This window comes from Desulforhopalus sp. IMCC35007, assembly GCF_005116575.1.
Classification (GTDB): Bacteria; Desulfobacterota; Desulfobulbia; order Desulfobulbales; family Desulfocapsaceae; genus Desulforhopalus_A.
This window is the reverse complement of record NZ_SWCN01000022.1, coordinates 1-57,671: the sequence shown is the minus strand read 5'-3', so window position 1 is coordinate 57,671 and position 57,671 is coordinate 1. Positions and strand designations below refer to the sequence as shown.

The following is a 57,671-nucleotide window of genomic DNA, read 5'->3' as shown; positions in this document are numbered from 1 at the left end:
TGAAAAACCCGAGATTTTCTTGTCTTCTCGTTATATTTTCCATGGTTCCAATGGCGTTGATGGCCTTTTTAGCATCATCGTCCTTTATCTATATTTCCGGTTTTGGCATGAGCGAACAAAAATTCAGTTTTTTCTTTGCGTTTAATGCGCTCTGCGCGCTGGCCGGGCCAATGCTGTATATTCGACTTTCAAAACATTTCCCAATCTACTCCATTATTTCATTCTGTTTTGTCGTGATCATGGGCTGCGGGATAGTTGTCGCGACCATGGGCCACCTTTCCCCTTGGCTTTTCGCACTGACACTTGCACCTGCAACTCTTGGGATAATAACCATGCGGGTACCCGGTATAAACCTCATGCTTGATCAACAGAACCAAGACACTGGCTCTGCCTCCGCGCTCATTAATTTTTTTAGCATGATGATGGGCAGTTTGGCTATGTTTCTTGTCTCACTCAACCCCCATCATCTCATCGAATCCCTTGGGGGGATCCAGATCCTGGTGGGAGCAACAGGAGGGATTCTTTGGTTTCTGGTTCGTAAACGGTACTTTGCTCAATACAATGTCCCGTGAAAGCGTAAGGTTAGAGTCTGAAATATTACTTTGAAAAACGTAATGGTTTTGTGACACCGCAACCGCAACTACAGTCATGTGTGATACACAGCGTTAATGTTACCAAATCTCATAGGATATGGAGGTTTTTAATGAGCCTCGGGTTAAGCTTCCTACTGAATCTGCAGAAATACACTTTATTACGTATATAGATTGGCAATGTTGACAATTTAAAGAAAACCACAATTTAGGACTGTTCCTGTTATGTTGCCCTGGAATGAGCCGTCCGCGTTTGAAGTTAAAAACATCCTGAATAGATGCTCCATCCAGAAGATATGAAATATCAGGCGGCATCTTTAAAGATTTCCGACAAGCGTGATAAATCCAGCCCATCAAAAGCCAGCACCTCGGATGAACATTGACTTGGGGTCCATTCTCGGGGCTGACTCCAGCTGTTGCTGCCAGCGGTGGTAGACTGATAATTATGAACGGTGACAGAGAATCTTGAATATTCTCTATTAATTTGAAAGTTGAATTCCAATGCGTTCTGCTGGATATATGTTTGTATTTTTATGAATGTTGATTAAGTTTTCTCAACCAGACGGTATTCAAGAACAACAACCTATTGTGACTTATCAGCAGCCAATGCTTCAGACAATCCGTTCCAGAAAACAATTTCATCTCCTACCATTTCTGGCACTTTTCTATTTTGTGATTGGTGCACATGCTCTGCATCCGCACTTTCACAAGCACAATGGCACAGCGTTTATTAATGTATTTCAGAACGCAATTCCCGACGTTCATTCCCATTCCTTGATAGATCGATTGGTTCTAAGCGATCATCAACCATGCCCGATTTGCAATTTTTTTGCCTTTCATTCCGCAGTTAAACCAAATACTGTTTGTTTTTTTATCCCTTCAATTCCTGATCTGTATCGGACTAATGACTACCGGATAACGGTAATACTTACTCCTCAGACAGGCTTTCAAATTCGTGGTCCTCCCATTACAATTCCCGCTTAATTCAAGCTACAGAAACGTTGTTTAATTTGTTTTCTGCTTTGCCTGGACGACAGGCAAAGGTTGACTTTATCTTGTTTTTGTAAATATCCCCTGGAGGTTATTTATGGGTGGAGAATTGTTTTTTGAGAAAATGATCACTGGACAGAACCGTAAATGTGTAACTGTTGTACTGTTAGCTGTTCTTCTATTTTTTATTCATATAGCGGGGGTGATTGCTGGCGAAACACGTCACCATGACGCCCACGTACATGGGGTCGGTCTGCTGAATGTGGCTCTTGATGGAAACACCCTTATCATTGAGCTTGATAGCCCTGCTGCCAATATCGTCGGTTTTGAACATGATCCTGAAAATGACCAGCAATCCCACGAAGTCCATGGTGCAATACAGTTACTCAAAGACGGAGAGAAGCTTTTTATTTTGTCGCCAGAGGCTCAGTGCTCTCTCCATGAAGCGCATGTGCATAGTGATATTGGGGGCGGTCATCATGATGAACATGAGGCCCATGGAGCTCATGAGGCGCATACCCAAGATGCACACTCTGCAGCAAACCATAGTGATGAATCAGCCCATAGCGACTTTGAAGTTGCATATCAATTTGAGTGTGGAAGGCCTGATAACCTGAAGACGATGGATGTAATGCTATTTTCACATTTTCCAGGATTTGAGGAAATTGAGGTGCAGGTGCTTACACCAAAAGGCCAGACGGCTGTAGCGCTAACGCCCAATAAATTCCAACTTTCTCTCTAGGCCGTTTGAGGCAAAGAGAGCAGGATTCACCACTGTCCCCTCTGAGGGGTTTAAATACCTTAGAAATTCATTCGCACGAAGAGGAGATCAACTCCGACTGCGAGTGAACTTCTCAGGGCTTCAAGAGAATGTATGCATAAAGAAACAACTTTAAAAAATTCCAGGCTCGGAAGTCTCACTACTGAGCCGGTTGTCGATATAAGTCGTTTGAGCTTTAGCTGGTCGAAAACCTTGTTACCTGTGTTAGAAATGAGCCATTTTAGAGTAGAATCAGGGGAACTGCTTTTCATTATGGGTCCAAGCGGCAGCGGCAAGTCAACCCTGCTTGGCCTTCTCACGGGTATCCTTACCCCACAACAGGGTGAAGTAAGAGTTCAAGGTCAGAATATTTCGCAGCTGAAAGGAGCCGCCCGGGATCGTTTCAGGGCGGATAATATCGGTTATATTTTCCAGATATTTAACCTGATTCCCTATTTAAGTGTGGTGGAAAATGTAACTCTTCCATGTCAGTTTTCCTCCCTGCGTAAAAAGAAAATTCAGGAACAGGGTACTACGCCCTACGACGAGGCCTTGCGTCTTCTGGCCCATCTCAACCTCACGGATCCAGGACTGCTTGAAAAACCTGTGGTGGAATTGAGTGTTGGTCAGCAGCAACGGGTTGCAGCAGCCCGGGCTTTAATCGGCAGTCCTTCACTGGTCATTGCCGACGAACCAACCTCCTCTCTTGATACAGAACATCGTGAGTCTTTTCTTCGCTTGCTATTTAGTGAGTGCTCAAGATCCGGAGCAACGCTTATTTTCGTAAGCCATGATACCAGCCTCATGCCTCTTTTTGATCGAGTGGTGGAGTTCAAAAAAATCAATACTGCTACAGGAATAGACCGGGGAGGAGATGCATGAGAAATATTCTTCTACTTGCTCTGAAAAGCTTGCGAAACAGGAAATTTACTGTTTGCCTGACTATTATATCTATTGGCTTAAGTGTTGCTCTGCTGCTTGGCGTGGAGCGTATCAGAACTGAATCACGTAATAGTTTTACCAATACCATATCGGGAACCGACCTTGTGGTTGGGGCCCGCAGTGGGCCGATCCAGCTCCTGCTCTATTCCATATTCCGAATTGGCTATGCCACGAATAATATTTCCTGGGAGAGCTACCAGGATATAGCTGCACTGCCATCTGTCTCCTGGACAGTTCCGATATCACTTGGAGATTCCCACAGGGGATATCGGGTAATGGGTACAACGAGTGACTATTTTACCCATTTTCGTTATGGCAGCAAACAGAGCCTGCGACTCGATAAAGGGATAGAATTCAGTGACCTCTACGAGGCCGTGCTGGGTGCCGAAGTGGCTCGAAAACTCGGGTATAACCTTGGCGATTCCATTATCCTTTCCCATGGTGCAGGAGAAGTCTCTTTTGTCAAACACGAAGATAAACCATTTACCGTCGTAGGAATTCTGGCACCTACTGGAACACCTGTTGACCAGACAATTCATGTCAACCTTGAGAGTATCGAGGCCATCCATATTGACTGGAAGCAGGGAGCGCCAATGGCGGGTGTTCATATATCTGCAGACCAGGCACGACGCCTGAAGCTCACACCCAAGGCAATTACCGCCTTCCTGGTTAAATTGCAGTCTCCCATAGCCACCTTCAAGGTGCAACGTACGATCAATCAGTACAGTGAAGAGCCACTGACAGCTATCCTGCCAGGTGTTGCCCTCCAGCAGTTATGGCAGTTGGTGGGAGTTGCCGAAAAAGCACTTATGGCGGTATCTGGCTTTGTTGTGATCATTGGCTTGTTTGGGATGCTGACCACACTGATGACCAGTCTTAATGAGCGGCGTCGGGAAATGGCGATCCTCAGGTCGGTTGGCGCACGTCCTGCCCATGTGTTTTCTCTCATCATCGGCGAATCAATACTGGTTACCGCGTTAGCTATTGTCGTGGGGATCGTGTTGCTCTATACCCTTCTCGCCATTGCTCAACCGTTATTGGTTGCACAATTTGGCCTGTATATAAACATCTCCTTCTTTTCCAACTATGAGCTACTCCTGCTTGCTATTGTCCTACTTTCAGGCATAGTGGCAGGAATCATCCCGGGATGGAAGATTTACCGCTACTCCCTTAACGATGGTATGACCATTAAAACATGAAGGTTCTTGTCATGAAACGACTGCTCCCCCTTATCACCCTGTTGTTATGCGTTAACGCTTTACCATGTCAAAGTTCAGATATAAAGGAAATTCAATGGGATAACCTGATACCGAAATTACCAGCTCAAGACAATCCTTTGGCTGGCCTGTCAGAAGAGGAGGTCGACTTTATTGAGTATATTATCTATCTCCGGGAATTCTTACCAAAGGAAGTCACTCCAGAAAATCAGGAATATTACGATGAAGTGAATAACGCTTTGCCAGAGCTGCAAAAAAAAGACATAGACGTTGATAAAATAATAGCTGATAGACGCAATAGAAATTCGGCGGTTAATACAGAGCTTGATAATCAGGAAATCAAACTCGCCGGCTACCTGCTCCCCCTTGATTTATCCGGCAACGCTGTAACTGACTTCCTACTGGTGCCTTACGTTGGTGCCTGTATACATACTCCGCCACCACCTCAGAATCAGATAGTCTACGCAGTATCGGCCACCCCAACACCCTACGAAGTGGATGAGCTTTTTAAACCGGTATCTGTTACCGGGAGATTACAAGTAAAATCTTCTTCCAAAGAGCTGTATCTCAGTGACGGATCAAGCGATATCAATATCGGCTACAGCCTTTCTGTTGATAGGATTGAGGCTTATCGACCGTAAGCATAACTCTATGTATAAATGATTAGAATAAGATCAGGAATGTGGTTGTTTACCTGGGATCAAAGCATCTGACAAAACAATGAAAAGAGCAAAAGATTGTTCAAACCCGCTTTTGCTCTTTTCATAGAGTGAAACATAATATCATCCCGTCTCGACCAAATAAATGTGTACAAGAATGATAATCCTCCATCGATATCAACGTCGAATATATCGGCCATTGAATGAGAAAAAGAAAGCGAAATATTTTCAAGTTCTGTAGGGATTACTATAAGAGTTCTCTTTTTAGTTTTATCAAACATAAGCACAGGGGTCTCTCAGTCACAGTTGACTCACTTGAATATGTTGAGGAGCGACCGTTTCTTTGGGTGATGTAAATGATTCACAAACAGACATGATTGTAGGGAGATACACTGGACGTGTTAAGGTCATTTACTTCTTTTAAAGTGATGGTGTTTTCTATGTCTCTTCAACTGTTTTAAAAGATTGAAGAGATATGGATGGAGCCAATCTGGAAATTTAAAATATTTCCTTCCCCGTTTTATACCTTATCTATTTTACGGAGGAAAACGATGTTGCTTTTTGTCTGGCGGCACAGCAAACGCTTTTCCAGTTGGTCCATGCTGGATGAGCCGCATATCCACAGGGAAAATTATCTAGAGGCTGACGTAACGGTGCTGGCACCGTCCAAGGCCAAGGCTCTGGAGTTGCTTAAGCGTAATGGCAACTGGAATGTTGAGGAGTTGCAGCGGATTGAGCCCGAGGAAATTTCCCTGGATCAACCTCGTATTGTCACCAGCCATGTCTCATTTCAATAGAACACTTGCGCTCGCCATCTTTTCCATGTGTTGATTCTTTGTATATAAAGAGTGACGTATCTACTGGATTCATCCAATAGATTTACGATTATTATTTTCAGATCGATTGGAGGTATGCTGACGAGCGAAGAAATATCAATTCATCACGCTTGCCCCGTCACTGACTGATAGTGCAATGGCACCTTTTACTTTGCCTGTCACAACTGTCTTTGGTATATTTTGCCAAATAGCACTATTGAAAAGTTTTCTAACACGCTCACTGAGAAATAAAATACTGTTTGAGAACGATACTCAATCAAGAAGATAATCAGTCAATTAAAATACATTCAAGGAATGTAAGGGCTTAATGAAATTATATTCAAAAATATTATTTGTGATCCTTTTCCTACTTTTTGCAACCAGCATCCATGCAGCGGGAGGGTATCCCTCTCAAGAGGGTGCTGCCAATTTCCCTCCAACTTTTGAAAGCTACCATGATTCAAACCTGGAAGGGATCGTTGCCATCCTTAAACATCGTATTAGCCATACACCCTTCAACCTGGCTGCAACAATCATCTTTCTCTGTGCCATCATTCACACTTTTTTAAGCAGCAAATTCCTGTTTTATGCCCACAAATGGAAAGGAGAACACCAAAAGAGAATTGAAGAGGGGCTTGAGTCGGAAAGTTCAACCCATATATTATCAGAGATCTTTCACTTTCTAGGTGAGGTTGAAGTCGTGTTTGGGCTCTGGGCAGTTGTATTAGCTGGGGCCATAGTTCTCTTTTATGATTGGCACACCTTCGTAGAGTATGTAAGTGGTGTAAACTATATTGAACCCATGTTTGTCGTAGTCATTATGACTCTTGCATCATCACGGCCTATCTTGAAGTTCTCCGAAAAGCTGATGGCCCGAGTTGCTGGGATTTTTGACGGAACTCTTGCAGCCTGGTGGCTGACCATTATGACCCTGGGACCATTGTTGGGCAGCTTCATAACTGAACCAGCAGCCATGACGATTTCTGCAATGCTGCTTGCTCAAAAGTTTTATGAGTTAAAACCTAGCAACAAATTTAAATATGCCACCATAGCGCTACTCTTCGTCAATATTTCAGTAGGGGGAACGCTCACCCATTTTGCAGCCCCGCCTGTTCTTATGGTGGCCTCCACCTGGAACTGGGATCTCTTGTTCATGTTCACGACCTTTGGGTGGAAAGCTATAATTGGAATCATTATTTCCAATACGATTGTGTTCTGGGTCTTTAAAAAGGAGCTTATCAGGCTAGAAAAGAAATTCAGGCTTTCTGAGATCAAGCTCGATTTGAAGGAAAAACATATCCACAGCGAACACCTTAAGAACGTTTTGAAAACAGCTGAAGTTCGTATTGGCCGTGAACTACAGGAAGAAATCTGCCGGATTAAACATGTGGTAAAAGAATCAACGCTCGTTGCCAGCACTAATCTGGATGAGGAGGACTTTGATCTGCTGGAAGAGACCTTTGACCAAGAGTTTGAAGATCTTAAAATGCAGCAGATGAGCGTCTCTGTGCCAGGTTTGCTGCCCCGAGATAAGCGGCCTAAACTCAACGACCCTAATTGGGATAACCGTTGTGGCGATGTTCCCGGCTGGATTATCGCTGTGCATGTTATCTTCATGATCTGGACTATTATAAACGCCCATTATCCAGCAATATTTGTATCAGGGATGCTCTTTTTTATCGGATTTTCACATGTTACCTGGCCATTCCAGAATACTGTTAATCTGAAATCACCTATGCTGGTTGGTTTTTTCTTAGGCGGTCTGGTGATCCATGGTGGGCTTCAAGGTTGGTGGATTGCCCCTGTGCTTGGCAGTCTCGGCGAGTTACCACTCATGTTGAGTTCCACCGTATTGACCGCTTTTAATGATAACGCTGCCATCACCTACCTCAGCACCCTTGTGCCGGGCTTTACCGATAGTTTGAAGTATGCTGTAGTTGCAGGAGCAGTAACTGGTGGCGGTCTTACTGTTATCGCCAACGCACCTAACCCAGCAGGCCAGGCGCTGTTAAAAGGGTATTTTAGTAACGGTATCTCGCCAATATTACTGATGGCATACGCTTTACTCCCCACAGTTATAATGGGGTTATGTTTTGTGGTATTTTAGGAACATTTATATTGAAGCTCGAGAATCAATCGGGGGAATTTTATTGTCATGTAATAAAATGAAGTTACAATAAATACTGTTCCCCTGACATTATGTAGAAATGTAAACGGGTGCATTGGGAATGCATAGTTAAACCCACCGTGAAAATTTCTCGCTCATCAATCTCAACAATGAAAAGGAGCTCAAAATGGCTAACTGCAGTGAAATGAAAGAGGGTGAAGTGTTTATGTGTGAAAAATGTGGTTTGGAGCTAAGAGTAGTTACACCTTGCAGATGTGATGTTACTAGACCAGATAAATGCAATGTTCCACTGCAATGTTGTGGTCAGGAGATGACAAAAAAAACAAAAGCAACCGTTCTTTAAATTAAATGGCAAGACAATCGATGTCTGTTTTTCTGCCATTTATGTTGATCAATGTTCCCCTCTTGAAGTTTGTCTCATATCTTTAGCCCATATAAGGCTAAGTGAATATGTACAGGTAATGTAATACCGTAGTAAGTGTCGCTGTATCTCCTGGACCTTCAGGTGAGATCGGATCAGGTATAGATCATGGAGACGGGTAAGGACGAACGACAGATGTGGTGTCGAAACTATAAGGTATTGTCAAACCTGGAATCTATTTGTCGTGACAATGACAAAAAACCAAAGAGGTTACCGAACTTGTTGAGTCTTTCTGTCAATAATACTTTACTGGAGAATTGACTACTTGTGCATTAAGATTATGTGATAAATAGGGTCGTTACGTAGGCTTGATAGCACAAGAGGTGAACATTAAATTTGAGCTGCTTCGATTGTGTAGCTAATGGCCAAGGTGAAGCTCTATTTAATAAAGCAAATGATAACTTTCTGACCTCTGACATTATATGTAGCTATTTTGAGACAAGGAAGACAACGACCGGTAATAAACCGCCATTCATTGAAAAGGCTTTAAATATCGGCATTGGCGTTACCAATTATTCGATTTCGTATAAAAAACGCAAAGGAGATAGAACATGGCAAAAGAAAGATACCAGATCAAATCGGAATGCCCAGAATGCGGATGTGGCCTTATATGTAATATGACGCCTGATGAATTCCGGGAAAAATATGGGGACATCAAGGACGAAGTGACCGTTAGTTGTAGTGAATGTGGTACAGGTCACGATTGCTGTGTAACTGAGAAACATACTGATGGGCAAAACAGGACAGAATCGTAAAATGATCTCTGTTCTTCTGCCCTAACCAAAAAAAGAGCCGTGAGGAAAATGCTTGTTTGCGAGCTCGACGGTGGGTGTTTGTAAGCCAATACAATTAGCTGCCTGGTTGTTGATGGAGCTGATCCAAAAGGGCATCTTTTTCCTGCCAGAGTTGGGTTACCCATTGTTGGAATTCGTTTCGAAAAGTTTCATCTTCACGATAATCACGATGAAGAAACTGCTTAGGAATTGGTTTTTGCTGCACACGGACACGAAGCCTATTAACGTTACCGCACATAAAATCCCAAAAAGAAGGTTGCTTGTGCTCAGGGTATGCGATGGTAACATCAAGTAAAGCATTGAGATTGTCGCCCATAGCACCAACAACAAAAGCAATACCACCAGCTTTAGGTTTTAGCAGCCATTGGTAGGGAGAGTCCTGTTGTTGGTGCTTTGCAGGAGTAAAGCGTGTGCCTTCGAGAAAATTAAAAACAGTGACAGGCAGGTATTTAAACTTTTCACAGGCACGTTGGGTACTCTCAAAATCCTTCCCTCGTTTGTGGGGATACTTCTCAAGATATTCCTTACTGTAACGTTTCATAAACGGAAAATCTAAAGCCCACCAGCAGAGTCCTATCACTGGCACCCAAATCAATTGCCGCTTAAGGAAAAACTTGAGCATTGGAATTTTACGGTTAAGCAGATGCTGGAGAATAAGTATGTCAGCCCAGGATTGATGATTAGAAGAGACCAGGTACCATTGATTTTTTTCGAGTTGTTCAATTCCCTCAACATCCCATTGCATCTGCTGGGTCAGCTTCATCCACAACGAATTAGACGAAATCCATAGCTCTGCAATCCGGATTGCAGCTGCAGTACAGCTGCGTTGCCAGCCCTGCAGGGGAATAATAAACCGCAGTAGGGAAATTGTGATTAAAAGCGGTCCCAGCAGCAAGGTATTTGCGACCAACAGACAGCTAGCGACAATGCCACGCATTGATGATGGTAAAAACGATAACATTGATTACTCTCCCTAAAACACCGAAAATATTACAAGTCGAATTCCTCAGATCAGGATTGTAAAAGAGTATGCGCGATTCTACCCTTATGTGATTACAAAATCTAAAGTAATGTTTCAAGAAAAAGTAGAAACCAAACATTTTGTCTGCTTTTAAGGATGATAATATGAATTTTAGCACGTACATATTCTGGTGAAATAATCCGTCAAAACAGGGACTAAAAATGCCATTTAAAGAATGATAGCTGCTCGTTCGAGATGGTTCCTGTCAGGGTAGACCTGCGTATGTCTGAGGAATCGTTATAAAATGGCGCAACTGCAACTGAAATCCAAAAATACTTTAAAAATGAGGAAAAACAGCAGGGACTCTACTGTTACCCTGACCAAAGTTGGCTTGAAAATGTCGACCGACAAGAAAGATGGACTCGATTACAACAAAAATTGAAAGGGAATTAGGATCTGATAGTTTCCAACCTAACTCGCAGATTTAAGGATGTAAAAATTGTAGTAAGACGTGCAGGTTAATCGAACCTGCACGTCTATTGAATATCCCTGCTTTTAGCTTGCAATTTTAAGCCGTCCACAAAGCCTATTGTCTGAATTTCTTGAATGCTATTGAGGCGTTATGTCCACCAAAGCCGAAGGTATTACTTAGCGCTACTTCGATTTCAGCTTTTATTGCTTTGTTGAATACAAATTGAATAGAATCGTAATCAATGTTCTCGTCTTTTTCTTCGAAGTTTATTGTCGGAGGAATTATACCATCATGAATAGCCATAATGGTAGCCAATCCCTCGATTGCCCCAGCTGCGCCTAAAAGGTGGCCTGTCATCGATTTCGTAGAATTTACATAAATGTCCTTAGCGTGTGCACCAAAAAGTTTCAGAATGGCTTTTGACTCTGCAATATCACCAACTGGAGTCGAGGTGCCATGTGTATTTATGTGATCAACATCATTGATATTTAAACCAGCATCTTCAATGGCATCGCGCATGGACTTTACAGCGCCAGTTCCTTCCGGATGAGGTGCCGTCATATGGTGTGCATCCCCCGAAAGACCTGTACCAGCAACTTCGGCATATATTTTTGCGTTACGGCCCAGGGCGTGTTCCAACTCCTCAAAAATAAGACCTACGCCTCCTTCGCCCATAACAAATCCGTCGCGGTTTTTATCAAAAGGCCTTGAGGCAATCTGTGGGGCATCGTTTCTGGTGGAACAGGCGCGCATGGCATTAAAACCACCCATACCTGCCTCAAAAATTGAAGCTTCACTACCACCAGTTACAAATATTTCTGCTTTTCCTAAACGAATATAGTTAAAAGCGTCTGCCATTGCATTGGTTGATGAGGCACACGCAGATACAACCGTATAGTTGGGTCCCATGAAGCCATGTCTCATTGAAACATGTCCACCTGTAATATTGGCTATCATTTTAGGGATGAAGAATGGGCTAAAACGCGGTTTTCCGCCACCTTTGGCAAAAGCACTGACTTCGTCTGAAAAAGTTTTCAAACCTCCAATACCAGAGCCCCAGATCACACCTATTCTTTCTAGATCTTCTTTTCCCAGGTCCAACGCACTATCGGCAATTGCCATATCAGCAGCCACAATTCCAAATTGACTGCAAAGGTCATATTTTTTTGCTTCTTTTATATCAAAATAGTCTGTGGGGTTGAAGTTTTTTACTTCGCAGGCAAACTGTGTTTTGAAATTGCTTGCATCAAAATTTGTTATGGAAGCGGCACCACTCACCCCGTCTATCATAGCTTTCCAGGTTTCCTGAAAAGTATTTCCCAGTGGAGTAAGTGCTCCTAGCCCTGTAACAACTACACGTTTTAAATTCATAATGTTGTTTATGAGAGATTTATCAGTATGTTAATGAGTTAGTGACTATTTTTTCCTTTAATTATTCTTCTGCTCTGACATCAGACTTTACCACAAATCTTCAAAAGAATGGCATTCTGCACATGCATACGGTTTTCCGCTTCGTCAAAAACAATAGACGCTTTTGATTCAATGACTGAATCAGTGGTTTCTACACCACGCTCAGCAGGTAAACAGTGCATGAACAAGCTATTCTTACCGGTGGCAGCCATCAACTCATCGTTTACCTGAAATCCTCTAAATCGAGTCTTACGTTGTTCAGATTCGCTTTTTTGCCCCATTGAGGCCCATACGTCAGTATAAACGATATCTGCATTTTTCACGGCTTCTTTTGGATTGTGGCTCACTTCGACCTCTGAGATACCAGCTTGTTTTGCCGCCGCAAAAGTATCAGTGTCTGGCTGATAACCATCTGGACAAGCACATACAAAGTGAAACGGAAGTCGTTCAGCCAGACGCAGCCAGGAGTGTACGATATTGTTACCGTCACCCACGTAAACTACTTTAAGGTCCTCGAGGTGACCACGATGTTCAAGTATAGTAAACATGTCTGCCATTATCTGACAAGGATGGTTGTAATCAGTCAAAGCGTTAATCACAGGTACTGTGGAATATTTTGCCATTTCCATCACTTGATTGTGGGAAAATAGTCGAGCCATGATCACGTCGTTGTAACGTGCAATCACTCGGGCGATGTCTTTCACAGCTTCACGTTCTCCGATGGAGATATCTGATGGACTAAGATAGAGGGCATGACCACCCATACGAAAGAATCCAGTCTCAAATGAGATACGTGTACGTGCCGATGGTTTAGCAAAGACCATAGCCATTGTGTGATCTTTGAAAGGTTTGTAGTCCTCACGCCCTTTGAATCGAGCTTTCACTTCCTTTGCGAGAACAAAGGTTTCGTGGATTTCATCGGCTGTAAAATCCGTAATGTGTAGAAAGTCGCGTTTCACTGTTGTATCTCCATATAAATACTCAATCAGGATCTGATCGAATTAATCAAAAAACAGATCACCTTTGGGGGCCCGTTCATTTTGTTATTCTTACATTTTATCAACGAAGTAGGTCCAACTGTTATCCCCTCTCAGGGGGTACCCAAAAAGTGTTCTTTGGAAACTTCTGAACTACTTATCTCCCGTCTATAGGGGTTACGTTGCCATCAATAAGTTCTTGGCCAGACCGGAATGTTCGCTCATCAGTTGCTCTAAATCCAAGCCGGGTATTTCGCCCTCCTTTACCACCCACTTACCCGCAACCATTACATAGTCGGCCCTGTGTGCTCCGCACATAACCAATGCTGCCAAAGGATCGCCTGAACCTGAGAATCGCAACTCATCCAATGTAAAGAGAGCCAGGTCGGCCTGTTTTCCGGGACTGATTTCACCTAAGTCATCCCGCCCCAAACAGCGAGCCGACCCCTGAGTACCCCAGCGCAATGCATCTAGATGAGAGACCCTGCCTGCACCATATTTCAGACGCTGCAGGAGGAGTGCCTGACGAACTTCCTGCATGATATTTGAGCAATCATTTGATGCTGAACCATCGACACCGAGCCCAACCGGGCAACCAGCGGCCTCAAGATCGAGAGTAGAGCAGATGCCGGAAGCTAAGACCATGTTTGAGCTTGGACAGTGGCTGACCCCAACCCCCGCAGCGCCCAATCTGCTGATTTCCTCAGGCTCAAACTGAATCCCATGGGCAAGCCAGACATCGCCCTTTAGCCAACCCACCCGCTCTAAATAGTCGACAGGGCGAACTCCAAAAATATCGACACAGTAACTGGTTTCATCATGGGTCTCTGCCAGATGTGTATGAAGTCGGACTCCGTGACGCCTGGCCAATCGAGCGGTCTCTGCCATTAATGCTTCACTCACAGAAAAAGGAGAGCAGGGTGCCAGTATCAGTTGTACCATTGCCCCGGGGTCAGGCTGATGATATCTTTTTATGAGCCGCTCGCTGTCAGTTAAAATAACTTCGTCGCTTTGTACTACACTTTTGGGTGGTAAGCCTCCGTCTTCTATCGACAGGCTCATTGATCCACGGGTCAGGGCCACCCTTATACCCAGTTTTGCGGCTTCTGCGATCTGTAAATCAATTGCGTGTTCCAGACCCGCCGGAAAGACGTAATGATGGTCAGAAGCGGTTGTACACCCGGACAGCAATAACTCGGCAAGGGCCAGTCGACTCGATATTTCTATATGTGCGGGGGTTAATTTGGCCCAGATGTTATAGAGTACTTTGAGCCAGTCAAAAAGCTCCTTGCCGCAGGCAGCAGGCACTGCTCTGGTGAGGGTCTGATAGAAATGATGATGGGTATTGATAAGCCCTGGTAGCACGACATGTTTGCTTGCATCGAAAATTGCATCACAGGGGGCCTTGGGTTCAGATCCTTTGGGGACAAGTTCAACTATCTGGTTTTGTGTAACTACAATTCCACCATCCGCATCTGCACCATTTAGAGTGTATACTGCCAATGGATTTTTGATCCATATCTTGCTCATTTTTTGCCCCTTTTTCTTAATTGCGCACGAACCTGAATCAGCTCAGCAACAATACTGCAACCAATCTCCTCAGGGGTTTCTGAACCTATATTGAGGCCTATGGGAGCATGAACTCGTGCCAAGTCTTTCTCATCCACCCCTTGACCTTTTAAGGATTCAAAACAACTGCGTATTTTACGGAGACTGCCTATCATACCGATATATGCTGCAGAAGTTTTCAGAGCTTCTGCAAGTACTGACTGATCATGAGTATGCCCCCGAGTTACGATAACGATGTAAGAATTCTCGTCAATCGTAAGACCCGAAAAAGGATCGTCAAATCCCGGTAGAGTGAAAATTTGTTTAGCTTGGGGAAAAGATAAGCTATTTGCAAACTCGGAACGGTCATCCAAAACTACCGCTTGAAAACCAACTATTGTTGCAATAGCAACGGTTGGCCGGGCGACATGTCCTGCCCCAAAGATATACATCGTGCATTGAGAGTCAAAAGTTTCAACCAGGTAAGTGCAGTCTTCTATAGTTTCCAGAGCACAGGGTTGTGGTGCTGCTGTAAGTCTTTGAAGAACAGTTGTCGTCACTGGTTTGGCTTCTAAACCAACTGCTGTCCAGTCCTTATCAAATAACCTGAGATATACATGAGAAAAATCGGCCCCAGCACCTCTTAACATGGTGACAAGATGCATCTTTTTACCAGTACCATCAATACCTGCAAGGGCCTGGAACAATTGGTGGTTTTCTTCATTGCCAGGGACAACTACCAGGAGAACACGTTGTTCGCCTCCACAGATCATGCCCAAATCAGCAGCCTCCTGATCATCGAGATTACAGTGTGTTAGTACAGCTACGCCATGAGGCAACATTTCACCTGCAAGTTTTACTACTGAAGCTTCGGCACTTCCTCCCCCGATGGTACCTGTATTGGTGCCATCGGCAAAGATGGCCATCTTGGCACCAGCTTTACGCGGAGTTGACCCCCGGGTTTCGATTACTGTGGCCAGAACAACCGACTCACCGATCTTGAGCCGTTTTTCAACTGTATGATAGATTGTGGTCATGGGTAAAATCCTCGCTGAGTTTTATCTGTTTTTGTATCTCTTTACACCTACTTCCCGGTGAAAAGGAAAAAAGCCAGGACTCTTTTGAGTATTTGCTAGCCAGGAACTGACTCACAACAGGTCTAGCAATTATATTTAATTACTTCAACAAATTTATTGTTTGCGTTTAAAATAATTGTAGACACAGTCAGTTCGTTGGGTTAGATTGACGACAAATTATATAGATAGAGATGGAAAACTGATTGAAAAACCAGGAGCATGATATCGTGAATATCGATAAACTGCAGATTTTTCGAGGTGAACTCCTCCATTGTTTGGCAGACCCTGCTGACGTTGGAGACGATAACAGTTATGAGTATTTCCAAGATGGCCTGATGATTGTCAAATCCGGCCTGGTGGAGGCTATCGGCCCCGCTCTGGAGTTATTGCCTAAGCTACCAGCTGGTGTATCCATTACTCATTACACGAAGAGCCTGATTGTTCCTGGATTTATTGACTGTCATCTGCACTATCCTCAAACGGAGATGATTGCCTCATACGGCGAACAACTGCTGGAGTGGCTTGAGACCTATACGTTTCCGACCGAACGTGAGTTTGGTGATCCCGGTAAGGCCAGTGATGTCGCCGAGTTCTTTTTTGACGAACTCATGCGCAACGGCACCACCAGCGCACTGGTGTTTGGCACAGTCCATAAACAATCAGTAGACGCTTTCTTTACAGCAGCGCAGAAGCGCCGCTTGAGAATGATCTGCGGTAAGGTACTTATGGACCGCAACGCCCCCGCCTATCTCACTGATACCCCGGAAAGCGGCTACCTTGACAGTAAAGAGCTGGCAGAACGCTGGCATGGCGTTGATCGTTTACGCTATGCCATTACTCCCAGGTTTGCACCTACCAGCAGTGATGAGCAACTGGCTCTGGCCGGAAAGCTGCTGATGGAATATCCGGATCTCTATCTGCACACCCATCTGGCTGAAAATATCAGTGAAGTCGAGTGGGTTAAAGATTTGTTTCCGGATCGTTCCGGTTATCTGGATGTATATGCGCATCATGGACTCCTTACAAAACGGAGTGTGTTTGCGCATTGCCTGCATCTAAGTGACGATGAGTTCAGGTTGATGCATGAAAGTGGTGCCGGTATAGCATTCTGTCCCACTTCGAACCTCTTTCTGGGCAGTGGCCTGTTTAATCTGGCGAACGCTGAAAATCAAAAAGTAAAGGTGGGTCTGGCAACCGATGTTGGTGCTGGCACCAGTTTTTCATTGCTGCAAACCATTAGTGACCTCTACAAGACACAACAACTTCGCAACCATCGCCTTTCACCATTCAAATCACTGTATCTCGCCACCCTGGGCGGAGCACACACCTTAGATCTTGACGAGCTGATCGGTAACTTTCTTCCCGGCAAAGAGGCGGATTTTGTCGTTCTTGACTGCGAAGCAACCCCACTCATTGCCAGACGGCTTTGGCGGAGCAAGAACCTGACTGAAAAGCTGTTTGCCTTGCAAATGCTGGGTGATGACCGGGTTGTTAAACATGTTCACATCATGGGAGAAGAAGTCTACAGGAGAAAATAAAGACAAATAATGGGTTCGGTTCTTTTTAACGATTTTATCGTTTAAAAATGTCACCGGCTCTGACAGGTACCATAAACGAGATGCCGGCAGGACTAATCAGAAGAGTCCTGAAGCGCAGAAAAGGAGGAGCGTATGAACAAGGTGTTTCATTATCCATTATTTTCGCGTAACGACCTGAGTGCTTTTTGGGCGTTGTTTACTGACAACCTGACGAACCTGATTGTCCTCAGTGGTATCTGTAAATTTGTTTTTAATATGCCGGATGAAATTGTCTTTGGACGAATCGTCCCCGGCGCAGCCGTTGCCATCCTGCTTGGAGTATGCGTTTACACCTACCTCGCTCAGCGTCTGGCCAAGAGGGAACAGCGCAGTAATGTCACGGCCCTGCCTTACGGGATCAGTACTCCGGTTATGTTTGTCTATCTCTTTGGAGTTATTGGCCCCATCTACTGGTCCACAAATGATGCTGAACTTGCCTGGCAAATTGGTATAGGTGCAGGCTTTATGGGTGGAATTGTAGCCGGTTTGGGTGCGATTATCGGTCCATATCTTAAAAAAGTGACACCCCGCGCCGGAATGCTCGGAACCCTCTGCGGTATTGCTCTGGTTTATATCGGTGTCGTTCCCCTTACAATGGTATTTGAAGAACCGGTCATCGGTTTTGTATCGCTTACCATCGTTATGTGGGGCTTAGTCGGTCGTTTCAAACTACCGTTCAATCTTCCTGCCGGACTTTTAGCACTCATCGCAGGTACGATCATTGCTCTTTTTCTCGGCAAATCCTCAATCAACTTTGAAGGTGTCGGATTTTACCCACCTGTGCCTTATATTGGTGATATGATTGTCGGAATCCAACACCTCATTGCCCACCCTGAGCTGTTTCTGGTCCTGGTGCCTGTTCAGATATACAATTTTATTGAAACAATGAATAATGTTGAATCGGCAGAAGCGGTGGGAGATAAATATCCGGTCTCTATTGCCATGATAACTGACGGTCTAGGAACCATGCTTGGCGCTGTTTGTGGTTCTCCTTTCCCGACAACGGTTTATATTGGTCATCCGGGGTATAAACGCATAAATGCCAGATGCGGTTATGTTCTGGCTGTAGGAGTGGTATTCTTTCTTGCAGCAACTTTCGGGTTTCTCGCCTTTCTCAGTAATCTCGTACCATTGGCCGCGACCGCGCCTATCCTCGTATATGTATCAGTTATCATTATTAGCGAAACAGCAAGAACTTGTCCCAGTCGACACGGTATGGCAATAGCTATTGCCATGATGCCACATGTTTCTTCGTTTCTGGTGACTAAATGGGGTAGTATGTTGAATGCTCTTGGCAGCATTGGTGTTGAAAATATCCCTGCATTGACAGATCCTAAAATCGTGGCGGCTCTCAATCAACAGGGTGCCCATGTGATTGGTCATCAAATTCTCAGTCAGGGAGCAATTATTACCGGGCTGATATGGGGCGCATTTCTTGCCCTTCTCATCGACGCAAAATTTAAACGAGCAAGTGGCTTCATGCTGACGGCTGCTGCCATGACAAGTCTTGGTATAATACATTCAGCAAGCCTTCATATGCCTTCTTTCAACGGTATCGTAGGCGGTTACCTGTTTGTCGGTCTGGGGGTGCTGGTGTATTCCGTGTCTACAAAGGTTGAACAGATAACCAACCATGATGACCCGGAAGCAATTGAAGTAGAAATTATAGATTGATTGCAGAGAGTAGGAGGTAAGCCCCTTAAATTACCTATACAATAAATTGGTTGACACGCATTTTTGTTGATGATAGGGAAAGATATGGATAAAAATAAACTTGATTTTCTAAAAAATGTTGCCAAAGGGATCACCTCCGTATTTGGGGAGAGATGTGAAGTTGCCATTCATGATTTCAAAGATCTAAAGAGAACATTAGTTCACGTAGAGGGGGATGTAACCAACCGTTCTCTCAATTCTTCTGTTCCTGATATGCTCTATAGACTCATTAAAGAGTTCGGTGATGATGCTCCGGATAAATTTGGTTACAAAAGCACCACCGAAGACGGGAAGATTCTCAAATGTTCCACTCACATGGTGCGAGACGATGAGGGAAAGCTCATAGGATGCTTCTGCATAAACTTCAACGTCACCGACTTTGCCTTTCTCGCTAATGCCTTTAGCGATTTCACCTTTACCCCAACGAAAGGCTCCAATGGCGGTGGCCGTAAAAAAACAAATGGCGATCAGAGCACCTTTGCCGAGAGCATGGAGTCGGCGATTGATTTTGCCGTTGCTGAATTCGGTAAGATACCAGCGATGATGGACAAAGCAGATAAAATAGCAATTCTGGAGAAGCTGGATAAGGACGGTGTCTTTATGATCAAAGGTTCCGTCGACTATATGGCAAGAGTTTTAGGGGCTTCAAGATACACCGTTTACAATTACCTTAAACAGATTCGCGCTTAAGATGCTGTGGAAAAAACTAAGTATGTAGAGTTACCCAAATCCTGTCTGTAGTGGCAGGAATTTAAGAGTAGGGCACCAATCCATTTTATTTTTGGAGGAAGAGCAATGGTTGTAGGCACATCAGTTCAAAGGGTAGACGGGGTTGCCAAGGTAACAGGCAAAGCTCGGTATACAGATGATTTCACCATGCCGGGGATGCGGGTGGCCAAATATTTACGTTCAACCATTGCCCATGGGCGGGTTAGTTCCATAGATACCAGCCAGGCCAAGGCTCTACCGGGTGTTGATGGTGTTTTTACCTTTGAAGATGTTCCAAAAAGGATCTATGCCACAGCGGGTCATCCGTATTCTCTTGATCCACATCATATGGATATCACCGACCGGTATCTGCTCACCGACCATGTACGGTATATGGGTGATGAAATCGCTATCGTGGTTGCGGTAAGTGACCTTATCGCAACAAAGGCACTCTCGCTTATTGATGTCGAATACGAACCCTATCAGCCCTTGGTTGAGGCGAAAGATGCGCTGGCAAAAGATGCCGTAGAAATTCACAAAGGTACAGGTAACGTTGTAAAGGCCCACTCTTTTGTGGCCGGTGGAGATCTGGATGCTGTAAGAAAAGAGTGTGATCAGCTGCTTGAAGGGCAGTATAAAACACAGATAGTGCAGCATTGTCATCTGGAAAACCATACCGCCTATGCCTATATGGACGATTTAGAACGAATCGTTATTGTCTCTTCCACTCAGATTCCCCACATCGCAAGACGTATCGTGGCTGAGGCCCTTGAAATCGATACTGGCCTCATTCGAGTAATAAAACCCACCATTGGTGGTGGGTTTGGCAATAAACAGGATGTGATTCTGGAGCCGATGGTAGCTTTTTTGACGAAAAAACTCGACGGTATTCCGGTACGACTTAAACTGGACCGCGAGGAGGGCATGGTTGGTACCAGGGTTAGACATCCCTTTGACGTCAAGGTGCAAATTGGTCTGGATCAGGAAGGTACAGTCAAACTGATACACTTTGATGCACTTTCCAATACCGGCGCCTACGCCTCCCACGGCCATTCCATCGTCTCGGCCGGGGCTGCAAAAACGCACTACATGTATCCCAGAGCCGTCTATAGCTGTACAGCCAAGACAATTTACAGCAATATCCCTGCCGCAGGCGCCATGCGAGCCTACGGTTCCCCTCAGATGACCTTTGCCATCGAGTGCGCAATGGAAGAGGCGGCAAGGACTCTTGGCATGGATTCGGCTGAGTTCCGTCTGAGAAACGGTGCAAGGGCCGGCGATAAAAGTCAGATCACGAAAAAGCCTATTATGACCTGTGGTCTTCTTGACAGCATCAAGAAGGGCAAGGACCTGATTGGTTGGGATAAAAAACGTGCTCTATGGCCCAAAGAACAGACCGGTGAGGTGAGAAACGGGCTTGGGGTGGCCATTTTCAGCTATGGCTCCGGTACCTATCCTGTCTGTGTAGAACCGGCAAGTGCCCGTCTGATTCTCAATCAGGACGGTTCTGCTCATCTGCAGGTTGGAGCAACGGAAATCGGCCAGGGATCAGACACCGCCTTTGCCCAGATGGCCGCAGAAAGTCTTGGCTTTTCTTTTAGCAAGATACACGTTGTTTCTTGTCAGGACACAGATGTCACTCCTTTTGACACCGGTTCCTACGCTTCCCGTCAGACCTATGTGACAGGCCAGGCTGTAATGCGCACTGCCGAACAGTTGAAAGCAAAAATTCTCCACCATGCAAGTATCATAAGCGGTCTGGAGGCTACGCTTATAACCATATCAGGGGATAACATAGTTATTTCCGAGAGCCCGGAAATAGTGGTTATGAGTGTTCAAGATGTGGCAATCGACGCCTACTACAATAAAGAGCGCGGCGGTCAGATAACCGCAGAAGCCACCTATAAGGCCCGCAATAACCCGCATGTCTTTGGCTGTACCTTTGTTGACCTGTCCGTTGACATTCCACTATGCAGAGTCAAGATCAACGAAATATATAACATCCACGACAGCGGGATCATCATCAATCCACTGATGGCAGAAGGCCAGGTACACGGCGGTATGGCCATGGGGATTGGTGCGGCTCTTTTTGAAGAACTGATGGTTGATCCCGATTCCGGAAAAATCTACAACAACAACCTGCTCGACTACAAGGTTCCAACCATCATGGATATTCCCGATCTCGGTGCAGCCTTTGTTGAACCCAATGAACCGACTCATCCCTATGGCAGTAAGTCACTGGGGGAACCACCTATAATTTCACCAGCCCCCGCTATTCGAAATGCGATTCTGGATGCCACAGGCGTCGCTATAAATGAGTTGCCCATGAGTCCGAAAACAATTTTCAAATATTTCAAAAATGCTGGATTGATATAGCTCAAAGGCAGGTGTTACGCTTTATCATCGAAAATATTTGTCCCGTATATAAAGGTGAATACAATGTTTGATTTTAACAGCTATCATAAAGCAAAAAGCGTCGATGAAGCTATTGCGCTGCTATCTCAGAATCCTGAAGCAATCCCCCTGGCCGGCGGTACCGATGTTCTGGTACGTTTGCATGGTCACAATAAAAATTACAGACATCTGGTGGATATCCATGATGTGGCCGAATTGAAAAAAGTGACCATGGAGAGCGATGGGACTATTGTCATTGGTTCCGGGATGACCTTTACCGGACTGGCCCATAGCCCGGTAGTATGCGAGAATATACCGGTTCTCAATGAGGGTGGTTCTTCTATCGGCGGCCCACAGGTGCGAAACGTTGCTACCGTAGGTGGCAATATCTGTAATGGCGCTCCTAGTGGAGATTCAGCCTCCCCACTGCTGGTGCTCAATGCCACGGTTGAACTCAAAGGGCCTGATGGAATTCGACGGTTGCCGCTGTACGATTTTTACCAGGGGCCGGGCCAGGTTGATCGCAAGGCTGGCGAAATTATGACCTGTCTTCGCGTTGCCGCAGATGATTACAGGGGTTGGTCAGCTCATTATTATAAATACGCCATGCGCGGTGCTATGGACATTGCCACCATCGGCTGTGGGGCTGCCTGTAAGGTTGTAGACGGCAAGATAGCGGGTTTGCGCCTGGGATTTGTTGTGGCCGGTCCCACTCCGCTCAGGTGCTGGCGGACTGAAGAAAAAACAATTGGTATGCAAGCGGATGAAGAGTTGATTGATATAGTGAAGAATTCTGTGTTAGGTGACCTCAGGCCCCGTGACTCCTGGCGTGCGGCCAAGGATTTTCGTGAGCAGATTATCAAAACTCTTGCAGAACGTGTTCTTCGGGAAGCCATAAAAAGAAATATAAGAAATACTGAAATGGAGTAACTAAATCATGATCAGAACTATTTCCTGTACAGTTAATTCTAAACCTGTGAGCTGGCAGATTGATGTCCGCATGTCCCTTTCCGAGGTGTTAAGAACAAATGGTTTTACCAGCGTTAAAGAGGGTTGTGGGGTCGGTGAATGCGGGGCGTGTGCAGTATTGCTCGATGGTATAGCTGTAGACTCCTGTCTTTATCTTGCTATCTGGGCTGATGGATGCAACATTCGCACCTCTGAAGGGGAATCAAAAGGTGGCACACTCTCAGAGGTTCAGCAGGCCTACCTTGATAATGGTAGTGTCCAATGCGGTTTCTGTACGCCTGGCCTTGTGATGTCCTCCACTGAGTTTGTTGAAAAGCATAGAGGAGAAAAAGTAACCCGCGATCAGATTCGTAAAGAACATGCGGGACATATCTGTCGTTGCACCGGTTATGAAAGCATTATCCGGGCGGTGGAACAGTGCATGAAGCCATACGAAAAAGGTAAATAGGCAAGCCCAGGCAAGTTTTAAAATAAGCCGAGAATCCGTTCACTTCTATCACGGATTCCGGCAGTTACCTAATAGAAATAAGTTCTTTGGCGTCGATCGATTTGTACAAAAAGTAATTTTCACTCTCATCCATTTCCCTAAGGAACCCCCTACCGGTAAAGAAGAGAATACAGTGGAGTTTCCACCGGTACCTTTTTCAAAAAAGTGTACGTAGCAGGTCTTTGTCCTTTGTCTGGAGAAAACTGTTACTCACAGAATTTCCGGAAATATTTATTTTAAACAAAGTAACAAATTTTTAGTTGACGCACAATTAATTGTATGGCAAAGTGTGTCTCACATACTAACTGTTAGTAGAGGAGGCATTACTAAGATGATCATATGGAATCAAAATTTGACGCCTGATGTCATTTTTTTTACCTGCTCAGCATGTGGTTTATCTGGCTATCTCTTTACTACTTCCTGTTTTTCTTCAAATTCCAGCCTTTTCTCTGAATTCATTCCGCTGAAACCAGTCGATACCGCTTCAGCAACCCCAAATACCTCCGTTATTTTCCAAGGTATCAATCACGAGGTCTCCCAATGATAAAAGAAATTCCATATTATAATTTCCAGGCCTTTTTCCAGACCCCAACAACGAAGATCATCCCAAAAAATTTTACCGAAGAAGTTGCCGGCAGAGTGTTCGAATTTCATAAACAGCTTCCAGGATACCGTCCTACAGAACTTGTTGCACTGAAAGAACTCGCTCAGTATTGGGGTGTCGACGAGATATTTATAAAGGACGAATCAACCAGGTTTGGTCTTAGAGCTTTCAAAGTCCTGGGGGGCAGCTACGCGGTTGCCAGACTGATTTGCAAGGAACTGGGGATACGCCTGGAAGACACGGATTACAATTACCTGGTAAGCGATGAAGTTCGCGAACGTATCAAAGATATGACTCTCACGACCGCCACAGACGGTAACCACGGCCGTGGCATCGCTTGGGCTGCCGAGCAACTTGGAATAAAAGCCGTAATCTATATGCCAAAAGGCACAGTTCCGTCCCGTATTGATAATATTCGGAGCCACGGAGCCACTGTCGAGGTAACAGACCTGAACTATGATGATGCCGTCCGTTTGGCCAACGATATGGCCACCAAACACGGCTGGCATATGATTCAAGATACCGCCTGGGAAGGTTACGAAGAGATCCCTCTCTGGATCATGCAGGGCTATATGACCATGTGCAAAGAAGCCCTGGAACAGATGATAGAAAAAAAGGTGGAAGCCACCCATGTGTTTGTGCAGGCGGGAGTCGGTGCCCTGGCAGCAGCCGTAGTCGCTTGTATATCTAATAAATACCGTGAGAACCCACCTCTCTTTATCATTATGGAGCCGAATAATTCAGCCTGCGTATTTGCCTCAGCTGCAGCCGGAGACGGTAAACCCCACGCAGTGACTGGTGACCTTGAAACTATTATGGCAGGACTTGCCTGTGGGGAGGTCAACACCTTTGGCTGGCCGATTTTAAGGGATCGTCCTAGCTGCTATGTACGTTGTGATAATTATGTAGCTGCCAATGGCATACGTATCCTCGCTAACCCTATTTGTGGTGACAAAGCTATAGAGGCCGGAGAGTCTGGCTCTGTTGGTATCGGGCTACTTGAGCTTTTAACCACCAATGATGATTTTGCCGAGATCAAGGAAAATCTCAAAATCGGAGCTAACTCAAAGATATTGTTATTTAACACTGAGGGAGCCACTGATCCTGTTAATTATCGAGAAATCCTATGGCACGGGAAATACCCAGCAATATCGCCTAAAAAATAAACTATTCAAAAAAAACCCACCGAGCTGTAAACGGTCAGTTTTTGCTCAAATCTCAATTCCAGGAGGAATAAAAATGTCCAAATTAGATTTCGATAAAATCAATGCACTTGCAGAAAAGTATAAGCCCCAGATGACCGCTTTTCTGCGGGATATGGTACGTATTCCCAGCGAAAGCTGTGATGAAGAAAAAGTTGTTGCCAGGATCGCAGAGGAAATGAAAAAGGTAGGCTTTGATAAGGTCGAAATTGATCCTATGGGCAATGTCCTGGGTTCGATTGGCAGCGGAAAACATGTTATCGCAATGGATGCACACATCGACACCGTCGGCGTCGGCAACATGGCTAACTGGACGTTTGACCCGTACGAAGGTTATGAAGACGAGGAGACAATCGGTGGTCGTGGTACCAGCGACCAGGAAGGTGGTATGGCTTCCATGGTGTATGCAGGTAAAATCATAAAAGATCTGGACCTTACAGGAGAATACACTCTGGTCGTGGTCGGCTCAGTCCAGGAAGAAGATTGTGACGGCTTGTGCTGGCAGTACATCATCAAGGAATTTGGTCTTAAACCTGAATTTGTTGTGTCTACAGAGCCGACCGATGGTGGTATCTATCGCGGACAGCGTGGCAGAATGGAAATCAGAGTAGACGTCGCTGGAGTCAGCGCCCACGGTTCCGCTCCTGAGCGTGGTGACAACGCCATTTTTAAGATGGGTAAGATTCTAGGGGAACTGGAAGAACTTCACGGGAGACTGATCACCGATGATTTTCTTGGTAAAGGATCTCTTACCGTAAGTGAAATATTTTTCACCTCTCCCAGTCGTTGTGCTGTGGCTGATAGTTGTGCCATCTCAATTGACAGAAGACTTACCGCCGGTGAAGATGGCCCCTATGCCATCAAGCAGATTGAAGACCTTCCCGCTGTAAAAGCTGCTGGCGCTAAAGTCTCCATGTATAATTATGACAGGCCTGCCTACACTGGACTGGTCTATCCCACCGAGTGCTATTTCCCATCGTGGGTACTGCCAGAAGACCATGAAGTAACCAAGGCAACCGTAGACACCTATAAATCTCTTTTTGGCAAGGAGCCCCGTGTTGATAAGTGGACGTTTTCCACCAACGGAGTCTCCATCATGGGAATGTGCGGTATTCCCTGCGTAGGTTTTGGCCCCGGTAAAGAGGCTCAAGCCCATGCACCAAACGAGAAGACCTGGAAAGCTGACCTGGTAGAGTGTGCAGCCTTTTACGCTGCCCTGCCGCTCATCTACGTCGGCAACAAAGGATAATCGAGTTCTGCTCGACCATAATCTTTAACAAAAAACACCTGAAAAGCATCGCTGCAGGACAACAAGCTTTAAGCGATGCATGCAGAGGTACAGTGTTATGAAAAAAAAGTTAGCTTTTGTTGCTATTGGCGGAAACTCGCTAATCAAAAGTAAAGATCTTCAAAAGGTTGAAGATCAGCATGATGCGATCCGTGCGACAGTAACCCATGTGGTCGATCTTATCGGTCAGGGCTACCAGGTTATTATTTCCCATGGAAATGGACCCCAGGTAGGATTCATCCTGCGGAGATCTGAAGTGGCCCGTCGGGCCACCGGCCTCCATCTTGTACCTCTGGTCAATGCCGTAGCAGACACCCAAGGCTCCATAGGTTACCAGATTCAACAGGCGACCAACAACGAACTGGCAGCAAGAAACCTTGCCGGCCAGTGTGTTACCGTGGTTACTCAGGTTGTCGTTGATGAAAATGATCCTGCCTTTAAGACACCCGCCAAGCCTGTAGGAGAATTCTTTGACGCTTCTCAGATTGATGCCATCAAAAAAGAATATCCCAGCTGGAGCCTGGTGGAGGATGCAGGCAGAGGATATCGACGCGTCGTACCTTCTCCTGCACCTATCGAGGTTGTTGAAAAACCTGTCATCGAATCGCTTCTCAGCCAGGGCTATCACGTCGTTGCGGCAGGTGGCGGTGGAATTCCTGTTGTTAAACACGGTCGTGATCTTGATGGAGTAGATGCCGTAATTGACAAGGATCTTGTTTCGAGCTTACTCGCGGGTCAACTGGGCGCCGATCTGCTCATTATATCGACAGCGGTTGAACAGGTTGCCTTGAATTATGGCAAGCCCAATCAAGAGCTTATTGGTACCATGACGGTAAGTCAGGCTGAAAAATATATTGGTGAAAACCATTTTGCCCCTGGTTCCATGTTGCCCAAAATTGAGGCAGCCCTGGAATTTCTGAAAAATGGCGGCAAAGAAGTCATTATCACAGCACCTGAATTTATCAACGATGCAGTGCGAAGCGGCAAGGGTACTCATATTGTACCTGGGTGATGAGACACTTTTTTAAAAGAAAAAAAATGATTTAAAAAAAATTAACCCGAAAAAATATTTCAGGAGACACCACTATGGATAACGCTAGAATCAAAGGTCTTATAAAAAAACTGGCCCAGCTCAACTATAAAGACATGTACATGAACGACTTTCTTCTTACTTGGGAGAAAAGCGACCAGGAAGTTATGGCCACCTTTCTGGTCGCCGATATCCTTCGCGGTATGCGTCAGAGAAACATTTCCACCAAAATGTTTGACTCAGGGTTAGGTATTTCCCTGTTCCGCGATCAGTCCACCAGAACACGTTTTAGCTACGCCAGTGCCTGTAACGCACTTGGACTAACGATGCAGGATCTCGATGAAGGAAAGTCCCAGGTAGCACATGGTGAGACCGTACGCGAAACCGCAAACATGGTTTCTTTTATGGCCGATGTGATTGGTATCCGCGATGATATGTACATTGGCAAAGGGAACGCCTACATGCGTGAGGTGTCAGAAGCCGTACAACAAGGTTATCAGGAAGGTATACTTGAGCAGCGTCCAACTCTGGTTAACCTTCAGTGTGATATTGATCACCCAACCCAGTCGATGGCAGATATGCTCCACCTGATCAACCATTTCGGTGGTGTAGAAAATCTTAAAGGCAAGAAGCTCGCTATGACCTGGGCCTACAGCCCATCTTATGGCAAGCCGCTCTCAGTACCCCAGGGTATAATCGGCCTCATGACGCGCTTTGGAATGGAAGTCTCTCTCGCTCATCCTGAAGGTTACGAGGTTATGCCTGAAGTCGAGGCGATTGCTACTAAAAACGCAGCAAAATGTGGTGGTTCGTTTACCAAAAGTAACTCCATGGAAGAAGCTTTCGATGGCGCACATATTGTTTATCCTAAGAGCTGGGCCCCATTCTCAGCTATGGAAAAACGTACCGACCTTTATGGTGCGGGCGATCAGGAAGGTATTAAGGATCTGGAGAAAGAATTGCTTAAGCAAAATGCTGAGCATAAGAACTGGGAATGCACTGAGTCACTGATGTCAACGACCCATGAGGGGGAAGCCCTTTATATGCATTGTCTGCCAGCAGACATCAGTGGTGTAAGCTGCACAGAAGGCGAGGTAGCTGCCAGTGTTTTCGATAGATACCGCAAACCAATGTATATGGAAGCGAGCTATAAGCCTTATATTATCGCAGCTATGATGATGCTGGCCAAGGCTAAATGTCCTGCGGATACATTGAATGCAATGCTAGCTAAAGGTGAGGCCAGAATCCGATAAATTGATGGACCCGAAAAAAGTCTGATTTACTTTGTTGCAAGGTTATTGAAGCTTCGCGACACACTATGTGTAGAGTCGCGAAGCTTCAAAAAATACTACGCCTCGTCTATCAAACTTTTTCCAGAGCCATCAGCGAACTTCGAATTTATCTTTGTATTTTGTAGTAAAGGAGCGACATAACAATGAAAGAGATAATTAATACCACAGAGTCTCCAGCAGCGATTGGGCCATACAGTCAGGCAGTTAAGCATGGCAACATGCTTTTCACATCCGGTCAGATTCCACTTGATCCGGTTTCAGGTGAGGTAGTGGATGGTGATATCACCGTTCAGACGACACGAGTCATGGATAATCTCGTGGCGGTATTAAAGGCGGGTGGTGCATCTGTTGACAGCGTGGTCAAGACCACGTGTTTTCTCGACAACATGGCTGATTTCGCTGCCTTTAATGCAGTGTATGCGAAGTACTTCACCGATAAAGCTCCAGCGAGATCCTGCGTTGCCGTAGATAAATTACCAAAAGGTGTACTGGTCGAAGTTGAAGCTATTGCAATTGCTCAATAAAAAAATGAAATGAATGCTGCGCAGGCCTGGCGCAGGTATCAGGCTACGCCATAACATTTTAAAGATGATCGGAGGTTAATATGATTACTTTCACACTCAACGGAACAGAAACAACGTACTCCGGTGACGAAAATCTATCCCTGCTCAACTTCTTAAGAAATGAGCAAGGAATAACCTCCGCTAAAGACGGATGTTCGGGGCAGGCTGCATGTGGAGCCTGTCTGGTGGAAATGGGTGGTAAGCCGACTTTGGCCTGTGCCACGAAGATGACGCGGGTAGCGGGTAAAGCTGTTATCACCATCGAAGGGTTTCCAGAAAATGTTCGTCGTACCCTGGCTCGTGCCTTTGTTTTAAAAGGTGCGGTACAGTGTGGCTTCTGTACCCCGGGCTTTCTTGCACGGGCAAAAATTCTCCTTGAAAACAACCCCGATCCAAGCCGCGCTGACGTCATAAAGGCACTCAATGTCAACATCTGCCGCTGTACCGGTTATTCCAAGATTATCGACGGTATTCTTCTTGCGGCTAAAGCCCTGCGTGAAAACTCGGAGGTTGAGTGGGAAAGTCGTACCGGGATAGGCTACTCCTACCCAAAAGTAGAGGCCTATGAGAAAGCTCTTGGAATCGGTCCATATGTGGCCGATATGAAGGTTGATAATATGTGCCATGGTGCTCTTTGTTTCAGTGAGCACCCCCGCGCCGTTGTCAAAAAAATCGATGTGGCTGCGGTAGAGAAAATTGAAGGAGTTATCCGGGTCTTTACCGGAGCTGACATACCAGGAGAACGATTTCAGGGTCTTTCCGTCAAAGACTGGCCGATGATGGTGCTGGAAGGTGAGACCACCAGGTGTATCGGAGATGTCCTTGCCTGTGTTGTTGCTGAAACTGAAGCCATTGCCAGAGCTGCGGTAGAAAAAATTAAGATAGATTATGAAGTCCTTGAGCCACTTACCGAAATGAGTGAAGCCAGGGATTCAAAAATTCTGATCCATGAAGGGGGAAACCTTCTCAAAGAAACTGTTGTCTGTCGCGGCAAGGCGATAGAGGATGTTTTCAGTAAATCAGCCTATGTGGTTGAAGGGCAGTTTGAAACCCCTTTTATTGAACATGGATTTTTGGAGACTGAAGCGTCTATTAGTTTACCCGACGGTAAAGGGGGGCTGATCGTCTACTCACAAAGTCAGGCTCTCTATAAAGATCGTGGTCAGATCGCCTCTATCCTGGCATTGGAGGAAGAGAAGGTCGATATTGTACTGATGTCTGCAGGTGGAGCCTTTGGCGGCAAGGAAGATCTTACAGTCCAGCACCACGCAGCACTTGCAGCAATGGTACTGCAGCGACCGGTTCGGGTAAGACTTTCTCGCCCTGAATCTCTGCGCATGCATCCAAAACGGCACAGGATGAAGATGAATTATACACTCGCCTGTGATGAAAAAGGTATGCTGACCGGCCTCAAGGCCAGAATAATTGGGGATACAGGAGCCTATGCCTCTATGGGCGCCGCAGTTGTCGGCAGAACCGGCACCCATGCAGGGGCTGCCTACCATATTCCAAATGTAGATGTTATCTCAGAAGCCTACTATACCAATAATCCCGTAGCCGGGGCCTTTCGAGGTTTTGGAGTCAGCCAATCCAATTTTGCCATGGAGTCCATGGTGGATGAGCTATGCACCAAAGGCGGCTTTGATAAATACCAGTTCCGATATGATAATGCGCTGGACGTCGGACGTATGACGACTACCGGCCATGTTCTTAAAGATGGTGTAGGCCTGCGCGAATGCCTTGAATCAGTCAAAGATGCATTCAAAGGTGCAAAATATGCGGGACTAGCCTGTGCCATAAAGAACTGTGGAATCGGCAACGGGATAGAGGAAATCAGCGACACAAAATTAAAAATTGTCGCTCCCGATAAAATAGAACTCTATCATGGCTGGAGTGAGATGGGCCAAGGGATAGATACGGTTGCAAGGCAGGTACTCGGCGAGGTGTGCGGCCTGGATGACAGTGTTGCAATTGAAGTCAAATCGGCCACCAGCGGGGGGGCAAGGGGAGGGGCGACTACCGCCAGTCGAGGAACCGTTCTTTTAGGAAATTCAACGATTCTCGCGGCTGAAAAACTTAAAAATGATTTGGCAGATAACAGCCTGGCTGAGCTTGTAGGTAAAGAATATTTCGCAACCTACACGGTAGACTGGACCACCAGCCATGAGGTTGTAGGTAATATAATCAGCCATTTTTCCTATGGCTATGCGGTTCACCTGGCTATCCTCGATGAGGACGGCAAACTGCAAAGCGTCCATGCCGCCCACGATGGAGGCAAGATCATCAACCCGACGCTTTTTGAAGGGCAGATCGAAGGCGGCGTCGTCATGGGAATGGGCTATGCGCTGAGTGAAAATTTTCCAGTAAAAGACGGCAAGCTCACCTCCGACCGGATGGCCAAACTTGGGCTTCCCAAGGCAAAAGACATGCCGGAAATTACAGTAATAGGGGTGGAATGCCCTGATAGTTCGGGGCCTTTCGGGGCAAAAGGAGTTGGGGAAATCGCCTCAATCCCGACGCCCGCTGCAATAGCCAACAGCTACTATAGTTATGACGGTGTCAGACGTCGCTCGCTGCCTCTTTTACCAACGAAAAAAAAGGAAGAATGATGGCGTCGTAAAAATTCCGATCCGAAGTCTACCTTACCTGAACATCAAATTTTTGGACTGAGCCATCTGAAGCTCTGAATAAGCTATTAACGAGTTTATTATGAGTAAAAGAGAGATCAAACAGTAAACGAGAAACATTTATCCCGGGGGGAGACCATGACCTTATATTTAAAAGACGCGAAGTTTATAGACTGGCAGAATTTTAAAATCAGCAGCACCGATCTGGCAGTTGAAGCAGGCCCGACTGGCTCAATCAGCTTATCTTCAAGGATTCCAGGAGTTGATGCTCTCGCATCAGGTGATTCTGTCATTGACTGCCAGGGGAAATATGTCACAAAAGCCTTTGGCTGCGGACATCACCACATCTATTCGACGCTGGCCAGAGGAATGCCTGCTCCCAGAAGTATCCCGACTAATTTCCCTGAAATACTCGAATATGTCTGGTGGCATATAGACAAACGCCTGGATCTGGAGATGATCGAGGCCAGTGCCCTGGCATCGGCCATCTACTGCGCCAAGAGCGGCGTCACTTTTTGCATAGATCATCATGCCTCTCCCTTTGCCATTGATGGTTCTCTCGAGATTATTGCCAAAGCTTTTGATCGGGTTGGTATTTCCCACATGCTCTGCTATGAGATGTCTGACCGTGATGGTGAAAAAATAAGAGAACAGGGGCTTGCTGAAACCGATGCCTTTCTTGCTTCAGGTCGGCCTGGACATGTAGGGTTGCACGCCTCTTTTACTGTGGGTGAGAAATTACTGAGCGATTCCATTGCTCTTGCCAAAAAACATGAAACCGGCCTGCATATTCATGTGGCCGAGGACAAATCTGATCAAGCCCACTCCGAGGCTACCTACGGGAAACGAGTTGTTGAGCGATTGCACGATACCGGTGCCTTGGAACTCAGCAAATCTATTCTGGGACACTGTATCCATCTCTCTGATAACGAGCGAAAATTGCTCAAAAACTCCAAGGTAACCATTGTTCAGAACGTTGAGTCCAACCAGAACAATAACGTTGGTCTGGGTAGCTACGGTGAACTGGCGGACCAGATGATGCTTGGTGTTGACGGTATGCACTGTGACATGCTGCGTAGCGCCAAGGCTGCTTTTCTTTCCGGTCAGGCAACTGAAGGTATCGGCTTTGATACTATCTATAACCGCTTTCGTAATGTCCACCGCTATATTGAGTCAACCGGTACCGCGGGTGACGGGGACAACAACCTGGTTATCCTTGACTACGATGCTCCAACCGAGCTGACCCAGGATAATTTTCTTGGCCATTTCGTCTACGGTATAGACGCCCGCCACGTTGAGACTGTCATAGCTAAGGGCAAGTTGCTGGTGGAAAACCGTAAAATCACCACCGTGGATGAAAAGGAAGTGCTACAGCACGCACGAGAGATGGGAAGAAAGCTCTGGAGTAAGTTATAAGCCGATTGTAGAGAATATTTAAAAATTCTACCTGGGACTGTTATGCAAGATATCCTCATTAAAAACGGCCTGATTGTCACCGCTGAAAAGTCCTTTAATGCGGATCTGCTCATTTCGAGTGGCAAGATTAAGCGTTTTGGAGATTCTTTAGATTGTCCGGGCAGTATTGAGATTGATGCCACCGGTAAATACCTCATGCCGGGTGGCATCGACGCCCACACCCATCTTAATCTTCATATCGGAGACAACAAAGTTTCCGACGGTTTTTATGAAGGTTCTGTGGCAGCCGCCTTTGGAGGCACCACCTGTGTGGTGGAGCACCCCTCCTTTGGACCGGATAACTGCTCTCTTATGCATCAGGTTGATGCGTATAAAGAAGAAGGGGGCCGTAATTCCGTTGTTGATTTTGGCATACACGGGGTTTTTCAACATGTAGATGCGAACATCCTGGATGAATGTGCAACACTGCTGAAAGCTGGGGTTTCGTCTGCTAAAGTCTATATGACCTACAGCGGTCGTCTGCATGACCTCCAGATACTCTCTGTTCTTCAGCGGGCGAAAGAGATCGGCCTGCTCACCACCTATCACGCTGAAAATAACGATATTATAGACTTTTTAAGCAGCAGGCTCTCCAAAAAACAGGCTAAAGATCCATACTCTCACTCCCTGACAAGACCGGCCTGCTCCGAGGTGGAGGCTATATTCCGGCTCATCAGTATGTCTGAAGCCCTTGGTGGTGTTCCCATTTATATTGTCCACCTCTCAACGGCTGCAGGCCTTCTGGTAATTGAGTCTGCAAGAGACAGAGGTCTTGAGGTTTACGCAGAGGTCTGCCCGCAACATCTGTTACTGACAGATTCCTGTTATCAAGAATCAGATAACAAAGGGTTGCAGTATATAATGGCTCCTCCTCCCCGTAAAAAAGAAGATATTGATGCCTTATGGCAGGGCCTTGCCAGGGGGACAATTGATGTTGTGGCAACCGACCACTGTTCTTTTAACTTCAGCGCTAAACTAGCAAAAGGTAAAGATGATTTCAGGCTCGCTCCCGGCGGTATTCCAGGGGTTGAAACCAGGTTGCCTCTTCTCTTTTCTGAAGGTGTACTGAAGAAAAAAATCTCTCTTTCCCGTTTTGTGGAAGTTGTATCAACGGCTCCGGCTAAACTCATGGGACTCTTTCCCCAGAAGGGACATCTTGCCCCGGGAGCAGACGCTGATGTGATCGTCTTTGATCCAAATCTTAAAAATGAAAAGATACTTACCCCGAAAAACCTTCGTCAAAACGCTGACTACTCTCCCTATGAGGGGATGAGTGTTCGTGGTTGGCCAACCACAACCATCATTCGTGGTCAACTTGTTGTCCATGAAGGGCAGCTTCTGGTGGAAAAAGGATGGGGACAATATGTTAATCGCAGACAGGCGGTTAAAAACAGCACAGTAACAGGAGACTAATATGACCAGTGATAAATTATACGTTTGCGATATCAAGACGCTGCTGAAATGGATTCTTGAAGATGAAAAGAAAGGGCGAATCTTCGGTATTGAAAAAGATCTTTTCTTTGTTCCCAAACCAAGTGATCCTTTCCGCATGCATCGTTACGGGCATCTGCTTGAAACCCCTGTGGGTGTTGCAGCCGGCCCCCACACCCAGCTTTCCCAGAATCTGATTGCGGCCTGGCTTACAGGTGGCAGGTATATAGAACTGAAGACTATTCAGATCCTCGATGAACTTGAAGTGACCAAGCCCTGTATTGACATGGGAGATGAGGGGTACAACTGTGAATGGTCCCAGGAATTAAAGCTTGATGAATCCTTTGATGAGTATCTCAATGCATGGATTATCATGCACATACTAAAGGACAAATTCGGCTGGGGAGAAGCGGGTGTTCCAGGATTTATCTTTAATATGAGTGTTGGTTATAACCTCGAAGGTATTCTCAGCCCGACCGTGCAAAGATTTTTGGACAGAATGGCGGATTGCAGCAAGGAAAAAGCAGAAAAAATTGAGCAGATTGCAACCTTCTATCCAAGAGTAAAAGAGTTACAGATCTCTGACTGCATGTCAGACAACGTCACGGTATCCACCATGCACGGTTGCCCACCCGACGAAGTTGAAAAGATTGGCCGCTATTTTGTAGAAGAACGAAAACTCCATACCACCATTAAGCTCAATCCTACACTGCTCGGCGATACCGACGTTCGTGGTATTCTCAACACTAAACTAGGGTTTAAGGTTCAGGTTCCTGATCTCGCCTTTGATCATGATCTGAAATATCCTGATGGTGTAGCTCTGATTAAATCACTTTTAGAAAGTGCCAAAAAAATTGGTGTTGAATTCAACATTAAGCTCACCAACACACTTGAGACCACAAACAAAGACCAGAATCTACCGGACAACGAACAAATGGTCTACATGAGTGGCCGCGCCCTGCATCCTATCAGTATTAACCTTGCCAGGCGCTTGCAGGATGAGTTTAAGGGAAAACTAGATATCTCTTTTTCCGCCGGAACCAGCTATGAGAATGTAGGCAGTGTTCTCGCCTGTGATTTAAAGCCGATTACCACCTGCTCGGATCTGCTAAGGCCTGGTGGGTATGGTCGGTTGTCTCAATATCTTGAGACCCTGGAGGAGGAATTTGCTGCTGCAGGAGCGAAGAGCATTGATGAATTTGTTGTGGCAAGAAGCGGCAAAACCCAGGAGGTAAAAACGGCCGGCTGGAATAATCTCCAAAAATATGCCGCAGCAGTAGTGATTGACGGAAACTACAAAAAAGAGAGCTATCCCTATGACAGCATCAAGACCGAGACACCACTTGGTCCCTTTGACTGTATCAAGGCGCCCTGCATGTCAACCTGCCCTGCCTCACAGGATATTCCCAGCTATCTCTACTATACCGCTCAGGGGGATTATGAGAAAGCTCGTAAAGTTATTCTCGAAACAAACCCTTTCCCAAATATTCAGGGAATGGTCTGTGATCATCTCTGTCAATCCAAATGTACCCGAATCAACTATGACAACCCTCTGCTCATAAGAGAAATAAAAAGATTTGTCATCCAGACAGCCGGTGATCAGCCGTACCTCACCCCCGCTGCCTCTAACGGAATAAAGGTAGGTATTATTGGTGCCGGACCGTCTGGGCTTTCCTGTGCCTATTTCCTCGCATTACAAGGTTTTGATGTGGAAATATTTGAGAGTAAAAAGATTGCCGGCGGCTGGGCATCCGATGCCATCCCAACTTTCCGCCTTGATGATGACTCGATTAAAAAAGATATCGATGCCATTCTCTCTTTAGGCGTCAAGATTCACTACAGCGCTGCCATTGACCAGCCAAAATTTGACGCGATGGTAGGAGAGTTTGACTACATCTATGTGGCAATTGGTGCACAGGAAGGCGTGAAACTCGGAGTCCCGGGTGAAGATGCCGAAGGTGTCTGGGATAACCTGGACTTTTTAAGCGCAGTACGCCGGGGTGAAAAAATCGATCTCGGCAAAAAAGTGGTGATTATCGGCGGCGGTAACTCCGCAATGGACGCAGCACGAACAGCCAAGCGTCTGGTTGGGCCAGACGGGGAGGTAAATCTCATTTACCGCCGCACCAAGGAAGAAATGCCCGCAGCTCTGGAAGAAGTCATAGGTATGCTTGATGAAGAGGTTAATCTCATCGAGCTGACGGCGCCTGAATGTATGCTGGTTCAAGATGGACGAGTCAAATCCAATCGCTGTTTTCAGATGAAACTTGGGCCCGTCGACGACAGCGGTAGACCCCGTCCGATCAAAATTGAAGGGTCCGAATTTGAGCTGGAAGCAGACAGCGTGATCACTGCCATCGGCCAGCGGGTAAATGCCGATTTTTTCCCAGGAAAGAAGCTAAATATAGATCCTGTCACCCATGAAACACAGATTAAAAATGTATTTGCAGGAGGAGATGCCACTCGCGGTGCATCTACTCTGATCAAGGCTATTGCTGACGGCAAACATGTGGCAGAGTCCATCGTAGACCGGGCAGTTGAAGAAAATAAGGTGGTAACGGGGCTCTTTGCTAAATCGGTTAATGCCGAGGAGTTGCGCGTAGCAAAAGCTCGCAGACAGCCTGGAACTATTATGCCAGAAATCGGGTTTGATGAACGCTCTGGATTTAAGATGGTCATTAAAACCCTGGATGAGGCCACAGCCCAGGCGGAAGCTGCCCGCTGCCTGCAGTGCGATGAGATCTGCAGCGTATGTGTTTCAGTTTGCCCCAACCGTGCCAATGTGGAATTTCAGATGGAACCCGTTTCATATACAGTTCAACAGGCGGAGCTTGAGGCCGGTGTTGCCAAAATCACCGATCTGGAATCAGTACAGATCAGTCAAAAATACCAGATTTTAAATATTGGTGATTTCTGCAACGAATGCGGTAACTGCGCTACCTTCTGCCCCACCAGTGGCGCACCCTATAAGGATAAGCCTAAGTTTCATATTACCAGGAGAAGCTTTGATTTAGCAGAATTTGGCTACATGTTTAGCGCGGACAACACCTTAAAGTATAAAAACGGGGATCAAAATGCCGTACTTGTGATTGGATCTGACAGTTATTCTTACGAAGATGAAGATGTCCGGGTTGTTCTCAATTCGGATTATTCAGCGAAAACGGTCGAATTTAAAAATAAGCAGGATTCTGTCAACCTACAGCAGGCGGTTTACATGGCTGTTTTATCAAAAGCCGTGGGTGAACTTGCCTTCTTCAATGGAGCTCAACAGGCATGAATGTCTCGTGCCAGTGATATGCTTAACTAGCATGTCATTGGCACAATCGTGCTACCACCAACACAACAATTATCGTTACTCGATTATTACACAAAGGAGGGGCGAACTACCGCAGTTTCACCTGATGTTATCACATCTGTATAACCGGTCTGCCTTTATATAAAGCCGGTAAAAGGAAAAAACTAAATAGGAGAATTTTTACATGAAATCTACAAGATTACTCAAGACAGTCGTTGGGGTCGGTATTGCCATCCTTGCTATTCCGTCTCTTCTTTCTGCGGCTGTTTTCAGCTCAACAAAAGTTGAATTGCTCTATGGTTGGAACTATGAACGTGCCTCCGAGGAGGGTGCTATTCTTACGGTAGCCAACGCTGCCGGTTGGAAATACGGTGACAGTTTTTTCTTTTTAGATGTTGGAAACTTCGATGATCGTGATGAGACAGATGGAATCCACTTCGAGTGGAGTCCCAGATTGAGTCTTCTGCGTACCCTTGGTGATGGTGCATGGGATGGTTTTCTCAAAGATATTTACGTGATAGGACAAACGGATATTGATGCTAATAAATTCACCAATAAAGTGACCTACATGGGTGGTCTGAGTGCTGACTGGAAAGTTCCCGGATTCCTCTTTTTTAAAACCCATGTTCAGTATCGCGATGATCCGGACTTCTCTGGAGAATCGGTACAGTTAACCTTGGTCTGGAATGCTCCCTTTGATATTGCCGGTCAGAAATTTTCTTTTGAAGGTTTTGCCGATTACACTACTGAAGAAGGTGATTCTGAAAACAACCTGCTGACTCAGCCACAACTTCTTTGGCATGCAACAGACAACCTGGCATTTGGGGTTGAGTACCAAATGTGGCTTAACCGCCTTGGTAGAGAAGACCTTGATGAACACGCCCTGCAAGTTATGGCACGCTGGACTTTTTAGCCCAACTATAACTTCTGTAGCCTGTAACTACAGCCAAGCTTAGAGCGGGTAGAATGAAAGAATCGTATTCCACTGAGACAAGGACAGCTATGCAAGGTAATAACTTGAAAAACTTGCGGATATGTATCAAAGGGGCCGGAGATATAGCTACCGGAATTGCAGTTCGTCTCTATATGTCAGGCTTTACCCGCATACTCATGCTTGAAACAGAGAGGCCTCTGGCAGTAAGACGTACAGTCTCTTTCTCGGAAGCCATCTACCTTGCAGAGACAACTGTTGAAGGGATAGTGGCAAAACAAGTAGAGCGCCTGGACCAGATTGAAGCCACCTGGCAAGGTGCTTGTATTCCGGTAATGATTGACCCGGATTGGCAGACTTTGCGGCAGAGGCCTTTTGATGTTGTGGTTGATGCTATTCTCGCTAAGAAAAACCTGGGCAGCCATTGCAACGAGGCACCTCTTGTTATTGGTATGGGCCCAGGTTTTACAGCTGGCACCGACGTGCATCGAGTCGTTGAGACCCATAGGGGACATAATCTGGGCAGGGTTATTCGATCAGGCCAGGCCGCTGCCAATACAGGAATTCCTGGGGGAGTATCTGGCTATACCATTGAACGGGTTTTGAAATCTCCTCATGCGGGGATATTCACAACAGATATGGATATAGGTGACCTGGTGAAGACAGGGCGGGTGGTTGGCCAGGTTGCCGGGGTCTCCGTGGTAGCTGGGATTGATGGAGTGCTGCGAGGCTTACTGAGAAGTGGCACTGAAATCAGCCAGGGGACCAAAATCGGTGATATTGATCCACGAGAGGATCCAGCGTACTGTTTTTCTGTCTCAGACAAAGCTCGTTGCCTGGGGGGAAGCGTTCTGGAAGCTATTTTAGAAGCCTCTTTTTTATACGACACTCAACAATTTCCAAAAAGGATCCTTTGTAACCAGCATTAGTTACGCCCATGGTCTTCCCAAGCACTGTGTCGTAAGGCCATCATCCGACCCACTGTTACTCTGATAGTTCGGATACAGGTGGTGCGACTCTGAGGGCGATCATGAAATCAACAATTCCGATGCTTCCAATATTTAAGGCTAATCAATTTTCAGGAGGGAACAAGATGTCTTCTACAATCAAGGAAAGCAGCTCCGATGCTGCAAAACGCAAATATGACCTCATCTACGGGCTTGATGACAAACCTGCACCATTGCAGGCCATATACGGTGCCCTGCAGCATCTTCTTGCCATGTTTGTTGGGATCATAACACCCGCTATAATTATCTCAGGAGTGTTGGGTCTGTCCATTGAGTATAGCAGTTTTCTGATCAGCATGGCTCTTTTTGCCTCCGGCGTGGGAACCTTCATCCAGGTGAGTCGTTTTGGACCTTTGGGATCAGGCCTTCTTTCGATTCAGGGCGTGAGTTTCACTTTTATCAGCACTATTATTGTGATTGGCTTGAGTGTAAAAAAAGGTGGCGGCTCTATTGAAACAGCTATGGCAACAATCTTTGGCTGCATGTTTCTAGGTTCATTTTTCACCATGGCTGCCAGTCAAATGCTCCCTTATCTTCAAAAGGTGATCACTCCAGTTGTCAGTGGTGTCGTCGTACTCCTTATCGGCCTTACGCTCATCCAGGTCGGCATGGTTGATTTTTGCGGTGGTTTTGCAGCCAAAGGTACCCCTGATTTTGGCTCACTTGAAAATGTAGGTTTGGGGGCTCTGGTTATGACCATCATCATCTTCCTTAACAGGTCAAACAGACCTCTTTTGCGGATGGGTTCGGTGGTGATTGGTCTGATGGCGGGTTACATCCTAGCAGCTTTTATGGGCAAGATTGATTTCAGTCAGCTGGCAGGAATTACGCTTTTTTCTCTGCCTATACCGTTTAAATTTGGCTTTTTCCAATTCGATTTTAGCATGATGTTCACCGTAGGTATAATCTATCTGCTGATTGTGATGGAAGCCATCGGTGACTTAACTGCTACATCCATGCTTTCAGGACAACCTGTTGAAGGTGAGAAATACGTCAAACGTATCTCCGGCGGCATCTTGGCAGATGGGTTTAACTCAGCATTTGCCGCTGTTTTTTCCGCCTTTCCTCTTGCAACTTTCAGTCAGAATAATGGGGTTATCCAGATGACTGGGGTAGCTTCCCGCCATGTTGGTAAATATATTGCGGGAATTCTAGTTTTGCTGAGCATCTTCCCTGTACTTGGTGGTGTAATTTCAATCATCCCAAAACCTGTTCTTGGTGGAGCCACTCTGATTCTTTTTGCCATGGTAGCTTCTGCGGGTATTCGTATTATTACTTCCAGGCCACTTGGTCGTAAAGAAATGCTGATTTTAGCCATTTCTCTGGGTTCTGGCCTTGGTGTACACTTTGTTCCTGAAGTTTTTGCCAATATGCCACAACTTATTAAGGATATTGGACACTCTTCCATCGCGGTGGGTGGCATGTCAGCTATTTTGGCGACTCTTGTTTTGAGCTTTGGCGAAGTGGGGGAGGAAGAAGGTGAAGTAGGAGACAAAGTGAAATCAGTTGAAGTTCGAGAATCTATTGAGAATGGAGAATGAAGTACACCTTTAGGTGGATGAGAGATAAAGAAAGGGGCTAACTTCTGTAAAGGAAGTATCGTGCATATAGATACTTCAATTACAACATGCTTAAGCCCCAACCAAATTTCGAGAATTAATAAGTGGTGGATATAATGAATGAGACCCCAAGTATTTCAACTATACTATATGCAACTGATCTTGGAGACCAGGCCAAGCCTGTTTTCAAGCATGCCCTTGCCTTGGCAAAACAATATGGAGCAAAAATAGTCATGATCCACGTTGTTGAACCGATGAACGAAGCGACTGCATTTTTTATCAATTCGTACACCGCCGAAAATATGTCGGAGGAGGTGCAAAAAGAAACAATGAAAAAAATCCTCACCAAAATGAAAGAGCGGTTGAAAAAATTCTACGCTGATGAATGCGGCGGCCAAGAAGCCGGTTCACCCGTTAAAGATCTTCTTGTTGTTAGTGGCAGACCGAGTGAAGAAATATTAAGGGTTGCAGAGGAAGATAAGGCGGACATGATTATTATGGGCAAATCAACAAGAAGAGTCCGTGGTATTCGAGTCATGGGGTCGACTGCCAGACGAGTAAGTCGAATGTCGGATGTCCCGGTTCTTATTGTGCCAAATTACTAACTCCGGTAGACAAGAAAATAAGCCGGGACTCAGCTATACAATTTACAGATAAATACGATTAATTCTTGAGGAAATTATGATTGACTTAACGATAAACCAGGAAATACAGGCAAAAAACGTTGCATATTGCAAGGATAAAAAAATCACCCTGCCCACCTTTGCCATGATGAAAGATCCGAGCAAGATCCCTGCAACTATAAAGGATCAGCTCAAGAACATTGGTCTGTGGGATCTCCACTCCGCCAACCTCTACAGGATTTCCTGGAGTAATGAACAAAAAGATTCAGGCGGTCTCTATGGCGGTCCAAACCACTTTGTACTCCCCCCTGAGCTTACCGGCTGCAAGGCCAGCATCATTATGTTGTCCGGGCGATGGTTCCCCACAGGGGCCCACAAAGTAGGTGCCACCTTTGGTTGTCTGGCGCCCACTCTTGTGACGGGACAGTTCGACCCACAAAAGACTAAAGCGGTCTGGCCTTCCACCGGCAATTACTGCAGAGGTGGCGCCTATATTTCTCACCTTCTCGCCAGTAATGCCATTGCCATTCTCCCGGAAGAGATGTCTAAAGAACGATTTGAGTGGCTCAATAAAATCGCAGGCCAGGTCATTGCAACTCCCGGATGTGAATCAAATGTAAAAGAGATCTTTGATAAGTGCTGGGAGCTGAGAAAATCTGGCGAAGACCTGCGGATTTTCAATCAGTTTGACGAACTGGGTAACCCGCTCTGGCACTATACCGTCACAGGAAGTGCCATTGAAGAAGTCTTAAATAAATATGTTACCGGCGATAAAAAATTCGCAGGCTACGTCTCTTCCTCTGGCTCAGGCGGCACCCTTGCAGCAGGCTCCTATCTGAAAAAACAGTTCCCTGGATCTAAAATCGTTGCGGCCGAGGCCCTCCAGTGCCCAACCCTTCTGCAGAATGGTTTCGGTGGACACAGGATTGAAGGAATCGGCGATAAGCATGTTCCGTGGGTTCATGACTGCAAGGAAACCGATTTTGTCGTGGCGGTAGACGATGAAGCAACCATGAGGCTTCTGAGACTCTTTAATGAAGGTAATGGCCGTGAGGCGCTTGTGGCAAGCGGGGTTGATGCAGAGCTGGTTTCAAGACTTGATCTTATGGGTATCTCCGGTATCGGCAATATGATTGCTGCAATAAAATTTGCCAAATACAATGAGCTCACAGAAAATGACTATGTGGTAAGTATTGCAACCGATTCAATGCAGCTCTACGGTTCTAGACTTAAAGAACTGACTGAGGAAAGGGGAGCTTATTCTGGTAATGACATTCAGCGTGACCTTCAGCTGCTGGGTTCCATCGGCATAGATAATATGAAGGAGCTTGGATACTACGATAAAAAAGCGATCCACAACCTCAAGTATTACACCTGGATCGAACAGCAGGCAAAGGATGTGGAGGAACTCAATGCTCAATGGTACGATCATGACAACTACTGGGGTAATACCTTTAACCAGGTTGATGAAATAGATAAGCTGATCATTGATTTTAATAATAAAGTGGGACTTCTTTAAGACCTGGCAGTCAAAGAAATTTTGAGCCGCTTCCCTTACAAAAAGATCTTGAAGCGGCCATCTCACTTCCCATATAGGTAAACCAAAATGTCAAATTATTTATTAGAAACCGACCCTGAGATTTCTGCCATTCTTGATCAGGAAACTGATCGGCAAGAGCATGGGATCGAGCTCATCGCATCGGAAAATATTGTAAGTCGTGCTGTAATGGAGGCGCAGGGAAGTATCCTGACGAACAAATATGCAGAAGGCTATCCATCAAAACGATATTATGGTGGATGTGCTTTTGCTGATGCCGCTGAAAGCCTTGCTATCGAACGGGCAAAGGTGCTGTTTAATGCAGACTATGTGAATGTTCAGCCCCACTCGGGATCCGGGGCTAACATGGCGGCATTGATGTCCATGGTGAAGCCGGGGGATACAATCCTGGGCATGGATCTCGCCCACGGGGGTCATTTAACCCATGGAAGTCCCGTTAACTTTTCCGGACAACTCTATAACTTCGTCCACTACGGGGTCCAAAAATCGACTGGAACCATCGATTATGAGCAGATGGCAAAGCTTGCAAAAGAGCACAAGCCAAAGGTTATTATTGCAGGGGCAAGCGCCTATCCGAGAATCATCGACTTTAATCGTTTTGCAGAGGTTGCAAAATCCTGTGGTGCCTATCTTATGGTTGACATGGCCCATATCGCAGGGCTTGTTGCAACCGGGCTCCATCCCTCTCCCATACCGGTTGCCGATATCGTAACGTCCACCACCCATAAAACCTTGAGAGGGCCAAGAGGCGGGCTGATCCTGGCCAAAGAGGAGTTTGGTAAGAAACTTAACAGCATGATTTTCCCTGGAATCCAGGGGGGACCGCTTATGCACGTAATTGCAGCCAAGGCTGTTGCCTTCAAAGAGGCCCTTTCTGAGAGCTTCACAGAGTATCAGAAAAATGTGGTAAACAACGCCAATACGATGGCAAGAGTTCTTACAGAAAATGGAGTTGATCTTACATCAGGTGGTACCGACAACCACATGATGCTGGCAGATCTCACCTCTCTTGACATTACAGGAAAAGCTGCCGAAGAGCTCTTGGGCCAAGTGGGTATAACCGTAAACAAAAATTCAATCCCTTTTGAAACGAGAAGCCCTTTTGTGACCAGCGGTATTCGTATTGGAACTCCGGCTATCACATCCAGAGGGATGAAAGCACCCCAGGCAGAAATCATTGGAGGCCTTATCGCAGATCTTTTGAAAAATCCTGAGAGCACCGAGAAAATAGCCGGCGCAAAAGGGACTATTGCTGAACTTTGTAAGGATTTTCCACTTTACAAATAAAAAATGAAAAACCAGGGTGGTGACATTCGGGATAAAACATCCCTTACCGGAGAGGAAGTGATTCAACTGAATTTTATTAATGATTCAGGGAAATATTTCTTCAGAAAACATAACCGGCAAGGGATGAGATCTCATGTCCTGGAGGTCCTTAGCACTGAAGACCTGCAGAAGGAGACAGTAGGAGAGATTATCGACGGTATCCGTTTGTATCCAAGAGCTATGCCTAAGTATATGCTCAGGATACTCAGAAACCGGTTCAGAACTCTAGAAGAGACACTGGATGAAATTAAAACATACAATCTTGTTCTAAAATTCTTGGGACCTGAGTGTATTGCTCTATCCAATGAATTTATTGTTGAGTATACCCTAGCAGGAAAGAGTGAAATCGTGCTTTGTGGACTCCAGGAATATGTCCATGGCGCAATTCTTGATCCGTGGGGTCTTGTTGGCAAAAACCCTCTAGAGACCTTCTACCAGTCCAGGTTTCCAAGCGAAACGTTTGATCCTACCCGCACTGAAAAAGGGCGTGATTCTATTGCAACCTTTGTAACAAGAATGCGAAAAATGATTACTGAATCAGGCTATGTTACTGATCTTGCTGGTAACGGCAACTTGATTCTGACCAGTTCCGGTGATGTCAAACTCGTTGATATCAACAACATCATACAAGTTTCAAAAGACGATACTATTCTTCTCGACGATAAGGGTTATCCTTCATGCGATAAATCAATAGAGGTTCTCTGGATTTTAGAAGATAAGATTTTGAAGACTGCCAATCTCTCCGATGACAGCTTGTACAGCCATTTCCTTTCAGTTCAGAGATTGAAAAAAGTAAGAATTCTTGAACAGGAATTTTTTAAAAGCCTGAGTTCCTAAAACAAATTTTAAACCAATTGGCTCAGGCTAAAACGACCAAAGTAGAACAAACCTTAACGATAAGGTCTATTGCTGACCGATGTCGCTGACAACTTTGAAAAGTCTAGAAGGGCAATATCAGTCCATTTTCAACAATAGTTGGGGCATAGTGACTTCGCCAGGAAGTCGGAGTTGCTGGCCCTTAAGCGGAGAATAATAATGAAGTTTAATTACTGTTGCACAATCTGTAGCAAGACCTACGATATTACTCCTGACCTCACTGTCTGCCCGGAATGTTCCAAAGGGCAACTTGCAGATCAGCCTTTGATTGGTGTTCTTGAAGTGGAACTCCATGGCAAAGTGAATCCCTCATTTGAAATTCTTGACTTGCTTCCGATAGAGCGCGAATATTTTCCACCGATCCCTGTGGGCAACAGTCCTCTGTGGGAACCGGCCAACCTTAGGCGAGATACGGGATTTATCAATCTTTTTATTAAAGATGATGGCTCAAACCCAACAGCATCATTTAAAGATCGAGCATCGTTTCTTGTTTCCGCTGCTGCCAAAAAATTTAATATCAATGACATTACCCTTGCTTCCACCGGCAATGCAGGGTCATCTATGGCTGGCATTGGAGCAGCTGCGGGGCAGAATATCATCCTTTTTCTGCCTAAAACTGCGCCAACCGCGAAATTAGTCCAGGCTTTGCAGTATGGTGCGACTGTGTATAGGGTAGACGGTAATTACGACCGTGCCTATGATTTATCCATGGAATTCTCTCGCCAAAAAGGCGGCATGAATCGAAATACCGCTTACAACCCGTTGACCATCGAAGGGAAAAAAACTGTTTCTCTGGAATTGTTCAAGCAGTTGAAAAAACCTATTGATGTCCTCTTTGTTTCTGTAGGTGACGGCTGCATTTTGGCAGGAATATACAAAGGTTTCAAAGATTTGAAAAAACTTGGCCTTATCGCCAAAATACCGAAAATAATTGGTGTTCAGGCAGAGACCTCAGATGCGCTGACCCGAGCTTTTCTGACAGGAAAATTTACGAACATACCCACCTCGACAGTAGCAGATTCCATTTGTGTCGATGTGCCGCGTAACGGTATTCACGCTCTGGCTCAGCTGAAAGAATATGGTGGAGAGATGCTCACTGTGTCCGACGACGAAATCATTCAGGCACAAGCCAAACTCTCGAGCTCAACAGGACTTTTTACTGAACCCGCTGGTGCTGCAGCTTTCGCTGGTTTTCAGAAAGCCGCACCTGGTCTCGATCCGGATGCAGTTGTTGTAATTTTGACCACCGGAAACGGTCTCAAGGACAGTACATCGGCAACATTGGGCATTGAGGTACCTGAGCGGTTGATCAACACAATTGATGACATTGAGGTTCCTTAAATACTGTAATACGCTTGTTCAAAACCCTCTTAAAGCGGTTATGTGGTGATAGATTTACCCCTCTAAAAGAAAATAAAGAAAAATATCCCGTGCCTTCTCAGGCAATCTTATAAAGGTTACTGTAAATATGAAAAGAGAGAGGATACTAATTTCTACAAGGGAGGCAGTTTATGGAAGATGACAGGCAAATCCTCATCGTCACCATCGCACAACGCGTCAACTGGGTGGTTGAGCGACTCTGTGCGTTGCTGATGGGGGTGATGGTAGTAGTGATTTGGTTTGGGGTTATTGAACGGTATTTTCTTCATCTGGGTCATACCTGGACAGAAGAATTGTCCAGATATGTGATGATCTGGGCAGCTCTTCTGGCGGTATCATGTGGCGCCTATTATCGGGAACACATCGGTCTGAATATGGTTCAACGTTTCTTGCCGCCAAACGGAGCAAAAATTCTTTCTAAAATCCTCGATATAGTCAGTTTTTCATTTTTTATATTTCTCACCTGGTATGGTTTTGGTATGGCAAGAGACGGTCTGGGGCAGTATGCGACAATCTTTGGTATTACCATGGTAGTACCCTTTGCAGCAGTTCCAGTCTCTTCAGCACTGTGCGCATTTCAGGTCCTTGTTTCCATGTTCCGAAAGTCAGAGCCGGTTGGTGCAAGTATGGTTCAAACCCAATGATCAGCATACACAGGAGCGTGGCATGATTACCGTAATAGTAATTTTCTTTTTCTTTATACTTATTGGATTGCCCATCGGTGTAACCCTGGGGATAGCGGGGATAGCAGGTCTCATTCAGATTGGCGGGGATAATTTTTTAATGATGGCCCCAAAACGTTTTTTTGAAGGACTGGACCTGTTCACCTTTATGGCTATGCCCTTTTTCATTTTGGCAGGAGAGATAATGAATCGCTCCGGCATCACTCAAAAACTCGCCGCTTTTGCAGATGCCCTGGTAGGCCATCTGCGAGGAGGGCTTGCCCACTCCAACATGATTGCCTCGGTACTCTTTGCAGGAATGACTGGAGCGGCAGTGGCCGATACCGCAGCTTTTGGTAATACTCTCGTTCCTGCAATGGTGAAAAAAGGTTACAGCCGGCCATTTTCATGCGCCGTAACCGTTGCGGGTTCTATAATTGGTCCCACCATTCCCCCATCCAATTTGATGGTTATTTACGGTTCACTCATGGGGGTTTCTATTGCCGGGCTGTTTGCCGCAGGAATTCTTCCGGGGCTATTGATTTGTGTTTTGTGTATGGCGGTTATCGCACTTTTGGGCAAAAGATTGAATCTTCCTAAGAGTGAAGAAAAGTTCAGCCTGATCCGCATATTCTGGGCATTTAAATCAAGTTTTCTGGCCATTCTCATGCCTGGAATTATTCTGGGTGGGATCCTTTTTGGCATAGTTACGCCAACAGAGGCGGCAGCGATTGCAGTTTTTTATGCCTTATTTATAGGCGTGGTTGTCTACAGAGCACTCACCTTCCAGGATATAGTAGAGATGCTCATTCGTACTTCCCGAATTACCGGTATCGTTTTCCTGATCATTGCCAGCGCATCGATTTTGAGCTGGTGGATGACATTTATGCAGATTCCCCAGAAGATAGCTGCCTTTTTTCTGTTTCTGTCCAGTGACCCTAAGGTGATCATAGCCCTGATTCTTGGCCTACTGCTCGCAGTCGGTATGTTTATGGATATTAACGCTGCCTTGATTATCCTGGCTCCAGTACTGGGGCCGCTGACCACAACCATTGGCATGGACCCGGTTCATGCCGGAATCATGATAGTACTGGCACTCAATATTTCATTGATGACTCCGCCTGTTGGTGCCTGTCTCTTTGTGATGTCTTCGGTTACAGGTGAACGAATTGAACGGATAAGTATGGCCTTAATACCTTTTTTAGTGGTAGAGGTAGCGATTCTTTTTCTTATAGCATTTTGGGATGACTTGACACTTTTCATCCCCAGACTACTCATGTGAAAATGTGTAATTTAACGTAGGGCTTCATTGCTTAGGTCATGATTTCTATACGGAAGACAGAATCGCCGGTAAATAAAATGAAGGACACTATAAAATGGCAATTTCGCCACAAGTCAGGAGGTTATAATGAAAACATTTAAGTTGCTGTCGACTATGGTTATGCTCACCCTGTTTAGTATCACGGCTATGGCCGGAACAGTCCTTGCGGCAAAAACTATCAAAATACATCATCTCAATAAAGATGATCCTTTTGATAACCCTACAGGTGCAATGGTCACGGTCTTTAAGAGCCTCGTAGAGGCTGGCACCAATGGTTCCGTTATTGTGCAGAGTTTTCCCAATGGACAGTTAGGCAAGGACCAGGATGTTTTACAGCAGGTCAAAGGTGGTGTCATTGAAGCAGGGATCCACTCTGTTGGCGGATTCGCCTCGGTATATCCCCTCATCGGTGTTCTGGACGTTCCCTTTGCATTTCCTAATATCAGTAAAACATACGAAGTATTTGATGGTCCTTTCGGTAAAAAGCTGGCCGCCGACATTGAACAAAAAACCGGGCTTCATGTCCTGGGATTTGGTGATTCCGGTGGTTTTTTTCATCTGACGAACTCTAAACGACCAATTCACACCCCCGCCGATATGGCTGGTTTAAAAATCAGGACCATGGGACTTGATACCCATAAAGCAATTATCACTGCAATGGGTGGCCAACCAGCTGCAATCTCATGGTCTGAAGTGTATACAGCATTACAAACCGGTGTTGCCGATGGTCAGATGAATCCAATTCCGATCATTGCTTTTGCTAAATTCCAGGAAGTACAGAAATATCTGACCCTCAGTGGTCATGTTTTTGCCCCTTATGTCTGGACCATGAATGGCAAATTTTGGGACAGCTTGAGTGACAGCGAAAAGGACGTTGTTACTTACGCGGCACAATCTGCAATCGTTGCCGGACGTGGTATGGGACGTGTTATAGAAGCATCAGACAGGGGGCTCACAGAACTTTCTAAAAACATGGAGGTGAACACTCTGACCCCCGAAGAAAAAGAAGAATTCAAGAAAGTTGCCGTACCATCCGTGAAAAAGCTCATAATTGAAAAATTTGGCCCAGAAGGTGAAGAGCTGCTGAACGAATTTTTAAAAGCAGTGCAGTAGGACAGTTCTTGCGATACTTGTGGCTGCAGTACCCTATAACCCTATAGAGTGTAGCCACTGATTTTCAACTTCAATTGCCAGCTACCTACCCGAAGTGGTGCAGGTGCACCGCAGATTGCGGACAGTACAATAATGAAGTTTAGTTATCCTTCTACAATCTGCGGTGCAACGTATGATATTACTAATGATCTCATTGTGTATCCAGAATGTTCTAAAGGGTTAGGTCTCATGTTGCAGGAGAAATATTTAGGTTGTAACTTGGTGTCTATTTTTCAGTACCAAGAAACTGTTTCTGTTTTATTTCACCGGCCATCAATGTTGTAACAGTGAGGATGACTCATGTTTATCAGCGTTTTAGCCCTTTTTTAAATTGGTGTTAGCCCTTCAAGCTCTCACACCATGGGGTCCTATGATTGCTGCATTGGAAATTCGCAGTGTCGCTGAATCGTTGGTTCTAAAACAAAGTACTTAATTACCTGTTACTGTTCGTTGTGCTCTTAAAGGCTCTCTTTCGTATGCCCCTCTGTGTCAATGTAAGTGAGACACCCATCCCTTGAAAAATTAGTGTAGGGCGGGTAGGAGATAATTAATGCAATTGAAAGCCAAGTCCACTTACAATTTAGAGCTTGGTAATAGCTGTATTTCTGACTCTTGTAATCCTAATGATCTGACGCGATATGAATGGCAAGAGGTAGCGGAAAGTGTTGGTGCTAGGTTCGTCAATATTGAAGTGAGTTGCTCTGATAGTCGTGAACATGAGCAAAGGGCTAGTAATCGTGAAAGTGAAGTCGCAAATCTGAAGCTACCTGATTGGCAACAAATACAAAACCGTCACTATGAAGCATGGAAAACAGACGTAATTAAAATTGATACGTCAGGTAAAGGTATCGAAACATCATTTGCAGAACTAATTGAAAATTTAAGTGCTTGAAATTGCATATAACAAGTCAATTTAAGCCGGAACAAAAACAGTGTGTCATGCTTCGTTCCTCAACAAGTTTGGCACACAATTTTTGTCCGCTCAATATGGGGGGTTAGGGGCTGCCTGCCATGGCGAATCAATGAATGGAGCACGAATGAAACCTAAAACTGCAAGCATTGGAGAATATTATGAGAATTTCGATCCTCATACTTCCTTGAACAAAGCCCTTGATTACTTGAATGATGAGTATGAGTAGATAGACACTGAAAGCATTGAAAAAGAAAAAGATCAGGTACTGAAAAAATATACTGGAATTCGGAGTGCACCTGGTAGTCCTTTTAAAAGCTTTGGCGGCGCATTGTATGCCATCACTTATGCACGATTGAACGATATTCCACACCTTGGAACTTGTGCGGGCTTTCAGCATGCTGTTATTGAACTTGCGAGGGATATGATTCTCAGTCCCCAAGCTTTTTTGTCAATAAATTGGTATGCTCACTTGCAGGGAAAAGTATGGATGTCTATCTCAAAATAATACACTTGCTCACAAACTGTACGACTGCAATGAAACAAAAGAAAACTATTATTGTAATTTTGGCATTAACACGTTTTAGTTAGATGAACCTCACTTCTAAATTATTTGAAAAAAATAATTGTCGCTGATCAGTTGCCGTGGGTAGTTATTGTACGGTTGTCATGCGTATTTACTATGACCGTAAAGCATTTATGCCAAGACCACATCTTCAATTCGATCCCTAATTTTTAACAGTTCCATGCTCCCTCTCGCCTTTTTGTCTGTAAACAAAGCGTCAATATTTTCTGATGGACAAAATCCGAAACGGCTGGTGCGGCCAAGCTTTGTTGAGTCAGCAAGGATATAAGACAACGTACTGTTATCAATCATCGCCCTGGCAATTTCTGCTTCAGCGGGGTCAAAACTTGTTGCTCCATATCGCGCATCCAGGCCGACCGGTGAGACGAGTGTGATATCTGCATGGTGACGATAAATTTCAGCTATCGTCTTTTCACCAAAGGTTGCAGGAAGCGAGTCATGTAATATTCCCCCCAGAAGAATAGTGGTAATCGAATTTGTGATTCGACATTTTTCATCTGAAAGCCTTTGGGCGATAAAAAGCGAGTTGGTGATTACAGTGATCCCATTAACTTTAGCTAACTCTTCTGCAAGTATCGAGGTGGTACTACCAGCATCAACAAAGAGGGTTAAACCACTTTTCATTCGCGAAGCCACAGCCTTTGCAATTGCTCTTTTTTCTTTTCTTTGTTCGTTATTTCTTAAGGCTATTGGCGGTTCGTGCTCTGGAACCAAACCAATCGCACCACCTCGTATCTTTTTTAATTCACCACGTTGTTCCATTTCAGAAAAATCTCTTCTGATGGTCTCTTTTGATACGTCTAAATCTTCAGCAGCTCTTGTTGTCGTGACTCTGCCGTAGGTCTGTATAAGGATTCGTATTTTCTGAAATCGCTCTTCTTTCCACATATATCTTATACCGTTCATTTGTTTATGAGGAATGGCTGATGCTGTCTGCCTGTGATTTATTTCAAAGATGTAATAAAAACCCGATATGTTAACCAAGGTTTGGGTAATCGATTTATTAACACAAATATGAAAGAAAAAGATAGACAAAAAACCACAAAAATGCAAAAGTGGTCAAAATGTCACATTGGAATTACAGCAGATTCTAATGAAAATTAAATACGAATGGAGGATAAGATGAAGAGTTTCAGTATAAAAAATGTGAGAATATTTGCGACGGGTGCCTTATTGGGCCTGGCTGTTTGTTCACAGGTGCAGGCTGGAGAAATCACAGTGTATAGCGCTTTGGAAGAGGACGAGATAGCAGATTATCTTGCAGTGGCTAAAAAGTCATTACCGGATATCGAGATAAATGTGCTTCGTCTTTCAACAGGCGATCTTGGAGCAAGGATAATTGCAGAGTCTGCAAATCCACAAGCAGATGTCATCTGGGGCTTTGCAGTAACAAACATGGCGGATAAAAAAATTATATCACAACTCGAACCCTATAAAGCCGCAAACTCGGAGTCTTTACCTGCCCAATACCGCGCTGAAGATGGTTCCTGGTTTGCTGCTACAGGATATATGGGGGCTTTTTGTGTTAATACCGAAGTTTTAAAGTCTAAAAATCTTCCGATGCCCCAGTCATGGGCTGACTTGACGAACCCTGTTTACAAGGGTGAAGTTGTCATGCCAAACCCTGCATCATCTGGAACAGGTTATCTGCAAATCGCAGCAATCATACAAGGAGCTGGCGAAGAAGCGGGCTGGAAACTTATAGATGATATGGATGGCAACATGGCCCAGTATACATCATCTGGCTCCAAACCGTGCAAGATGGCGCGGGCAGGTGAGTATGCCATTGGTGCCTCCCTGTCGTTTGTTGCAATGAAATCTGTGGAAATGGGTTACCCCATTTCTATGGTTATTCCTTCTGATTGGGCGGGCTATGAGCTTGAAGCCTCAGGTCTGGTGGCTGGATCAAAAAACAAGGAAGATGCTAAGAAATTCCTCGACTGGACTCTTTCGCAAGAAGCTGCAGAAGTATACGCCAAATACAAGGCTATCATCACCATACCAGGATCAAAACCATCAGAGATGGCAACAGCTGCAGGTCTCCCTGAAAACCTCTCAGAAGTTCTCTATCCGGTGGATTTTGCAAAATCTGCTATGGAAAGACCGGAGATATTGAAGAAGTGGAGTGCAACGACTGCTAAATAATTTCCAGAAGAAAATAGCTAACATATAAAATATGTACCTTGAGCCTGGTAAGTATTAAACAATGAAACTGTCAATTGAAAACCTGTACAAAACATTCAGCGGATTTGTCGCGTTGGATCGTATAAACATGGAAGTTGGTGAAACTGAATTTGTCTGCCTTTTAGGACCGAGTGGCTGCGGAAAAACTACGCTATTGAGAATTATTGCAGGGTTACTTGATTTTGACGGTGGAGCCATGAGTCTCGGAGACAGAGATCTGGTCGAAATTGCAGCTCGTGACAGAGGGTTTGGCCTTGTCTTTCAATCGTACTCACTTTTTCCAAATATGACGGTGAAAGAAAATGTAGGATACGGGCTCAAGGTGCAAAAAGTTGATAAGAAAGAGAGAGGTGAAAGGGTAGAAAAACTCCTTGAACTTATTAAATTACCAGATCTCACTGACAGATATCCTCATCAACTATCTGGTGGCCAGCAACAACGTGTGGCCATTGCACGTGCACTTGCTGTAGAGCCTTGCTTGTTGCTGCTTGATGAACCTCTTTCGGCTCTTGATGCCAGGGTGCGAGCAGAGATGCGTTATGAGATTCGCGAAATGCAGCAACGTCTAGGAATACCTACCATCATGGTAACTCACGATCAGGAAGAGGCTTTGACCATGGCGGATAAGATTATCTGCATGAAGGATGGTCGCATTGAGCAGATTGGTACGCCTCGGGAGTTATATGCAGAACCGGCAACACGGTTTGTTGCCGATTTTGTGGGTGTCAGCAATATTTTTTCAACTGCCTGGGTTCGTGAAAATCTACCCAAAAAAATGGGTTCGAGGCCCGAGGGCAGAGAGAATAGTTTTGACTTTGCTATCCGTCCTGAGCAGTTGGTTATTGACGGGAGAAAGGACGGCGCGGATATAAAGAATATGCAGTTTCTTGGTAATTTGAGCAGGATTACACTGAACTGGCATGGACAAGATGTGGTTGTCGAGCTGCAGGGCTACCCTCAATTTAAAGTCGGCTCTTCGGTTGCTGTTATTGTGCCAGATGATTGTGGCAGGTGGGTGAAGGCATGAGCAGTGCAACGGCACAAGCAACTCTTAAAAAGAGTCGGCTTCTCGGAGATACGTTGCTGGTAACTTCATCAGTTGTTTTCCCACTAATTGGTTTGTGTATATTCTTTTGTTATCCATTATTTCTGGTGGCTGGGAAGAGCTTGCAACTGGCCGATGGTACTTATGGTATAGCAAACTACATAAACGTTTTAACCTCTCCTGGTATTGTCAAAGCGGTTGGTAATAGTATGATACTCAGTGTCAGTACCACTGCTTTTTGCCTGGTTTTAGGCTTTGCGGTAGCTTTTGCCCTTCAGCGATCTGGTATAGGTGGAAAGCGATACCTCAGAGGTGCTCTCTCGTTGCCTTTACTTGCACCATCTCTTGTTCAGGCTCTTGGCCTTCTTTTTTTGCTCGGAAGAAACGGCCTGGTGCACAAGTGGACTGGATGGGACATTGAAATATATGGCTTCTGGGGGTTGCTCATTGCAAATATTCTCTATGCTTTACCCCAGGCGATACTGATAATAGAGGCTGCATTACGTCAATCTGACGCACGGTATTATGAAGCTGCTGAAATTCTTGGAGCTTCCAAGTGGAGGCAGTTTTTGGATATTACCCTGCCAAATGCAAAATTTGGCATTCTCAGTGCGGGGTTTGTGGTGTTTACTGTCACTATAACTGATTTCGGTAATGCCGCAGTGATTGGCGGTAATTTCAAAGTACTGGCTACCGAAATCTACAGTCAGGTAGTGGGGCAGATGAATTTTGGGATGGGTGCTGTGATTGGTATTCTCCTTCTCTTACCGACCCTGATCGCTGTGTATATTGAAAGAGTTGCTTCGCAGAAACAATTCGGTGGTTCTTCTGAAAGTGCTATACCGGTATCCACAGGATTTTACGCAAAACGGGATGTGCCCCTTGGAATATTTGTCCATACAATAGGATCAATAGCTGTAATTGTTGTGATCACGGTTATCATGGCCAGCTTTATAAAGCTGTGGCCTTACCGAATGACCTTTACCCTGGCGAACTATAATATCACTCTTAGTGGAGGGTATGCGCCCCTCTGGACATCTTTGCTGGTCTCCGTCGAAGCTGCAGTTCTTGGGGTTATATTCCTATTTTTCCTAGCTTTCAGTATGAAAAGAATTTCACCGAAACTTGCTAAAATAGTCTATCTGCTGGCTGTTCTGCCGGTGGGTGTTCCAGGCCTGGTTCTAGGTATTTCTTATGTACTTGCTTTTAATGTAAGTGATAATATGCTGGGAGTGCTCTATGGTAGTAGTTTTCTTATCGCTCTCTGCAATTTCTACCACTACCATTCCCAGGGTTTTTTAACAATGGTCACCGGAGTGCGGGCGGTGCCTCCCTCCTTAGAAGAGACGGTTTCTTGTTTTGGCGGTGGAAATTTCAGAATTCTTCGAGACGCAGTCTTACCATTTATGGGTCCAACCATAATATCGGTGTTCTTTTTTATCTTCATGCGATCCATGGTAACCCTTTCAGCTGTAATTTTCCTTATTTCATCAAAAGTTAGTGTGGCGGCGGTTTCAGTCATGAGGCTCGACGAGGCCGGATTCACGTCTCAGGCGGCAGCGTTTTCGACCTGTATAATGATAACGGTTATTCTGGCGATGGGATTGATGAACTCACTTATTCATCTCTATTCCAAAAGTGGGTCCAGGAAAGAGGAGATAAAAAACAACCAGGATGGATCACAGAAAAGGGGCTTCGCAAGAATGATTGATCGAAACTATTGCTGGACAAGTACTTAGGAGGCTGTTCGAGAATAGAGAATTCCCGTGAACATCTTGCGCACTCTAACAAATATAAGAGCGCACAGGATTGTTGTTGACAGCAGGCTCACTGTAATTTTTTTTGCCGTATTAAAGAAGCTATCAAACAAGAGGTTCTTGAAGAATAACATCTACGGGAAGATTCTCTTGGCATTTTTGACGCTAAGGTACTGCTTGGAACTCCAAACGTTAATCAAACCAAAACGCCTTTTCGTTTTGTTGACTGCATTATTAACTCAACTTTCGGGATTAAGTTTCAGGCACTCTCAAATTCACTTTTTGCGATGCCTACTGAATCAAGTGCTGTGTCCATTAACGTTGCAAAGAATATTTGGATAGTCTTCTCACAAAATGCTCCCAGTTCCTGAATCTGCTTTACAGCCAATGTTAAGACGC

At 45.3% G+C, this 57,671-nt stretch carries 44 protein-coding genes (1 of these 44 running past the window's edge); 38 read left to right on the top strand and 6 right to left on the bottom strand.

All coding sequences use genetic code 11. The features are described 5' to 3' along the window. From FCL48_RS19560 to FCL48_RS19530, 7 genes are all read left to right on the top strand, one after another. A protein-coding gene (locus FCL48_RS19560; protein ID WP_136874788.1) for a multidrug effflux MFS transporter crosses the window boundary here: on the top strand, positions 1–572 show its 3' end. The gene continues 625 nt to the left of window position 1, outside the view; only the last 572 of its 1,197 coding nucleotides appear in the window; the start codon falls outside the window, past its left edge; it ends in the stop codon at positions 570–572. Between the two features lie 1,105 nt (positions 573–1,677). Continuing rightward, a complete protein-coding gene (locus FCL48_RS19555) occupies positions 1,678–2,322 on the top strand; it encodes a DUF2796 domain-containing protein (RefSeq protein WP_136874786.1) in 645 nt (214 codons plus the stop codon). 132 nt (positions 2,323–2,454) lie between these two features. After that, a complete protein-coding gene (locus FCL48_RS19550; RefSeq protein WP_136874784.1) occupies positions 2,455–3,222 on the top strand; it encodes an ABC transporter ATP-binding protein in 768 nt (255 codons plus the stop codon). Continuing rightward, positions 3,219–4,481, top strand: coding sequence for an FtsX-like permease family protein (locus FCL48_RS19545; protein WP_136874782.1), 1,263 nt, complete (start codon positions 3,219–3,221; stop codon positions 4,479–4,481). The genes FCL48_RS19550 and FCL48_RS19545 overlap by 4 nt, the downstream gene beginning before the upstream one ends. 11 nt (positions 4,482–4,492) lie before the next feature. After that, positions 4,493–5,140, top strand: coding sequence for a DUF3299 domain-containing protein (locus tag FCL48_RS19540; protein ID WP_169309288.1), 648 nt, complete (start codon positions 4,493–4,495; stop codon positions 5,138–5,140). 569 nt (positions 5,141–5,709) lie between these two features. Continuing rightward, on the top strand, positions 5,710–5,955 hold the full coding sequence (locus FCL48_RS19535) for a hypothetical protein (RefSeq protein WP_136874778.1): 246 nt from the start codon (positions 5,710–5,712) through the stop codon (positions 5,953–5,955). Positions 5,956–6,301: 346 nt separating this feature from the next. Further along, positions 6,302–8,080 carry a putative Na+/H+ antiporter gene (locus tag FCL48_RS19530; RefSeq protein ID WP_136874776.1) on the top strand — a complete coding sequence of 593 codons (1,779 nt, stop codon included), beginning with the start codon at positions 6,302–6,304 and terminating at the stop codon, positions 8,078–8,080. Between the two features lie 1,291 nt (positions 8,081–9,371). On the opposite strand, the gene FCL48_RS19525 is transcribed toward FCL48_RS19530, so the two are convergent. The 5 genes from FCL48_RS19525 to FCL48_RS19505 all read right to left on the bottom strand — a co-directional run bounded on the left by FCL48_RS19525 (position 9,372) and on the right by FCL48_RS19505 (position 15,721). Beyond that, complete coding sequence (locus FCL48_RS19525; RefSeq protein WP_136874774.1) at positions 9,372–10,277, bottom strand: acyltransferase; 906 nt, start codon at positions 10,275–10,277, stop codon at positions 9,372–9,374. A gap of 586 nt (positions 10,278–10,863) precedes the next feature. After that, positions 10,864–12,120, bottom strand: coding sequence for a beta-ketoacyl-ACP synthase II (fabF, locus tag FCL48_RS19520; RefSeq protein ID WP_136874772.1), 1,257 nt, complete (start codon positions 12,118–12,120; stop codon positions 10,864–10,866). An 80-nt stretch (positions 12,121–12,200) separates the two neighbouring features. Continuing rightward, the gene (gene argF / locus FCL48_RS19515; protein WP_136874770.1) at positions 12,201–13,118 is read right to left on the bottom strand and encodes an ornithine carbamoyltransferase; all 918 of its coding nucleotides are present in this window, start codon (positions 13,116–13,118) and stop codon (positions 12,201–12,203) included. Positions 13,119–13,313: 195 nt separating this feature from the next. Beyond that, positions 13,314–14,666 carry an 8-oxoguanine deaminase gene (locus tag FCL48_RS19510; protein ID WP_136874768.1) on the bottom strand — a complete coding sequence of 451 codons (1,353 nt, stop codon included), beginning with the start codon at positions 14,664–14,666 and terminating at the stop codon, positions 13,314–13,316. Beyond that, positions 14,663–15,721 (bottom strand): XdhC family aldehyde oxidoreductase maturation factor, encoded by a 1,059-nt coding sequence (locus tag FCL48_RS19505; protein ID WP_136874766.1) that lies wholly within the window; start codon positions 15,719–15,721, stop codon positions 14,663–14,665. Before FCL48_RS19505 ends, FCL48_RS19510 begins: the two co-directional genes overlap by 4 nt. 272 nt (positions 15,722–15,993) lie before the next feature. On the opposite strand from FCL48_RS19505, the gene guaD reads away from it, so the two are divergent. The 28 genes from guaD (at position 15,994) to FCL48_RS25955 (ending at position 52,208) form a co-directional block, all read left to right on the top strand. Beyond that, on the top strand, positions 15,994–17,298 hold the full coding sequence (gene guaD / locus FCL48_RS19500; protein WP_136874862.1) for a guanine deaminase: 1,305 nt from the start codon (positions 15,994–15,996) through the stop codon (positions 17,296–17,298). Between the two features lie 132 nt (positions 17,299–17,430). Continuing rightward, positions 17,431–19,011: a xanthine/uracil/vitamin C permease gene (locus FCL48_RS19495; protein ID WP_136874764.1), complete on the top strand. Its 1,581-nt coding sequence runs from the start codon at positions 17,431–17,433 to the stop codon at positions 19,009–19,011. A gap of 84 nt (positions 19,012–19,095) precedes the next feature. Then, the gene (locus tag FCL48_RS19490; protein WP_169309287.1) at positions 19,096–19,740 is read left to right on the top strand and encodes a transcriptional regulator; all 645 of its coding nucleotides are present in this window, start codon (positions 19,096–19,098) and stop codon (positions 19,738–19,740) included. 105 nt (positions 19,741–19,845) lie between these two features. Further along, complete coding sequence (gene xdhA, locus FCL48_RS19485; RefSeq protein WP_136874760.1) at positions 19,846–22,134, top strand: xanthine dehydrogenase subunit XdhA; 2,289 nt, start codon at positions 19,846–19,848, stop codon at positions 22,132–22,134. A gap of 63 nt (positions 22,135–22,197) precedes the next feature. Beyond that, positions 22,198–23,082 carry a xanthine dehydrogenase subunit XdhB gene (gene xdhB, locus FCL48_RS19480; RefSeq protein WP_136874758.1) on the top strand — a complete coding sequence of 295 codons (885 nt, stop codon included), beginning with the start codon at positions 22,198–22,200 and terminating at the stop codon, positions 23,080–23,082. Positions 23,083–23,089: 7 nt separating this feature from the next. Beyond that, on the top strand, positions 23,090–23,569 hold the full coding sequence (gene xdhC / locus FCL48_RS19475; protein WP_136874756.1) for a xanthine dehydrogenase subunit XdhC: 480 nt from the start codon (positions 23,090–23,092) through the stop codon (positions 23,567–23,569). Between the two features lie 579 nt (positions 23,570–24,148). Continuing rightward, complete coding sequence (gene dpaL, locus FCL48_RS19470) at positions 24,149–25,378, top strand: diaminopropionate ammonia-lyase (RefSeq protein WP_136874754.1); 1,230 nt, start codon at positions 24,149–24,151, stop codon at positions 25,376–25,378. Positions 25,379–25,451: 73 nt separating this feature from the next. Then, complete coding sequence (locus tag FCL48_RS19465; RefSeq protein ID WP_136874752.1) at positions 25,452–26,663, top strand: YgeY family selenium metabolism-linked hydrolase; 1,212 nt, start codon at positions 25,452–25,454, stop codon at positions 26,661–26,663. A 97-nt stretch (positions 26,664–26,760) separates the two neighbouring features. Next, positions 26,761–27,714, top strand: a complete 954-nt coding sequence (locus FCL48_RS19460) for a carbamate kinase (protein ID WP_136874750.1) — start codon at positions 26,761–26,763, stop codon at positions 27,712–27,714. 74 nt (positions 27,715–27,788) lie between these two features. Further along, positions 27,789–28,985 carry a knotted carbamoyltransferase YgeW gene (gene ygeW, locus FCL48_RS19455; RefSeq protein ID WP_136874748.1) on the top strand — a complete coding sequence of 399 codons (1,197 nt, stop codon included), beginning with the start codon at positions 27,789–27,791 and terminating at the stop codon, positions 28,983–28,985. 182 nt (positions 28,986–29,167) lie between these two features. Continuing rightward, a complete protein-coding gene (locus FCL48_RS19450) occupies positions 29,168–29,548 on the top strand; it encodes a RidA family protein (protein WP_136874746.1) in 381 nt (126 codons plus the stop codon). 80 nt (positions 29,549–29,628) lie between these two features. Further along, positions 29,629–32,196, top strand: coding sequence for a selenium-dependent xanthine dehydrogenase (xdh, locus tag FCL48_RS19445; protein WP_136874744.1), 2,568 nt, complete (start codon positions 29,629–29,631; stop codon positions 32,194–32,196). Positions 32,197–32,352: 156 nt separating this feature from the next. After that, the gene (locus FCL48_RS19440; RefSeq protein ID WP_136874742.1) at positions 32,353–33,630 is read left to right on the top strand and encodes an amidohydrolase family protein; all 1,278 of its coding nucleotides are present in this window, start codon (positions 32,353–32,355) and stop codon (positions 33,628–33,630) included. A 42-nt stretch (positions 33,631–33,672) separates the two neighbouring features. Beyond that, positions 33,673–35,082 carry a dihydropyrimidinase gene (hydA, locus tag FCL48_RS19435; RefSeq protein ID WP_136874740.1) on the top strand — a complete coding sequence of 470 codons (1,410 nt, stop codon included), beginning with the start codon at positions 33,673–33,675 and terminating at the stop codon, positions 35,080–35,082. Between the two features lies 1 nt (position 35,083). After that, entirely contained in the window at positions 35,084–38,377 is a 3,294-nt protein-coding gene (ygfK, locus tag FCL48_RS19430) for a putative selenate reductase subunit YgfK (protein WP_136874738.1), read from the top strand. Between the two features lie 202 nt (positions 38,378–38,579). After that, on the top strand, positions 38,580–39,308 hold the full coding sequence (locus FCL48_RS19425; RefSeq protein WP_136874736.1) for an outer membrane protein OmpK: 729 nt from the start codon (positions 38,580–38,582) through the stop codon (positions 39,306–39,308). A gap of 89 nt (positions 39,309–39,397) precedes the next feature. Next, positions 39,398–40,255, top strand: coding sequence for a selenium-dependent molybdenum cofactor biosynthesis protein YqeB (gene yqeB / locus FCL48_RS19420; protein ID WP_136874734.1), 858 nt, complete (start codon positions 39,398–39,400; stop codon positions 40,253–40,255). Positions 40,256–40,419: 164 nt separating this feature from the next. Continuing rightward, positions 40,420–41,874, top strand: a complete 1,455-nt coding sequence (locus FCL48_RS19415) for a nucleobase:cation symporter-2 family protein (protein WP_136874732.1) — start codon at positions 40,420–40,422, stop codon at positions 41,872–41,874. Between the two features lie 134 nt (positions 41,875–42,008). Next, positions 42,009–42,497, top strand: a complete 489-nt coding sequence (locus FCL48_RS19410) for a universal stress protein (RefSeq protein WP_136874730.1) — start codon at positions 42,009–42,011, stop codon at positions 42,495–42,497. 76 nt (positions 42,498–42,573) lie between these two features. Continuing rightward, positions 42,574–44,034, top strand: coding sequence for a pyridoxal-phosphate dependent enzyme (locus tag FCL48_RS19405; protein WP_136874728.1), 1,461 nt, complete (start codon positions 42,574–42,576; stop codon positions 44,032–44,034). An 87-nt stretch (positions 44,035–44,121) separates the two neighbouring features. Continuing rightward, positions 44,122–45,360 carry a serine hydroxymethyltransferase gene (gene glyA / locus FCL48_RS19400; protein ID WP_136874726.1) on the top strand — a complete coding sequence of 413 codons (1,239 nt, stop codon included), beginning with the start codon at positions 44,122–44,124 and terminating at the stop codon, positions 45,358–45,360. A gap of 3 nt (positions 45,361–45,363) precedes the next feature. Then, a complete protein-coding gene (locus tag FCL48_RS19395; protein ID WP_136874724.1) occupies positions 45,364–46,236 on the top strand; it encodes a hypothetical protein in 873 nt (290 codons plus the stop codon). Between the two features lie 198 nt (positions 46,237–46,434). After that, positions 46,435–47,616 carry a threonine synthase gene (gene thrC, locus FCL48_RS19390; RefSeq protein ID WP_205747776.1) on the top strand — a complete coding sequence of 394 codons (1,182 nt, stop codon included), beginning with the start codon at positions 46,435–46,437 and terminating at the stop codon, positions 47,614–47,616. A 170-nt stretch (positions 47,617–47,786) separates the two neighbouring features. Next, positions 47,787–48,299: a TRAP transporter small permease gene (locus tag FCL48_RS19385; protein WP_136874722.1), complete on the top strand. Its 513-nt coding sequence runs from the start codon at positions 47,787–47,789 to the stop codon at positions 48,297–48,299. Positions 48,300–48,324: 25 nt separating this feature from the next. After that, positions 48,325–49,599: a TRAP transporter large permease gene (locus FCL48_RS19380; protein WP_136874858.1), complete on the top strand. Its 1,275-nt coding sequence runs from the start codon at positions 48,325–48,327 to the stop codon at positions 49,597–49,599. 126 nt (positions 49,600–49,725) lie between these two features. Beyond that, a complete protein-coding gene (locus FCL48_RS19375) occupies positions 49,726–50,751 on the top strand; it encodes a DctP family TRAP transporter solute-binding subunit (protein ID WP_136874720.1) in 1,026 nt (341 codons plus the stop codon). 589 nt (positions 50,752–51,340) lie between these two features. Beyond that, complete coding sequence (locus FCL48_RS19370) at positions 51,341–51,682, top strand: hypothetical protein (RefSeq protein ID WP_205747774.1); 342 nt, start codon at positions 51,341–51,343, stop codon at positions 51,680–51,682. 247 nt (positions 51,683–51,929) lie between these two features. Next, positions 51,930–52,208, top strand: a complete 279-nt coding sequence (locus FCL48_RS25955) for a hypothetical protein (protein WP_136874856.1) — start codon at positions 51,930–51,932, stop codon at positions 52,206–52,208. 189 nt (positions 52,209–52,397) lie between these two features. Here FCL48_RS25955 and FCL48_RS19360 read toward each other — a convergent pair whose 3' ends face one another. Next, positions 52,398–53,321 carry a DeoR/GlpR family DNA-binding transcription regulator gene (locus FCL48_RS19360; protein WP_205747773.1) on the bottom strand — a complete coding sequence of 308 codons (924 nt, stop codon included), beginning with the start codon at positions 53,319–53,321 and terminating at the stop codon, positions 52,398–52,400. 87 nt (positions 53,322–53,408) lie between these two features. On the opposite strand from FCL48_RS19360, the gene FCL48_RS19355 reads away from it, so the two are divergent. The 3 genes from FCL48_RS19355 to FCL48_RS19345 all read left to right on the top strand — a co-directional run bounded on the left by FCL48_RS19355 (position 53,409) and on the right by FCL48_RS19345 (position 57,254). Then, positions 53,409–54,431 carry an ABC transporter substrate-binding protein gene (locus FCL48_RS19355; RefSeq protein WP_136874718.1) on the top strand — a complete coding sequence of 341 codons (1,023 nt, stop codon included), beginning with the start codon at positions 53,409–53,411 and terminating at the stop codon, positions 54,429–54,431. 61 nt (positions 54,432–54,492) lie between these two features. Further along, entirely contained in the window at positions 54,493–55,497 is a 1,005-nt protein-coding gene (locus tag FCL48_RS19350; protein ID WP_136874716.1) for an ABC transporter ATP-binding protein, read from the top strand. Next, the gene (locus FCL48_RS19345) at positions 55,494–57,254 is read left to right on the top strand and encodes an ABC transporter permease subunit (protein WP_136874714.1); all 1,761 of its coding nucleotides are present in this window, start codon (positions 55,494–55,496) and stop codon (positions 57,252–57,254) included. Before FCL48_RS19350 ends, FCL48_RS19345 begins: the two co-directional genes overlap by 4 nt. The last annotated feature ends 417 nt before the right edge of the window (positions 57,255–57,671 follow it).

Bases quoted from the DNA above. Each gene is read 5' to 3' on its own strand.
- FCL48_RS19555 (WP_136874786.1), top strand. From the start codon at position 1,678: ATGGGTGGAGAATTGTTTTTTGAGAAAATGATCACTGGACAGAACCGT.
- FCL48_RS19550 (WP_136874784.1), top strand. From the start codon at position 2,455: ATGCATAAAGAAACAACTTTAAAAAATTCCAGGCTCGGAAGTCTCACT.
- FCL48_RS19545 (WP_136874782.1), top strand. From the start codon at position 3,219: ATGAGAAATATTCTTCTACTTGCTCTGAAAAGCTTGCGAAACAGGAAA.
- FCL48_RS19540 (WP_169309288.1), top strand. From the start codon at position 4,493: ATGAAACGACTGCTCCCCCTTATCACCCTGTTGTTATGCGTTAACGCT.
- FCL48_RS19535 (WP_136874778.1), top strand. From the start codon at position 5,710: ATGTTGCTTTTTGTCTGGCGGCACAGCAAACGCTTTTCCAGTTGGTCC.
- FCL48_RS19530 (WP_136874776.1), top strand. From the start codon at position 6,302: ATGAAATTATATTCAAAAATATTATTTGTGATCCTTTTCCTACTTTTT.
- FCL48_RS19525 (WP_136874774.1), bottom strand. From the start codon at position 10,277: ATGTTATCGTTTTTACCATCATCAATGCGTGGCATTGTCGCTAGCTGT.
- fabF (WP_136874772.1), bottom strand. From the start codon at position 12,120: ATGAATTTAAAACGTGTAGTTGTTACAGGGCTAGGAGCACTTACTCCA.
- FCL48_RS19510 (WP_136874768.1), bottom strand. From the start codon at position 14,666: ATGAGCAAGATATGGATCAAAAATCCATTGGCAGTATACACTCTAAAT.
- FCL48_RS19505 (WP_136874766.1), bottom strand. From the start codon at position 15,721: ATGACCACAATCTATCATACAGTTGAAAAACGGCTCAAGATCGGTGAG.
- FCL48_RS19495 (WP_136874764.1), top strand. From the start codon at position 17,431: ATGAACAAGGTGTTTCATTATCCATTATTTTCGCGTAACGACCTGAGT.
- FCL48_RS19490 (WP_169309287.1), top strand. From the start codon at position 19,096: ATGGATAAAAATAAACTTGATTTTCTAAAAAATGTTGCCAAAGGGATC.
- xdhA (WP_136874760.1), top strand. From the start codon at position 19,846: ATGGTTGTAGGCACATCAGTTCAAAGGGTAGACGGGGTTGCCAAGGTA.
- xdhB (WP_136874758.1), top strand. From the start codon at position 22,198: ATGTTTGATTTTAACAGCTATCATAAAGCAAAAAGCGTCGATGAAGCT.
- xdhC (WP_136874756.1), top strand. From the start codon at position 23,090: ATGATCAGAACTATTTCCTGTACAGTTAATTCTAAACCTGTGAGCTGG.
- dpaL (WP_136874754.1), top strand. From the start codon at position 24,149: ATGATAAAAGAAATTCCATATTATAATTTCCAGGCCTTTTTCCAGACC.
- FCL48_RS19465 (WP_136874752.1), top strand. From the start codon at position 25,452: ATGTCCAAATTAGATTTCGATAAAATCAATGCACTTGCAGAAAAGTAT.
- FCL48_RS19460 (WP_136874750.1), top strand. From the start codon at position 26,761: ATGAAAAAAAAGTTAGCTTTTGTTGCTATTGGCGGAAACTCGCTAATC.
- ygeW (WP_136874748.1), top strand. From the start codon at position 27,789: ATGGATAACGCTAGAATCAAAGGTCTTATAAAAAAACTGGCCCAGCTC.
- FCL48_RS19450 (WP_136874746.1), top strand. From the start codon at position 29,168: ATGAAAGAGATAATTAATACCACAGAGTCTCCAGCAGCGATTGGGCCA.
- xdh (WP_136874744.1), top strand. From the start codon at position 29,629: ATGATTACTTTCACACTCAACGGAACAGAAACAACGTACTCCGGTGAC.
- FCL48_RS19440 (WP_136874742.1), top strand. From the start codon at position 32,353: ATGACCTTATATTTAAAAGACGCGAAGTTTATAGACTGGCAGAATTTT.
- hydA (WP_136874740.1), top strand. From the start codon at position 33,673: ATGCAAGATATCCTCATTAAAAACGGCCTGATTGTCACCGCTGAAAAG.
- ygfK (WP_136874738.1), top strand. From the start codon at position 35,084: ATGACCAGTGATAAATTATACGTTTGCGATATCAAGACGCTGCTGAAA.
- FCL48_RS19425 (WP_136874736.1), top strand. From the start codon at position 38,580: ATGAAATCTACAAGATTACTCAAGACAGTCGTTGGGGTCGGTATTGCC.
- yqeB (WP_136874734.1), top strand. From the start codon at position 39,398: ATGCAAGGTAATAACTTGAAAAACTTGCGGATATGTATCAAAGGGGCC.
- FCL48_RS19415 (WP_136874732.1), top strand. From the start codon at position 40,420: ATGTCTTCTACAATCAAGGAAAGCAGCTCCGATGCTGCAAAACGCAAA.
- FCL48_RS19410 (WP_136874730.1), top strand. From the start codon at position 42,009: ATGAATGAGACCCCAAGTATTTCAACTATACTATATGCAACTGATCTT.
- FCL48_RS19405 (WP_136874728.1), top strand. From the start codon at position 42,574: ATGATTGACTTAACGATAAACCAGGAAATACAGGCAAAAAACGTTGCA.
- glyA (WP_136874726.1), top strand. From the start codon at position 44,122: ATGTCAAATTATTTATTAGAAACCGACCCTGAGATTTCTGCCATTCTT.
- FCL48_RS19395 (WP_136874724.1), top strand. From the start codon at position 45,364: ATGAAAAACCAGGGTGGTGACATTCGGGATAAAACATCCCTTACCGGA.
- thrC (WP_205747776.1), top strand. From the start codon at position 46,435: ATGAAGTTTAATTACTGTTGCACAATCTGTAGCAAGACCTACGATATT.
- FCL48_RS19385 (WP_136874722.1), top strand. From the start codon at position 47,787: ATGGAAGATGACAGGCAAATCCTCATCGTCACCATCGCACAACGCGTC.
- FCL48_RS19375 (WP_136874720.1), top strand. From the start codon at position 49,726: ATGAAAACATTTAAGTTGCTGTCGACTATGGTTATGCTCACCCTGTTT.
- FCL48_RS19370 (WP_205747774.1), top strand. From the start codon at position 51,341: ATGCAATTGAAAGCCAAGTCCACTTACAATTTAGAGCTTGGTAATAGC.
- FCL48_RS19355 (WP_136874718.1), top strand. From the start codon at position 53,409: ATGAAGAGTTTCAGTATAAAAAATGTGAGAATATTTGCGACGGGTGCC.
- FCL48_RS19350 (WP_136874716.1), top strand. From the start codon at position 54,493: ATGAAACTGTCAATTGAAAACCTGTACAAAACATTCAGCGGATTTGTC.
- FCL48_RS19345 (WP_136874714.1), top strand. From the start codon at position 55,494: ATGAGCAGTGCAACGGCACAAGCAACTCTTAAAAAGAGTCGGCTTCTC.